Annotated in this window: 43 protein-coding genes and 5 tRNA genes (1 of these 48 running past the window's edge); 25 read left to right on the top strand and 23 right to left on the bottom strand. The window is 46.7% G+C overall.

Going from position 1 to position 50,428, the window contains the following annotated elements:
• Positions 1 to 2: 2 nt before the first annotated feature.
• The 6 genes from ORJ01_RS01795 (at position 3) to ORJ01_RS01770 (ending at position 2,079) form a co-directional block, all read left to right on the top strand.
• A tRNA-Glu gene (locus ORJ01_RS01795) sits at positions 3 to 78 on the top strand.
• A 31-nt stretch (positions 79 to 109) separates the two neighbouring features.
• Positions 110 to 185: transfer RNA gene (locus tag ORJ01_RS01790), tRNA-Glu, on the top strand.
• A gap of 25 nt (positions 186 to 210) precedes the next feature.
• A tRNA-Glu gene (locus ORJ01_RS01785) sits at positions 211 to 286 on the top strand.
• Positions 287 to 329: 43 nt separating this feature from the next.
• Positions 330 to 405 (top strand) — tRNA-Ala (locus tag ORJ01_RS01780).
• An 11-nt stretch (positions 406 to 416) separates the two neighbouring features.
• Positions 417 to 492 (top strand) — tRNA-Glu (locus ORJ01_RS01775).
• A 285-nt stretch (positions 493 to 777) separates the two neighbouring features.
• The gene (locus ORJ01_RS01770; RefSeq protein ID WP_306176762.1) at positions 778 to 2,079 is read left to right on the top strand and encodes a hypothetical protein; all 1,302 of its coding nucleotides are present in this window, start codon (positions 778 to 780) and stop codon (positions 2,077 to 2,079) included.
• Between the two features lie 23 nt (positions 2,080 to 2,102).
• Here the strand turns inward: ORJ01_RS01770 and ORJ01_RS01765 are convergent, their stop codons facing one another.
• Positions 2,103 to 2,711, bottom strand: coding sequence for an arylesterase (locus tag ORJ01_RS01765; RefSeq protein WP_306176761.1), 609 nt, complete (start codon positions 2,709 to 2,711; stop codon positions 2,103 to 2,105).
• Here ORJ01_RS01765 and ORJ01_RS01760 point away from each other — a divergent pair.
• Positions 2,710 to 3,414: an ABC transporter ATP-binding protein gene (locus tag ORJ01_RS01760; RefSeq protein WP_306176760.1), complete on the top strand. Its 705-nt coding sequence runs from the start codon at positions 2,710 to 2,712 to the stop codon at positions 3,412 to 3,414. The two genes, ORJ01_RS01765 and ORJ01_RS01760, sit on opposite strands and share 2 nt — an antisense overlap.
• A complete protein-coding gene (locus ORJ01_RS01755) occupies positions 3,404 to 5,890 on the top strand; it encodes an ABC transporter permease (RefSeq protein ID WP_306176759.1) in 2,487 nt (828 codons plus the stop codon). Before ORJ01_RS01760 ends, ORJ01_RS01755 begins: the two co-directional genes overlap by 11 nt.
• A gap of 88 nt (positions 5,891 to 5,978) precedes the next feature.
• On the opposite strand, the gene ORJ01_RS01750 is transcribed toward ORJ01_RS01755, so the two are convergent.
• From ORJ01_RS01750 to ORJ01_RS01730, 5 genes are all read right to left on the bottom strand, one after another.
• Positions 5,979 to 6,863 carry a TIGR01777 family oxidoreductase gene (locus ORJ01_RS01750; protein WP_226750835.1) on the bottom strand — a complete coding sequence of 295 codons (885 nt, stop codon included), beginning with the start codon at positions 6,861 to 6,863 and terminating at the stop codon, positions 5,979 to 5,981.
• A gap of 71 nt (positions 6,864 to 6,934) precedes the next feature.
• Positions 6,935 to 7,297: a dihydroneopterin triphosphate 2'-epimerase gene (folX, locus tag ORJ01_RS01745; protein WP_226750836.1), complete on the bottom strand. Its 363-nt coding sequence runs from the start codon at positions 7,295 to 7,297 to the stop codon at positions 6,935 to 6,937.
• Between the two features lie 81 nt (positions 7,298 to 7,378).
• A complete protein-coding gene (locus ORJ01_RS01740) occupies positions 7,379 to 8,698 on the bottom strand; it encodes an ATP-binding protein (RefSeq protein WP_306176758.1) in 1,320 nt (439 codons plus the stop codon).
• Entirely contained in the window at positions 8,695 to 9,375 is a 681-nt protein-coding gene (locus ORJ01_RS01735; protein WP_306176757.1) for a response regulator transcription factor, read from the bottom strand. The genes ORJ01_RS01740 and ORJ01_RS01735 overlap by 4 nt, the downstream gene beginning before the upstream one ends.
• 2 nt (positions 9,376 to 9,377) lie before the next feature.
• Positions 9,378 to 9,686 (bottom strand): PepSY domain-containing protein, encoded by a 309-nt coding sequence (locus tag ORJ01_RS01730; RefSeq protein ID WP_306176756.1) that lies wholly within the window; start codon positions 9,684 to 9,686, stop codon positions 9,378 to 9,380.
• A gap of 446 nt (positions 9,687 to 10,132) precedes the next feature.
• Here ORJ01_RS01730 and ORJ01_RS01725 point away from each other — a divergent pair, with 446 nt between their 5' ends.
• Positions 10,133 to 10,441, top strand: a complete 309-nt coding sequence (locus ORJ01_RS01725; RefSeq protein WP_306176755.1) for a helix-hairpin-helix domain-containing protein — start codon at positions 10,133 to 10,135, stop codon at positions 10,439 to 10,441.
• A 16-nt stretch (positions 10,442 to 10,457) separates the two neighbouring features.
• Here the strand turns inward: ORJ01_RS01725 and ORJ01_RS01720 are convergent, their stop codons facing one another.
• The 8 genes from ORJ01_RS01720 to ORJ01_RS01685 all read right to left on the bottom strand — a co-directional run bounded on the left by ORJ01_RS01720 (position 10,458) and on the right by ORJ01_RS01685 (position 20,427).
• Positions 10,458 to 11,684: an EAL and HDOD domain-containing protein gene (locus ORJ01_RS01720; RefSeq protein ID WP_306176754.1), complete on the bottom strand. Its 1,227-nt coding sequence runs from the start codon at positions 11,682 to 11,684 to the stop codon at positions 10,458 to 10,460.
• Positions 11,685 to 11,812: 128 nt separating this feature from the next.
• Positions 11,813 to 13,309, bottom strand: a complete 1,497-nt coding sequence (gene putP, locus ORJ01_RS01715) for a sodium/proline symporter PutP (RefSeq protein WP_306176753.1) — start codon at positions 13,307 to 13,309, stop codon at positions 11,813 to 11,815.
• 297 nt (positions 13,310 to 13,606) lie between these two features.
• Positions 13,607 to 15,253, bottom strand: coding sequence for a BatD family protein (locus tag ORJ01_RS01710; RefSeq protein WP_306176752.1), 1,647 nt, complete (start codon positions 15,251 to 15,253; stop codon positions 13,607 to 13,609).
• Positions 15,247 to 17,064 (bottom strand): VWA domain-containing protein, encoded by a 1,818-nt coding sequence (locus ORJ01_RS01705; RefSeq protein ID WP_306176751.1) that lies wholly within the window; start codon positions 17,062 to 17,064, stop codon positions 15,247 to 15,249. Before ORJ01_RS01705 ends, ORJ01_RS01710 begins: the two co-directional genes overlap by 7 nt.
• On the bottom strand, positions 17,054 to 18,040 hold the full coding sequence (locus ORJ01_RS01700) for a VWA domain-containing protein (RefSeq protein WP_226750845.1): 987 nt from the start codon (positions 18,038 to 18,040) through the stop codon (positions 17,054 to 17,056). The genes ORJ01_RS01705 and ORJ01_RS01700 overlap by 11 nt, the downstream gene beginning before the upstream one ends.
• Positions 18,033 to 18,533: a DUF4381 domain-containing protein gene (locus ORJ01_RS01695; protein WP_306176750.1), complete on the bottom strand. Its 501-nt coding sequence runs from the start codon at positions 18,531 to 18,533 to the stop codon at positions 18,033 to 18,035. Before ORJ01_RS01695 ends, ORJ01_RS01700 begins: the two co-directional genes overlap by 8 nt.
• The gene (locus tag ORJ01_RS01690) at positions 18,523 to 19,473 is read right to left on the bottom strand and encodes a DUF58 domain-containing protein (protein ID WP_306176749.1); all 951 of its coding nucleotides are present in this window, start codon (positions 19,471 to 19,473) and stop codon (positions 18,523 to 18,525) included. Before ORJ01_RS01690 ends, ORJ01_RS01695 begins: the two co-directional genes overlap by 11 nt.
• Complete coding sequence (locus ORJ01_RS01685; protein ID WP_226750848.1) at positions 19,474 to 20,427, bottom strand: MoxR family ATPase; 954 nt, start codon at positions 20,425 to 20,427, stop codon at positions 19,474 to 19,476.
• Positions 20,428 to 20,698: 271 nt separating this feature from the next.
• Here ORJ01_RS01685 and fadI point away from each other — a divergent pair, with 271 nt between their 5' ends.
• The 3 genes from fadI to ORJ01_RS01670 all read left to right on the top strand — a co-directional run bounded on the left by fadI (position 20,699) and on the right by ORJ01_RS01670 (position 24,513).
• On the top strand, positions 20,699 to 22,009 hold the full coding sequence (fadI, locus tag ORJ01_RS01680; RefSeq protein WP_226750849.1) for an acetyl-CoA C-acyltransferase FadI: 1,311 nt from the start codon (positions 20,699 to 20,701) through the stop codon (positions 22,007 to 22,009).
• Positions 22,009 to 24,144 carry a fatty acid oxidation complex subunit alpha FadJ gene (gene fadJ, locus ORJ01_RS01675; protein ID WP_306176748.1) on the top strand — a complete coding sequence of 712 codons (2,136 nt, stop codon included), beginning with the start codon at positions 22,009 to 22,011 and terminating at the stop codon, positions 24,142 to 24,144. The genes fadI and fadJ overlap by 1 nt, the downstream gene beginning before the upstream one ends.
• A 171-nt stretch (positions 24,145 to 24,315) precedes the next feature.
• Complete coding sequence (locus ORJ01_RS01670; protein ID WP_226750851.1) at positions 24,316 to 24,513, top strand: hypothetical protein; 198 nt, start codon at positions 24,316 to 24,318, stop codon at positions 24,511 to 24,513.
• 14 nt (positions 24,514 to 24,527) lie between these two features.
• Here the strand turns inward: ORJ01_RS01670 and hdfR are convergent, their stop codons facing one another.
• Positions 24,528 to 25,376 carry an HTH-type transcriptional regulator HdfR gene (gene hdfR / locus ORJ01_RS01665; RefSeq protein ID WP_306176747.1) on the bottom strand — a complete coding sequence of 283 codons (849 nt, stop codon included), beginning with the start codon at positions 25,374 to 25,376 and terminating at the stop codon, positions 24,528 to 24,530.
• 129 nt (positions 25,377 to 25,505) lie between these two features.
• On the opposite strand from hdfR, the gene maoP reads away from it, so the two are divergent.
• Entirely contained in the window at positions 25,506 to 25,853 is a 348-nt protein-coding gene (gene maoP, locus ORJ01_RS01660; RefSeq protein ID WP_226750853.1) for a DUF413 domain-containing protein, read from the top strand.
• Between the two features lie 42 nt (positions 25,854 to 25,895).
• Here maoP and ORJ01_RS01655 read toward each other — a convergent pair whose 3' ends face one another.
• Both ORJ01_RS01655 and ORJ01_RS01650 read right to left on the bottom strand, forming a co-directional pair.
• Positions 25,896 to 28,145: a bifunctional diguanylate cyclase/phosphodiesterase gene (locus ORJ01_RS01655; protein ID WP_306176746.1), complete on the bottom strand. Its 2,250-nt coding sequence runs from the start codon at positions 28,143 to 28,145 to the stop codon at positions 25,896 to 25,898.
• A gap of 54 nt (positions 28,146 to 28,199) precedes the next feature.
• Positions 28,200 to 30,965: an insulinase family protein gene (locus ORJ01_RS01650; protein WP_306176745.1), complete on the bottom strand. Its 2,766-nt coding sequence runs from the start codon at positions 30,963 to 30,965 to the stop codon at positions 28,200 to 28,202.
• A gap of 219 nt (positions 30,966 to 31,184) precedes the next feature.
• On the opposite strand from ORJ01_RS01650, the gene sixA reads away from it, so the two are divergent.
• Positions 31,185 to 31,676: a phosphohistidine phosphatase SixA gene (sixA, locus tag ORJ01_RS01645; RefSeq protein WP_306176744.1), complete on the top strand. Its 492-nt coding sequence runs from the start codon at positions 31,185 to 31,187 to the stop codon at positions 31,674 to 31,676.
• 13 nt (positions 31,677 to 31,689) lie between these two features.
• Here sixA and smrB read toward each other — a convergent pair whose 3' ends face one another.
• Positions 31,690 to 32,265 carry an endonuclease SmrB gene (gene smrB, locus ORJ01_RS01640; protein ID WP_226750857.1) on the bottom strand — a complete coding sequence of 192 codons (576 nt, stop codon included), beginning with the start codon at positions 32,263 to 32,265 and terminating at the stop codon, positions 31,690 to 31,692.
• Positions 32,266 to 32,314: 49 nt separating this feature from the next.
• On the opposite strand from smrB, the gene prmB reads away from it, so the two are divergent.
• Genes prmB through ORJ01_RS01625 form a run of 3 tightly spaced genes read left to right on the top strand, consistent with a single transcriptional unit; the run spans position 32,315 to position 35,566 of the window.
• On the top strand, positions 32,315 to 33,271 hold the full coding sequence (gene prmB, locus ORJ01_RS01635; protein WP_306176743.1) for a 50S ribosomal protein L3 N(5)-glutamine methyltransferase: 957 nt from the start codon (positions 32,315 to 32,317) through the stop codon (positions 33,269 to 33,271).
• Positions 33,272 to 34,390 carry a chorismate synthase gene (gene aroC / locus ORJ01_RS01630; protein WP_306176742.1) on the top strand — a complete coding sequence of 373 codons (1,119 nt, stop codon included), beginning with the start codon at positions 33,272 to 33,274 and terminating at the stop codon, positions 34,388 to 34,390.
• A gap of 9 nt (positions 34,391 to 34,399) precedes the next feature.
• Entirely contained in the window at positions 34,400 to 35,566 is a 1,167-nt protein-coding gene (locus ORJ01_RS01625) for an MFS transporter (protein ID WP_306176741.1), read from the top strand.
• A 4-nt stretch (positions 35,567 to 35,570) separates the two neighbouring features.
• Here ORJ01_RS01625 and ORJ01_RS01620 read toward each other — a convergent pair whose 3' ends face one another.
• Positions 35,571 to 36,962: a coniferyl aldehyde dehydrogenase gene (locus ORJ01_RS01620; RefSeq protein WP_306176740.1), complete on the bottom strand. Its 1,392-nt coding sequence runs from the start codon at positions 36,960 to 36,962 to the stop codon at positions 35,571 to 35,573.
• 294 nt (positions 36,963 to 37,256) lie between these two features.
• Here ORJ01_RS01620 and ORJ01_RS01615 point away from each other — a divergent pair, with 294 nt between their 5' ends.
• The 4 genes from ORJ01_RS01615 (at position 37,257) to ORJ01_RS01600 (ending at position 41,241) form a co-directional block, all read left to right on the top strand.
• Positions 37,257 to 38,387, top strand: a complete 1,131-nt coding sequence (locus ORJ01_RS01615) for an ATP-NAD kinase family protein (protein WP_306176739.1) — start codon at positions 37,257 to 37,259, stop codon at positions 38,385 to 38,387.
• Positions 38,377 to 38,694 (top strand): YfcL family protein, encoded by a 318-nt coding sequence (locus ORJ01_RS01610; protein ID WP_226750863.1) that lies wholly within the window; start codon positions 38,377 to 38,379, stop codon positions 38,692 to 38,694. The genes ORJ01_RS01615 and ORJ01_RS01610 overlap by 11 nt, the downstream gene beginning before the upstream one ends.
• Before the next feature lie 66 nt (positions 38,695 to 38,760).
• Positions 38,761 to 39,375: an FKBP-type peptidyl-prolyl cis-trans isomerase gene (locus ORJ01_RS01605; protein WP_226750864.1), complete on the top strand. Its 615-nt coding sequence runs from the start codon at positions 38,761 to 38,763 to the stop codon at positions 39,373 to 39,375.
• Positions 39,376 to 39,546: 171 nt separating this feature from the next.
• Positions 39,547 to 41,241: a methyl-accepting chemotaxis protein gene (locus tag ORJ01_RS01600; protein WP_306176738.1), complete on the top strand. Its 1,695-nt coding sequence runs from the start codon at positions 39,547 to 39,549 to the stop codon at positions 41,239 to 41,241.
• Between the two features lie 14 nt (positions 41,242 to 41,255).
• Here the strand turns inward: ORJ01_RS01600 and dsbB are convergent, their stop codons facing one another.
• Entirely contained in the window at positions 41,256 to 41,792 is a 537-nt protein-coding gene (gene dsbB / locus ORJ01_RS01595; RefSeq protein WP_306176737.1) for a disulfide bond formation protein DsbB, read from the bottom strand.
• A 171-nt stretch (positions 41,793 to 41,963) separates the two neighbouring features.
• On the opposite strand from dsbB, the gene fadR reads away from it, so the two are divergent.
• Positions 41,964 to 42,677: a fatty acid metabolism transcriptional regulator FadR gene (gene fadR, locus ORJ01_RS01590; RefSeq protein WP_229585155.1), complete on the top strand. Its 714-nt coding sequence runs from the start codon at positions 41,964 to 41,966 to the stop codon at positions 42,675 to 42,677.
• A 141-nt stretch (positions 42,678 to 42,818) separates the two neighbouring features.
• Entirely contained in the window at positions 42,819 to 45,062 is a 2,244-nt protein-coding gene (locus ORJ01_RS01585) for an aminotransferase class V-fold PLP-dependent enzyme (RefSeq protein WP_226750868.1), read from the top strand.
• A gap of 60 nt (positions 45,063 to 45,122) precedes the next feature.
• Here the strand turns inward: ORJ01_RS01585 and ORJ01_RS01580 are convergent, their stop codons facing one another.
• Positions 45,123 to 45,803, bottom strand: coding sequence for a ChrR family anti-sigma-E factor (locus ORJ01_RS01580; RefSeq protein WP_306176736.1), 681 nt, complete (start codon positions 45,801 to 45,803; stop codon positions 45,123 to 45,125).
• On the bottom strand, positions 45,787 to 46,377 hold the full coding sequence (locus ORJ01_RS01575; protein WP_226750870.1) for a sigma-70 family RNA polymerase sigma factor: 591 nt from the start codon (positions 46,375 to 46,377) through the stop codon (positions 45,787 to 45,789). Before ORJ01_RS01575 ends, ORJ01_RS01580 begins: the two co-directional genes overlap by 17 nt.
• Positions 46,378 to 46,629: 252 nt before the next feature.
• Here ORJ01_RS01575 and ORJ01_RS01570 point away from each other — a divergent pair, with 252 nt between their 5' ends.
• Together ORJ01_RS01570 and ORJ01_RS01565 are read left to right on the top strand one after the other, a co-directional pair.
• Positions 46,630 to 47,238: an FMN-dependent NADH-azoreductase gene (locus tag ORJ01_RS01570; protein ID WP_226750871.1), complete on the top strand. Its 609-nt coding sequence runs from the start codon at positions 46,630 to 46,632 to the stop codon at positions 47,236 to 47,238.
• Between the two features lie 145 nt (positions 47,239 to 47,383).
• Positions 47,384 to 49,852: a prolyl oligopeptidase family serine peptidase gene (locus ORJ01_RS01565; protein ID WP_306176735.1), complete on the top strand. Its 2,469-nt coding sequence runs from the start codon at positions 47,384 to 47,386 to the stop codon at positions 49,850 to 49,852.
• Positions 49,853 to 50,090: 238 nt separating this feature from the next.
• Here ORJ01_RS01565 and ORJ01_RS01560 read toward each other — a convergent pair whose 3' ends face one another.
• Positions 50,091 to 50,428, bottom strand: partial view of an RluA family pseudouridine synthase gene (locus ORJ01_RS01560; protein ID WP_371930715.1) — the 3' portion only. It continues 340 nt past the right edge of the window; 338 of the gene's 678 nt are visible here — the last part of the coding sequence; its start codon lies off the right edge, out of view; its stop codon occupies positions 50,091 to 50,093.

Raw genomic sequence — 50,428 nt, 5'->3', positions numbered from 1 at the left:
GCGTCCCCTTCGTCTAGAGGCCTAGGACACCGCCCTTTCACGGCGGTAACAGGGGTTCGAATCCCCTAGGGGACGCCACTAAATTTTACACTTTTCAGACTGTTACAGCGTCCCCTTCGTCTAGAGGCCTAGGACACCGCCCTTTCACGGCGGTAACAGGGGTTCGAATCCCCTAGGGGACGCCAATTCAGTCACACTTTTCACTGTTATGTCCCCTTCGTCTAGAGGCCTAGGACACCGCCCTTTCACGGCGGTAACAGGGGTTCGAATCCCCTAGGGGACGCCATTCTTTGCTAATGGCTTTTTTTCCCAGACCGACTTTGCAATTCGGGGCTATAGCTCAGCTGGGAGAGCGCTTGCATGGCATGCAAGAGGTCAGCGGTTCGATCCCGCTTAGCTCCACCAATTTCCAGTGCGTCCCCTTCGTCTAGAGGCCTAGGACACCGCCCTTTCACGGCGGTAACAGGGGTTCGAATCCCCTAGGGGACGCCATTTTTGTTTACTCTCTTTAAAACTCAAAACTCCTACTCGCCGTGATGGCGGTGCGGACACCGCGTTGTTGTCTTGGCACGGCGGAAGCCGGGAAGCAAATCCCCTAGGGGAAGTCATCTTTATTCATCTTTCAAAACTCACAACTCAAAAATCCGGTTGTTAAAGACTAATATATTGTTCCTTTTTTCTATCGTGAACATTTCGCATTTATTGCTGAAAATATGCTAATCTGCAGCGCAATTTACGTATCTGATTCTTAGTGTTAGCGGCTTTAGAGGTTATAAAATGCGAGTGGTTAAAAAGCTGGTTAGGGCTTTAATCAAAACCATAGCAATTGTGGCATTGTTGCTAATACTGTTGTTTTGGTTGTTTACTTTGCCGGGGCAAGTTGAGCAACGCAACCTAGCCAGTAACGATGTGGTGTCTTCGCAAAACTTGCTCTCTTCAAGCATTCGTCAATTAAAAAGCGATTCGGCTGATTTAACGATAACACTGACCCAAGCCAATTTAGATGCCATGTTTAATGTCGCGAGTCACACGCTAAAACCCTTCGTTTTTCACGGCTCTATTTTTGACTCCGGTGTAGTGGTGCATTTGGTGTATGCCTTGCCAGGTATCTTTAGCGAAAGATTAATTCCGCTGACCTGTTTTTTTAATGAGACAACGCAGGGTTTTAGAGTTGAAGATTGTAAATTAGGCCGCGTTACCATTCCTAGTCGGTTTGCTCATTTCTTATTTGAATCCAGTATTCACGCGCTGCTTGATTCCCCCTCAGATCAACAAATTTTGCAATTAATCAGCATGGGGCAAGTAGCAAACCAGCAAGTTTCTTTTAGCCGTAAGCCATCGCAACCCATTAACGTTGAGTTAAATCCTAAGCTTTATGCTGAACAAGGCCTGCAATCTTCTTTATTCAGTGCCAATAAAAATCCGGCGCCAGATATTCAGGTGTATCTCGACGAGCTATCTCGGCTTTACCAGAGTAATCAGAATGAGCGTCGCTTAGCATTTTATATGCAGCACCTTTTTAAGTTTGCCTTGCATCGTGCCGACAACGCTGCCTTAGAGCAGCAATATATCAGTGCGCTTTGGGCTTTAGCGGTGGGGTTGGGTAACAAACGCTTTGCACGTTATGCCAATACCAGCTTGACGCCAGATCAGGTACCTCAACTGCCGAGAGTGACGTTATCTGGTCGTGGAGATTTGCCCTTGCACTTTTTGTACTCAGCCGTATTTAAAAACTTGGGAAATGCTTTTTTAGCCGAACAAATTGGCTCTTTAAAAGAAATCAACGATGCAGGACGAGGTGGTAGTGGTTTTAGCTTTATTGATATGGCCGCAAATAAAGCGGGTATCAACTTAGTGCAACAGTTGGTTAATATTGATCCGCAGCAGGTTCGACAACTTTCTACTGAACAGTTTGAACAGGCATTTTTTCCATCGATTAGTGAGTTACCAGAAGGGCTTAGTGAAGAGGCCTTTATAAATCAATTCGGTAGTTTAACCGATAGCCGATATATTGAATTAGAGAACATCATTGAACAGCGTTTGGCAAAGTTAACGCTGTTCAAAATGTCTGAAAACTAAGGCTTAGTTTTGTAGTAAACCGTTTAAGGCGTGGGTGTTAGCTCGATTGTACTTTCTAGTTCTGCCAGCAGGGGCAGCATAATATCTCTTATCAGCGGCTGTGCTTCCGCTGTTGGATGAATACCATCCTGCATCATCAGTTCAGGTTTAATCGCAATCTCATCCATAAAAAAAGGCCACAGTGGGATCTGGTGCCTTTCGGCGAGTGCAGGGTAGATCGCGGTAAAGCGCTCAACGTAACGTGGTCCGTAGTTGGGTGGAATGCGTATTTGCATAAGTATCGGTTGGGCATTATGCTGCTTGGCTGTGATAATAATTTGTTGCAATTGATCTTCGATAAGCTGTGGCGTAAAACCCCGTAAGCCATCGTTACCGCCAAGTTCAACTAACACCCAAGTGGGTTGATGTTCTTTCAGAAGTGCGGGTAAACGGGCGAGGGCGCCACCGGTGGTTTCGCCACTGATGCTGGCGTTAATTAGCGTGAGCTCGGTTTTTTCGGCCAGTAAGGCGGGCCAGCCTTGCGATTCTTGTAAGCCATAAGCCGCACTTAAGCTATCGCCAAGGATCATGAACTTTTGGGCCAGAGCGTTCTGGCTAATAATAAACAATACAAAACATAAGATGATGCGCATGACTAAACTACCTGAAATTCATATTAAAGCGGTTAACCTTGCTAAACGGGTGAATGTTAGCGAAGGATCACTGACTATCCTGCATGATATCAGTCTGACAATCAATCAAGGCGAGACTGTTGCCATTGTTGGTGCGTCTGGATCAGGTAAATCGACCTTATTAAGTTTATTGGCGGGTTTAGACGTGCCCAGTGCTGGTGAGGTGTTTTTAACCGGGCAACCATTACATCGCTTATCTGAAGACGATCGTGCTGGGATCCGCGCGGCGCATGTGGGCTTTGTGTTTCAATCGTTCTTATTGCTACCCAGTTTAACCGCTATTGAAAATATTACTTTACCCGCTGAGCTAGCCGGGGATAAGCAGGCAAGGCAACGCGCGTTAACCCTGTTAAAACAAGTTGGCTTACAAGATCGTGCAGATTTTTATCCAGCGCAGCTATCGGGTGGTGAACAGCAACGCGTGGCGATTGCCCGCGCCTTTATTACGCAGCCGGCTATTTTATTTGCCGATGAACCTTCCGCCAATTTAGATGCCACGACCGGCCAGCGTATTGAAGATTTATTGTTTGAACTAAACCAGCAGCAAGGCACTACCTTGGTGCTAGTTACGCACAATGCAGAACTTGCCGCACGTTGTCAGCGCCAGTTAAAAATGCAAGCAGGCCGTTTTGTTGATACTGAGGAGTTACAGCATGTGGGCTAGTATTGCCTGGCGCTTATTTTGGCGTGAATTAAAACGCGGCGAGTTGTGGGTGATTGCCTTTGCGCTGTTTTTAGCGGTGTTCTCTGTGGTTAGCTTAAGTGGTATTACCCAAACAGTGCGCGTGGCGCTGGAGCAGCGCAGTGCGCAATTTATTGCCGCGGATCGCGTGTTGGGCTCGAGTCAGCCATTTAACCCAGAAATTATTAGCCTAGCTAAACAGCAAAGCCTGCAAGTGGCGCAGCAAATGCAGTTCGATTCCATGCTGTTTAGTGCACAACAAATGCAATTGGCGACAATCAAAGCCGTCGATAATGCCTACCCATTGCGCGGTGAGTTGGTCCTTCACAAATCTAACAATGTGTTAAACGGTGAACTGGGCAGCTTAACGCCCGGGCAAATTTGGGTTGAACCGCGTTTACTGGGATTACTTGAGGTGTCTGTTGGTGATGACATTGAATTAGGCAGCAGCCGCTTACAAATTGCTGGGGTTATTGTTAATGAACCGGATGCGCCTTTAAGTGTGTTTGGCGGCTCGCCGCGCGTCATTATGCATATTGACGATGTGGCGGCGACCGGTATTGTGCAGCCGGGCAGTCGTATTAGTTACCGTTATTTATTTGCCGGTGGTAATGCTGAATTAGACCGTTTTGCTACTGAGGTAACGCCCTTAATGTCGGTGCACGAGCGTTGGCGCAATCGTGATCGGCAAACCGCCGTGGGTGGCGCCCTAGAGCGGGCTGAGCGCTTTTTATTATTAGCCGGTTTGTTGGGCATCGTGTTAGCCGCATGTGCTGCTGCAGTAGCCGCAAGCCGCTATAGTCAGCGGCATGCGCAAGCGGTTGCCATAATCAAAGCGCTAGGGGCAACCACCGCTCAAGTGCGGCGCATTTATAGCAGTCATCTAATGCTGGTGGTGTTGTTTAGCTTAGGCTTGGGTTTATTGCTAGGGCAGGTAACCTTGCTGGGCGTAGAATCGGCCATTGTGCTTTATGTCGGTGATTTTCGGCCTGAGTTTAGTTTGCGGCCAATATGGCTGGGTAGCCTTACCTGTATTTTATGTGCCTTGCTGTTTGCCGCTCGGCCCTTGTGGCAATTAACCATCACCCCAGCGATCCAAGTACTTAAACAACCGGTGCAGCAGCTGGCGTTTGATCGTTGGCAATTTATCACCGGCGCTGTCGCAGTATTCGGTTTAATGTGGCTGTTCTCAGGTGAATGGTTAATTAGCATCGGCTTGTTTTTGGTTTGTGGGGTGTTCGTCGGTGCGCTATTAGGTATCGCCGCCTTAATGGTGAAAGCCGCTAAACCGGTGGCAGCGGGTCAAAGCAGTGCCGGCAAGCTGGCGCTGGCCAATTTACGCCGTAGATTATGGGCGAACAGCTTTCAGTTAATTACCTTTTCTTTAGCCTTGTTCTTGGCGTTGTTGTTGTATTTTGTGCGCGCCGAATTAATTGGTCAGTGGCAACAGCAGATCCCAGAAGGTGCACCCAATCACTTTTTGGTGAATGTTAGCGAAGCGCAGCGTAGCCAATTAGCAGACTTTGCCAAAGCGCATCAACTGCAATCCGAGCCGTTTTATCCGGTGGTGCGGGGGCGTTTAGTGCAAGTTAACCAAGAACAAATGCGCGATGAAGCCACAAAAGAAGATCGCACTGAACAGCGCACCGGTGTTGGGCGTGAGTTAAACCTAACGTGGCTATCAACCTTACCAACAGCCAATAAAATCTTAAGTGGTAACTGGTTTTCTGAAGATAGCCGTGGTGAAGTGTCGGTAGAGCAAGAACTCGCTGAGCGCTTAGGTTTGAAATTAGATGATCAGGTGCAGTTTTCGATTGGCGGGCAAATGGTCTCGGCCAAGATCAGCAGCATCCGTCAGGTAGATTGGAACAGCTTGCAGCCGAACTTCTACATGATTTTAAGCCCGGATTTGTTAGCAGGTTTTCCGGCTAGCTATATCACAGCGTTTTATATCGAGCCGGATCGCTATCAGCTCGTTAATCAGTTAGCGCGTTTGATGCCCACGGTCACCGTATTAAGTGTCGAGGCGATAATCAAACAGGTGCAAGACATTATTGCGCAAGTCACCGTCGCACTTAGCTTTATATTACTGATAATTATCTTGGCTTCGGCGTTGGTGCTGGTAGCACAAGTGCAAGCAACTCTAGAGCAACGCGAGCAAGAGTTAGCCATATTGCGTACCCTTGGCGCGCGTTATGCTTTTTTACGCAATGCGCTAATCTTAGAGTTTACTTTTTTGGGGGCGTTAGCGGGCTTGTTTGCCACAGTGCTGGCAGAAGTGTTGCTATTAACCCTGCAGCAGCGGCTGTTTGAATTGCCGTTCAGCTTTCACTACGCCCTTTGGTGGATGGGACCGCTCAGTGGGGCGCTGCTGGTGTCTGCTTTAGGTTGGTGGCAGTTACGCCGCTTATTGCAAGTGCCTGGTGCGGTATTGATCAGACGGGTGCTGCAAGGATAATGGCTGGGTAAGCCAACAAAAACTGCTAAAACTAAAAACCCCTAATAATGTGTTAGGGGTTTTTGTTTTTTGGCTTTTTGCTTTGACGTCACAATGTTAATGCGGCTAATGCCTGCGATAGCTGCGGATAGCGGAACGTAAAACCGGCTTTTAGTAGTTTTTGCGGCACCACGCGTTGCCCGTATAGCAAAATGTCGGCCATTTCACCAAACAACAAGCTGGCCATAAACGCCGGCATCGGCAGTACAGCAGGGCGTTTTATACGTTTAGCTAATTCAGCGGTAAATACTTTATTGGTTACTGGGCGCGGTGCTACGGCATTCACCGGGCCGCTTATATCATCGTGTTGCATAATAAAGTTGATAAGATTAACCATATCGTCTAAATGGATCCACGACATATACTGTGTGCCATCGCCCATTACCCCGCCCAATGCCAGTTTAAAAGGCGGTAACATTTTGGCTAGTGCGCCGCCGTCTTCGGCTAACACGATGCCTGTACGTAACAACGCTACGCGGGTTTTATCACTACTGGCTTGCATCGCCAAGTTTTCCCATTTCGCGCAAATATCGTGGGTAAATTCAGGGAAAAAAGCATCGTATTCTTCGGTGATCTCAGTGTTGCCCTGCCGGCCATAATAACCCGTAGCAGAGCCACTGATCAGCAATTTTGGAGGCGTTGAAGCTTGACTGATCAGTTTGCTGAGTGCTTCAGTAAGCTGCCAACGGCTTTGGCAGATAAGGTTTTTTTGCTTTTCGCTCCAGCGACGCTTAGCAATGGGCTCACCCGCTAAGTTCACCACCACATCAATGGTATTAAAATCCACTTCTGAGAGGGCATTAATATAGTGAATGTTACTGTTAGCACTTTTACGGCCGGTACGGCTGAGGATCAGCAGTTTATGCTCAGCTTGCCAAAGCCGTACTAAAGCACTGCCGATTAAGCCGGTGCCGCCCGTAATGAGGATCTGCATATCAGGTATCCTTACTTACGTTGTTGTTACAAACAGTTGTAACACATCAACCTTTATTGAAGTATAGCGGGTTATTTGTTAACCGATAAGGTTAGCGAAACAGAATCGGCAAAACGCAGGGCGTGCGGTTTGTCGATTTCCACTTCAGCGTAGCTAACAGAGGCATGCGCACTGGCTAAAGCAAGGACGTCAGAGGTGAGTTTTTCTAATAAACCAAAGCGATTGTTTTCAACCAGGGCAATAATTTGTTTAGTTATAGTGCGATAATTTAGCGCGTTAGCCATGTCATCGGTTTGTGCGGCTGTTTCAGCGCGATAAACAATTTTAGCGTTTATGACCACGTCTTGTTTGTTCGCAATCTCATCTTCGTTAATGCCGATGTAAGTGCGTAAGCGCAGGTTTTTGATTCTAATTGTTGCCGGATTAAGATCCATAATAATACCCTTAATTAATTTTAACTGCTTACGCTACGCTAACGCGCTGCGATCAACCAGTACAGTAATTTGTTTAGGTATTTAGGCATCGTCATTAAATACAAGGGTAAAACAGGCACCGCCTAACTCACTGTCGCTAATGGTAATGTTGCCTGAGTATGAGTTTACCAGCTCAGAGACGATAGATAGGCCGACGCCATGGCCTTCGACATAGGTGTCGAGTCGTGTGCCACGTTGAAACAGCTCTTGGCGATTTTTTTTCGCAATGCCAGGGCCATCATCTTCGACGATAATTGAAAAGGGTTGTTGGCCGATAGTTACCCGAACTTGATGACGGCTGGCTTTACAGGCGTTATCCAGTAAGTTACCCAATACTTCCATTAAATCGGTTTCATCACCACGGAAAAAGGCCTCTTCGCTGCACACTAGCTCAATTTCACAGTCTTTATCACGGTAGATTTTTTGTAGGGCGTTAATTAGCTTTTCTAGTAGCGGTAAGATCAGCGTTTCTTTTTTCCAAATATCCTGACCTGAGCTGCTGGCTTTTTTTAGCTGATGCTCGATCATCGCAGTAATGCGGTCAATTTGTTCTTTTAGTTCAGGCTGTTGAGCTAAAGGGGAGGTTCTAAGCACGGCTACCGGGGTTTTTAAGGCATGCGCTAAGTCACTTAAATGATTACGATAGCGCAGCTTTTGGCGGTTTTGACTGGCTAATAATAAATTCAGATCTTCTTTAATAACATTTAGCTCAGACGGATAATTGCCCATTAAGTGATCTTGTTTACCACGTTCAAGTTGTCTGATTTCATGGTCTAAGCGGGTTAACGGTTTGGTCGTCCAGTAATAAGCCAGAATACTAAGCAGTAATAAACCTAGTGCAATACCAATAAACCAACGTAATAGCGTTGAGCGGAAGCTTTTGTGTGGTGCAAGTAACAATTCTGCGGTTTGCACCACATGAATGGCGAGCGGGCGAGCGCTTTCACCGGAATCAAACAAAAAAGCGATACTGAGAATTTGAAATTGGCTGTCTTGCTGTTGTTCAGCATAAAAAATATGCTGCCCTGGTACTAAGGTAATGTCTGGCACACTAAAGCTTTGATTAAGTGAAGAGTCGGATTGCCATAAAAGCTGTTTGCCGTCGGTAACATAAGCACTTAAACCCGAGTCTGGCCGATAGAAGTCTGGGGCCAGCGAGTTGTTGGTTAATTCTATTTTGTTATCAACCAAGTTAAGCTCAGACAAAATGGCGTACATATGTACTTCCATTTTTTGTTCCGCATTGGTTAATAGCTGCGTGTGAAAGGCTTGCTCAATAGCCAAAAAAGAGCTGGGCAGCAGCAATACTAATAATACTGCGCTTACCAGCCCTTGACGGAGCTTAAGAGGGATAACTCTCATTTACTCACTTGTAAATTAAAGCGATAACCCCGACCACGCAGTGTTTCGATCGGTTTTAACTCAGCATCGGGGTCGAGTTTTTTACGTAACCGCAGTACAAACACTTCAATAACATTACTGTCTAAATCAAAGTCTTGATCGTAGATGTGCTCGGTTAGTTCAGTTTTAGAAATCACCTTACCTGGGTTGAGCATAAAGTACTCTAGCACTTTATATTCATAGGCGGTTAAACTCACTTCGTTTTCACCCAGCCACACCTGTTGTGTGCGGCTATTTAAAGAAATTGGGCCCGAGCTCAGAGTTGGATCCGGTTGACCGGCTGCGCGGCGGATCAGTGCGTTACAACGGGCTAATAACTCTTCATTGTGAAAGGGTTTCGTTAAATAATCATCAGCACCAGCATCTAAACCTTCCACTTTTTCTTGCCAACTGCCACGCGCTGTTAAAATGATGATAGGGGTTTTTAATTCTTGTTTACGCGCTTTGCGGATCACCGATAAGCCGTCTAACTTGGGTAAACCCAAATCAATAATGGCCAGATCATAAGGATATTCGGATAATTTAAACCAACCTTCGGCACCATCTACCGCCAGATCAACACTAAATTGTTGTTGTAGCAGGTCGTTCTTAATTTGCTCGGCTAATAATTTTTCATCTTCGATGACTAAAACTCGCATGCTTAATCTTCCCTTTTAACACGGCCGCTGCGGCCATCGACAATAACATTAACAACTCGACCATCATCTTGCATCACGCGCACACGATATTGCCGAGATTCTGCTCTAACTTTGAGAATACGGCCAGGAAAACGTTGTTTTGCGAGTTGCGCTGCAGTTTCTTTCGTAATGTCTTTCGCAGGTAATACAGTGGGTTGTTTTGCAGGTTCTTTGTTATCACTCAGCAACATAGCGCTATCGTTTGCCTGCAAGGGCGCAACAAGCACCAGCAGCAAACTGCAACTAAGTAAAATCGTGAGTATTTTTGTCATATTATTCAACCCCCTAGACAGTGTGGAACACCGCTACGACTGGTAAGGTGTGTTAACTACAGGTCTTATTTAAACTGTAGAAGCCACAAAGTAATACGCTGTGATTGGCATAAGCTAACCGCTGATTTATGTCTAACTTCATCATCTGTTTGTGTATTCTTGCTAATGTACTGAAATATTCTATTGGCGGCAATCAGCAATGTGCGAAGAATAGGCGTTGATGGCTTAATTCAACCTGAATGTGAATGTAGCTATTTAATTAAATTTTTTAAAATAAAGTTGCAAAATATTTTTCTGCGTCTAGATTTAATGCGGTCGGTAATTTTGCTTGCGATGTCCGCTTTGCGAATGTTGTAGCTACCAGCGGCTACCGACTCTGGTAGGTAAGTAAGGTTATGTCAGTGTTTACTGCTGCGGCATCCAGCCATTTCGGGAGGAAAGCTGTTATGAAAAATATTATTGTTGCCACATTGCTAGCTACTGCCGTATTGGTAGCTAACCACAGTTTAGCCAATAGTAATGTTCAAGAAGTGACTAAAGCGACCGCTAGCCAAGCGACAAGTAAATTACGCTTGAATCAAGCCAGTGTAGAGCAATTGGTTGCCGTGCCAGGTTTAGGCAAAGTGAAAGCAGAAGCGATAGTGGCGCACATTAATGAAAATGGTGCTATTAGCAATGAAGCGGATCTGACCAAAGTAAAAGGCATTGGCCCAAAACTGGCGGCACGCGTGGCGCAATATGTCAGTTTTGACTAAGGGTTAAAGCAAAGCCTTAGGCGATTTCGCCTAAGGCTTTCATTTGTTCGTTAGCCCATTGCACAGCCTGATGATACGCATCCGGTACTTTTTCAACAGGTAAATTCAGGTGTTTGATAGTGCTCGTCGCTTCCGTCCAGTGCGCCGTTTCGTAATACTCAATTAAGCGAATATAATCGGCAAGCACGCCTTCTTTATTCACTAATGCGTCTTTGATATCAGCTGACAGCGGTAATTTTTCCATCACGCTTTCAATTGACTCATCTAAAATCGCATCCATTAACGACATCATCCCGGTTAAGAAAGCTTTTTCTAACGGTACTGTGCCCGATAATGCCGCTAAGCCTTCAGCAAAGTTTGCCCGAGTCATGGCCATTCGCATCAGTTCAGCCGGTTTGTCGGTACTGATTTGCGCGGTAAATAATAAGGATAAAAATTTCTTTAACTCAGCTTGACCAAGCACTACGATGGCATGCTTGATGGTATCAATTTCAGTGCGGCGGCGGAAAATGGCCGAGTTACTATAACGTAATAGCTTATATGAAAGCGTCACATCGCGTTTAAACACTTCGGCAATTTGCACTAAATCCATATCGGCCTTTGATGTTTCATATAACAGCTCAGCTAAAGCCAATTGTGAAGGAGACAGCGCTTTGGCTTGCATCATTTCCGGCTTAGAAAAAAAGTAACCTTGGAAGTAGGCAAAACCTTGATCCATAGCTTGTTGAAACTCTTCAATAGTTTCTACTTTTTCGGCTAATAACTTGATGTTCGGAAAGTCGGCAATCGCCGTTTTTATCTCTTCAATTTGTTCGCTATTGGTGCTGCGAAAATCGATTTTGATAATATCAATATAAGGGTAAAAATGCCGCCAAACATGTTTATGCTCGTAATCGTCGAGTGCCAAAACATAGCCTTGCTCTTTAAGTTGCTGGCATTCTGCTAGCAGGCGTTTGCCCGGTTGCACCGTTTCGAGTACTTCAATGACTACCTGTTCTTTTGGCAGCATACTGGGGTATTTTTTTAGCAGTGTTTCTAGTGTGAAGTTGATAAAGCCCGGCTTATCGCCCAGAAAGTCGTCTAAACCAAAAGCAAATTGACTGCCTTCAATCATTTTTGACGTGGCTTCATCACCATCAATGTCTGGAAATGCGTTATCGACGCCATCCCGAAATAGCAATTCGTAGCCGAAGAGCGCTTTATTACGGTCCAAGATGGGTTGGCGAGCGGCATAAAAAAACATTCGTGAGGTTTCTCCGACAAGTAAACTTTGCTTAATGTAACAAAACGCTGGCTATGAAAGCCAGCGTATCTTCAGCACAATCAGTAAAAACAGCCTGTTTTGTCACTGGCTGTTTCGATTATAGCGGATTAAGTGTTTGCTTTTAGGGTGGTTAGCATCTTAGTGAACATCTGCTGCACACTTTCTGATGGCATTCTACCCATTAAACTGACAACAATAATAGCTAAAGTACTGAGGATCACCCCTGGTACAATTTCGTACATGGTCGCACTTAGCGTTTGACCATTAATGCTGATAGGTAAGTAGATCCACAATAATACGGTGCCCGCACCAACAATAATACCGCTAAGCGCACCGGCAAACGTCATGCGTGGCCAATACAAGCTCATGATAATCAGGGGGCCAAAGGCCGCACCAAAACCGGCCCAAGCATTGCTTACTAATTGCAGTACTGAACTATCGCGATCGTAGGCTAGCGCGATAGCCACTAAGGCCACTAATAATACCGATAAACGACCCACCACCACTAATTCTGTTTGGGTGGCGCTGCGATTCACAAAGGTTTTATAAAAGTCTTCGGTTAACGAGCTCGACGTTACCAACAGCTGTGATGAGATGGTACTCATAATGGCCGCTAAAATAGCCGCTAGTAAAAAACCACTGATCAGCGGATGGAATAAAAACTGTGAGAAGACAATAAAGATGGTTTCAGGATCGGCGATGTCCATTTTAGTTTTCGCCACATAAGCGATACCCACAAAACCGGTAGTAATGGCACCGACGATGGTCACAAACATCCAGCTCATGCCTATACGACGAGCCATTTTGATATCTTTAACCGAACGGATCGCCATAAAGCGTACGATGATATGCGGCTGGCCAAAATAGCCCAAGCCCCAACTGAGCGCTGAGATGATTCCCAGAACTGAACTGCCGGCTACCCAATTCATTAAATCAGGGTTGATGTTCGTGACAATTTGGTTAACTTCACTGATCCCGCCAAGGTGATCGATCGCCACGATAGGCACTAATACCAGAGCGATAAACATTAAGCAGCCTTGCACAAAGTCGGTAATGCTAACCGCCATAAAGCCGCCAATCAGGGTGTAAATAACTACTACGCTCGCGGTAATATACAGGCCCAGTTCGTAGTTAAGATTAAACGAGCTTTCGAATAATTTACCGCCGCCAACGACACCTGAAGAGGTGTAAAGCGTAAAGAAAATAACGATAACTAAAGAAGACACAATACGCAGCATGCGCGTTTTGTCTTCAAAACGTTTTTCAAAGTAATCCGGAATGGTAATCGCATCATTGGCTATTTCGGTATACACCCGCAGCCTTGGCGCAACAATCAGATAGTTCAGTAGAGCACCAATTAATAAACCGACCGCTATCCAGGTGCTACTAAGGCCAGAAACATACATGGCACCGGGTAAGCCCATTAACATCCAGCCACTCATATCAGAGGCACCGGCAGAGAGCGCTGTCACGCCAGGGCCGAGTTTACGACCACCGAGCATATAGCCTGAAACATCATTATCTGTGGCATTGTAGGAATATAAACCGATGCCGATCATGGCAAGAAAATAAATACCCAAAGATATTAGGGTGGCAGTTTCCACTACGCGAGCTCCTTTTTTAGTTTTATTAGGCATTACAGCGAGGTTAACTGACCAGGTGATTAACCTTGAGTGTATCTCGCTATAATGATGATTGAGCTGACGTTTGCTGACGCGATAACCGTTTTGATCCCCATCAGCAAAAGTCAAATCACTATAAATGTTAACAACTAGGCTGCTTAGATACCAGTCATTTTCAGTATTGCGGTCTCAGCTCTAGGTCATTCTAACGTAAAGCCCCGGTAGCTAATACAGGGGCTTTGGGTATTCAGTACGTTATTATAGAGTTAACCGGAATTATCAAGGATAAAGTGACGCCAGCCCTTGCGGTGTAGGCTGTTTTGCCGGCGCTTGCCATTGCCGCCAACGCTGATAGAGGCTGTCTCCCTGCCATGGGCTGTCGGTGTTACTGTATAAGTGTTGTTCCAGCTGCTTTAACTCGGCTAATAACGCCTCATCTTGTAAGTAGCCCATTAACTGCCCTAAAGAGCGGATCGAAGGTCCAAATTGCTGTTGTCCCCAAAGGAGTAATTGCTGTGCCGCTGTTGCTGCATCACTTGCGGCACAGGCTTTTTGTAGCAAGCGATTATCCGCCATCACTTTGGCGCTGCGTACTGTATTTAAAGCTGCCGGTTGCACAGAGCGTGACTTTAAAAAGTAAAGCGCGATCAGCATTGACGCAAGCCAGAGCAGGCTGAGTAAGCTTGAGGTGTAATTCCATTGCCAAGGGTTGCTAGCCACTGACGGTGTGGCAGCCATTGGCGCAGGCAGCGTGTTGGCAGTAGGTGTAGCACCTGCTGCTGCAATAACCTTAAAGGTACGTGCAGGTAACACCGTAGTTTGTAATTGATCCGTTTGGCTATTCCACCAAGCCAAACTAATTTCTGGCAGTGTGACATCCCCCTCAGCATTAGCAATTAAAGCCGTGGTAAACACTTTTTGCGCGACCAAGCGGCCATTGCGTTCGGCGCCGACACTTTGCGGTTGTTCATCATATGAGCGTAATTGCGCGGGCAGTTGCTGAGATAACTCGGGTAATTGACTGGGCGACACATCTACTGCTGATAAGGTAATGATCCGTGTAACGGGCTCGCCGACCACTAATTCGGTGTTATTGGGTTGCCACTCTTCGGTCAGTGTAACTAAACCGGCGACAAGCCAATTTCCAGGGAAATTATCCGGTTGCGGTAATACCTGCAGGGAAATGGGGTTGGCTTCCTGCATCACAGTTTTACTGCGGGCAAAATAATTGTAGTTGCTGTTATCGCGATCAATCACTTCACCGGTAAATACCGGCGGGTTAATCACCATATCTCCGCTGCGCTGCGGGATAACACTATAACGACGGGTAATAGTGCGATAACGCACACCATTAACGATAGCGCTGCCTTCGGCATCTTGGCCCACTCGTTTAATCTCGGCGCCTTCAAGTTGCGGTTCAGTTAAGGTGCCGCGCTGTAAATCACCGCTAAAATAAATCACCACATCGTAATACAACATTTGTTGCACATAGACGTTATTGGTGGCAATTAAATTGGCTTCAACAAACAGCTCGCGTGAGGCATCTTTTTTTATGGGTTGGTCTAATACTTCGACGGTGAGCGGTAAAGAACGAATACCGTTAATTTCAAAGGCCGGAATAGTGAACACACCGCTGTTCAGCGGAAATAACGTCAGTGACCAGCGGGTACTTTGGCTGCTTTGGCCGTTAATAATTTGCGTGCTTTGGCTAACCGACGGTGCCATTACGCGGAAGTTTTGCTCTAACTGCCGATAATTTAAGGCGTCAGCCGATAAACGGCTATCTGCCGTAACAACCAAGGTGATGGCTTCACCGGCCAGTGCCGGGTTTTTATCCACTTCACTAGTCAGTGAACTAAAGGCCGCTAGCGGCATGCTCATAACCAGTAACAGAAAAATAAAGCTGTTAAATACCGATGTCACCATTCCTGACGAGCTCCTGGAGGGGGTTGAGTACGACGTTTCTGATGTTCTAATAACATTCTATTGCGCAGTAAAATACCCGGATCGTCTTGTACCTTGCGCAGCAGGTTTTCTAGCTCTTGTTGTTGTTCTGGCGTGGCATTGGGCCAGTTTTCAGTTACAACTTGCTGTTTATTGCTTGGCGGTTCGTCGCCGGGTTGCTGTTCTGTTGCTTGCTGCGCGGCTTGTTGCTCACGTTGTGCGGCGTCTTCTTGCTGTTCGGCATTTTGCTCGGCTTGTGCGCTGCTATCACCGGCACTGCCATCTTCTGCTGAGTTTTGCTCGGACTCAGCCGACTCTTCAGCGTTTTGCTTTTCAGATGAAGCGTCGTCGGCAGCATCGTCGTCTTGCTGACCTTGTTGTTTATCTTGCTGTTGCTGATCCTGTTGTTGTTGCTCTTGTTCTTGTTGCTGTAACAACTTGCGCATCAGCTCAGCATTGGCCGCCTGTGATGGCGCCTCAGGATCAAGTGCCAGTGCTTGTTCGTAAGCTGCTAAAGCAGCTTTATATTGTTGTTGCATCGCTAACGCATTGCCTAAATTGTGCCAGCTATCAACGGAGGGGGCGTCGTTGCTGGCTCGCTGATAGGCTTCTGCTGCTGCGGCATAATCTTCGGCGCGGTAAGCGGCGTTACCTTGCCATAGAGGATCACGAAACTTCTGTTGAGCTTGTTGATAGTCTTGCTGTTGATAATCCTCTACGGCTTGCTGTTGTTTTGTTTGCCATAAATCACGCCAACTTACGGCATCTGCTGGTGGCAGATATAACAAGGGCAAGATCACTAAAATGGGTGCTTTACGCGCTAGCCATAGTGCTAAGGGTAAGAGTAACCATACCAAATAAACAGCATTGTCTTGCCATTGATCGCCTGTCATCAGGGGCTGTGGCTGTCTGTCATCATATTGCTGTTGGTTTTGTTTCAGTAGTTGTTGTAAATCCGCATTATCGGCACCGGCTTGCACTAAGCTTCCGCCGGCTTGGCGAGCGAGTACGCGCAGTTGTTCAAGAGGGACACGAGGCATCACAACACCGCCTTGAGCATTTTTTAGCAGCTCGCCATTTTCTAAACGCACCACTGCACCCTCGGGTTGACCAAAAGCCATGATGGCTAATTGATGTGGCCAATTGTTCAGTAATTGCTGAATAGACTGATAACTATCAGCATCAAAGCCGTCGGTAAACAGTACAATTTCACCGCTGGGATAACCGGCTTGTTCTAATAACTCGGCGGCTTGCTCTAGCGCGCGTAGCACATTAGAGCCCTGAGCTGGCATCAATTCTGGGCGTAGGGTAGGAATTTGCAGGCGGATATTATTATGATCTGGCGTCAGTGGTGAAATGACAAAGGCATCGGCGGCATAACTGATTAAACCCAAATCACCTTCTTGTAGCAAATCAATGAAATCTAAAGCTTTAAAGCGTTGCTGTGTCAGGCGATCGGGCGTTAAATCTGTTGCCCGCATTGATAACGACATATCCATGACTAAAACCGTGGCTTTTTTCACCGTTAAGGCCGGTTGCGGCAGTTTCTGCCAGCTGGGGCCACTTAACGCTAATACGGTCAGCAACCAACAGCTGGCTAACAGTGGTAGCGCCCAAGGTTGACGTTGCTGAATATGTTGGCCCAACAACATCACATGCTGCAAATGCGGGGCAATCAGTTGTTGCCACGGGCTAGTGTCTTGTCGCCGCTTTTGCAGTAACCAGCAAAGAAGTGCCAGTGGCAGCAGCGCCAGTAACCAATAAGGTCGTAAAAAATGAAAGTCAGCGAACATCTTTCGTTACTCCAGACCAATTGATACGCCGAACCGCTAAAAAGCATGAACAGAGCAAGGCGAGGGCCAGCGGATAATGCAACAGGCTGCGCTGTGGCCGAAAGGTCAGCTCTTCACGCTCAATCGGTTCGAGTTCATCTAATAACTGATAAATTTCTCGTAATTCTTGCGGGCTACGAGCACGAAAGTAACGTCCGCCGGTGCTTTCAGCTAATTCTATCAACAAGGGCTCATCTAAATCTTGCGATGGATTGATATTGCGCTGTCCGAACAGGCTTTGCTGGATCATTTGTTCTGCACCGAGCCCAACCGTGTAAATTTTTACGCCCGCCGCTTTAGCCAGTTGCAATGCTTCTCGGGGTTGAATATCGCCAGCATTGTTAGCACCGTCACTGAGTAAAATCAGCACTTTATTGCTGGTTTCAAAATTATTAAAGCGTTTTACCGTTAAGCCAATGGCCTCACCAATGGCAGTGCGTTGCCCAACCAGCCCGATAACGGCATCATCAAGAAATTGCTGCACTGTGGCTAGGTCAAACGTCAGCGGGGTTTGCTGAAAAGCGGCATCGGCAAATAGCACTAAACCAATACGATCTCCTTGACGCGCTTGAATAAATTCACCCAACACCACTTTCATGGCTTTTAATCGGGTGGTATTCCCCATCTCCAATCGCATATCGGGGATATCCATTGAGCCGGATAAATCAATCGCTAACATGAGTTCGCGCCCAGGCTGTGGCAAGCTTACCGGCTCATCCAACCAGCGTGGCTGCGTGGCACTGATCACTAATAACAGCCAAATCACCGCCAATAAAAAATGACTGACGTTCCGCTGCTCGGCTTTGGCTTGATTAGCACTGCCTAGTTTAGCTAAAGCCGGTAAATTAAGGGCACTGCCATTGCGCTGCGGTTTTTTCTTCAGCAACAGCGGTAACGGCAAGGCTAACAATAACCAAGGGTAAGCGAGATCAAGCATGGGTGCCGCCTTGCTTAAATGAAGTAAACCCTTTTACAGGATCTAATTGTTTAATGATGTGCTGGGTTGCCAGCCAAAATTGCTGTTGCTGTGCCGTTTTATCTGGCCCAGGTGCTTGATAAAGCAGCGTGGCCAAAGGCGGAAGCGGCAACTGCGCCGGTAATTGCTGCTGTAAAAAAGCTTGCCATTGCTCGGTGCTGGCGCTTAACAGCGGGTGGCTAGGTTGATAGTGCTTTAATAGCCGTTTTAACAGCACATTTAATGCGGTGGCGGCTTGCGGCGATTGCCAATCAATTTGTGCCAATTCGGCCATTGCTGCGCGTTTAACCCGCGATTGCTGCTTTGCCCGATAGCGCCAAAATAATAAAGCGGTTAATAACGTTAATGCCAGCAAGGCGAGCAGCCAATAACCCAATGGTGGCAACATACTGCTGGCTAGTTCAGGCTCATAAATATCCGCTAATTGCGGCAGTAAATCGTGTTTATCGGCCATGATAACCCCTCGACAATTGGGTTAATAACGGTTCAGCACTGCTGATGCTAAGCCATTTACAGCCGAGTTGTTGGAGTTGCTGTTGCATTTTTTGCATGGTCTGTTGTTGCTGTTGTTGATAGCGTTGCTGCAGTTTGCGATCGCCAAGTGCTACTAACAGTGGCTCAGCATTGGCTTGCACCAAGGCAGAGCCTTGCGCTTTGGCAGGCAGTTGTTGTTCTAGCGGGTCGACCAATTGACAGCAATGCACTTCATTATGCTGTCGGATCAGCTGAAAATGGCGCATCGCTTCATCATCTAAAGCGTTATAGTCAGACAGCACATACAACAAACTGCCCGGGCGTAACAAGCGGCGTACCTCGGCCAGCGCTTGCGCTAAGGATAACCCTTGGGCAGGGGTGTCGGCTTGGTGCACATCGACTAAGGCTTGCAGGTAGCGCAGTACGCCACGGGTGCGACTGGCCGGCTTGAGTAAACGATGTTGTTGCTGACTAAAGACAATGCCGCCAAGTTTATCGCCATGTGCTTTGCTGTGCCAACTGATCACCGAAGCGAGATGCGCAGCTTGAATAGATTTTAATAACAAGGTGGAACCAAAGCGCATACTGCTGCTCAGATCGGTAAGTATAAACACTGGCCGTTCTTTTTCTTCACGAAATAGCTTGGTGTGCACCTTGCCGGTTCGTGCGGTAACACGCCAGTCAATCGCTCGCACGTCATCACCAGGCTGATAATGCCTCACTTCGTCAAACTCCATGCCGCGACCTTTGCTTTTGGCCAAATAACTGCCGGCCAATTTACTTTGAATGGCAATCGTTGGGCGCAGATCCAAAAGTTGCGTATGGCGTTGATACCACAACAGCTCAGCTAAACCAAGTTGGTAACCGCTGGCTTGTAGGGTGGCTAACCATTGTGAAGGCGTGGTTTCTGGGATGTTCATTTATGGCACAGCGACCTGCTGTAAAATTTCATCGAGCACATGATCGGTGCTGATGCCCTCTGCTTCAGCGGCATAGGTCAGAATTAAGCGGTGGCGCATCACATTATGAAACACCGCTTGAATATCTTCAGGCGTCACAAAATCACGCTCTTGCAACCAAGCACGGGCACGGGCACAGCGATCTAATGCGATGGTAGCGCGTGGGCTGGCGCCATAGCCAATCCAACTGGCCAGTTTACTGCTGTAAGCGGCAGGTTGGCGACTCGCCATAATTAACTGCACCATATAATGTTCAAGGCTTTCGGAAAGGTGTAACTTTAAAATTGCTTGGCGGGCAGCAAAGATTTCTGCTTGGCTTATCGGCTTTGCTGCAGCAGCAGCTTCGTGCCGAGCCTCAGCGCGGGTTAGGCGCAAAATGGCTAATTCGGTTTGGCTATCAGGATAATCTACTTTTAAATGCAGTAAGAAGCGGTCGAGTTGTGCTTCTGGTAAGGGGTATGTGCCTTCTTGCTCTAGTGGGTTTTGTGTGGCCATCACTAAAAACAATTCCGGTAAAGGGTAGGTATTACGCCCAACGGTAACTTGTTTTTCGGCCATCGCTTCCAATAAAGCAGATTGCACCTTGGCGGGCGCACGGTTAATTTCATCCGCCAAAATAATATTGTGAAACAATGGGCCTGATTGAAAAGCAAACTGGCCGGTCTCTGGTCGATAAATATCGGTACCGGTTAAATCAGCGGGCAGTAAATCTGGGGTAAATTGGATCCGATGAAATTCGGCTTCTACACCCTGTGCCAGCGCGTTTACGGCGCGCGTTTTCGCTAACCCCGGTGGCCCTTCTACTAATAAATGACCATTGGCCAGTAAGGCCAACAAGATCCCTTCGGTCAGTGCTGGTTGCCCCAGTACTTGACTGTCTAAATAGCTTTTTAGTGATGCAAATGCCTGAACCATAATAATGTTAGTCTTTTAGTCAATAAGTGAATGATTTTTGCACAATTAATGGCAAAGCTAGCTACGCTAAGATGTTCTAACCTTTATAAGGTTCCCGTTAAAAGAAAACAAGGGCAAGGGGCATGTTGACCTTTGATTATTGATAATCTAAGTGGCTACGATTAAACCGGTCTTAAAACAACTGTTTTAATTTTTGCTGAGTGTGGTTACAATCGAGCTACACTCAGAGGTCAGACCTGTAATCAAACAGAATTGCAAAAAGAGGATCACTATGGCTGCGCCAATTAATCTCACTACTCGGCAGGGCGAACGTATCGCCATTGTGGCTGGGTTACGTACCCCCTTTGCTAAACAGGCAACGGAGTTTCACGGTGTGTCCGCCTTGGACTTGGGCAAGTTAGTGGTCAATGAATTATTGATCCGCACCGAATTAGATCCTGCTTTAATTGAGCAGGTGGTGTATGGCCAAGTTATCCAAATGCCAGAAGCGCCCAATATTGCACGTGAAATTGTGTTAGGCACCGGTATGCCATTACAAACCGACGCCTATAGCGTAACACGGGCTTGTGCTACCAGTTTTCAATCGGTGGTAAGTGTTGCCGAGTCGATGATGGCGGGTATTACCCAAGTTGGTATTGCTGGCGGGGCCGATTCGAGTTCAGTATTACCTATTGGTGTCAGTAAAAAACTGGCACGCGCCTTAGTGGATTTAAACAAAGCCAAAACGCTTGGCCAAAAATTAGCCATCGTGCGCAAGTTAGGTTTAAAAGATTTAATGCCAGTGCCACCGGCCATTGCAGAATACAGCACGGGCTTATCGATGGGCGACACGGCAGAGCAAATGGCCAAAAGCCATGGTATCAGCCGTGCAGCACAAGATGAAATGGCGCACCGTTCACACAGCTTAGCCGCAGCGGCTTGGCAGTCAGGCAAGATGGCTGGCGAAGTGATGACTGCGCATGTTGAGCCTTACAGCCGCTTTTTAGACATGGATAACAATATCCGAATGGACTCTAAATTAGAGTCTTATGCCAAATTAAAGCCGGTGTTTGATCGAGCGCATGGCACGGTAACTGCGGCTACCAGCACCCCTTTAACTGACGGGGCATCGGCAGTATTGATGATGACTGAAGGTCGAGCTAAAGCGCTCGGCTATAAACCGCTGGGCTACATTCGTAGTTATGCTTTTGCGGCCATTGACGTATGGCAAGACATGTTAATGGGGCCGTCTTACGCTACGCCAATTGCGTTGGCTCGGGCAGGCATGAACTTAGCCGATCTCACCTTAATTGAAATGCACGAAGCTTTTGCTGCGCAAGCGCTAGCGAATATGCAGATGTTTGCTAGCCGCAAATTTGCAAAAGAACAGCTGGGCTTAGATCAAGCGATTGGTGAGATTGATATGGCGAAATTTAACGTTAATGGCGGCTCTCTGGCATATGGACACCCATTTGCGGCAACGGGCACGCGCTTAATCGTGCAAACGCTGAATGAATTAAACCGTCGCGGTGGCGGCGTTGGCCTTACTACGGCTTGTGCTGCCGGTGGCTTGGGTGCAGCAATGATTGTGGAGACAGAATAATGAGTGACAGCAACAGCTTCAGTTTAGCCGTACGCGACGATCAGGTGGCCATTTTGACCATGGATATCGTTGGCGAAAGCATGAATGTGTTAAAAGCCTCTTTCGCTAGTGAAATTGAACAGCTACTACAAAAAATTACCAACGACAGCAAAATTAAAGGCGTGGTGTTTATCAGTGGCAAAGCAGACTCGTTTATTGCCGGTGCCGACATCAGCATGTTAGACAGCTGCAAAAGTGCAGACGAAGCGGAAAAGATTGCGCAAATGGGCCAACAAATGTTTGACCGTTTGTCTCAGATGCGTGTGCCTGTGGTTGCCGCCATTCACGGCCCTTGTTTAGGCGGTGGCTTAGAGTTGGCCATGGCATGTCATGCGCGTATTGCCACTGATAGCCCGAAAACGGTGTTAGGTTTACCCGAAGTGCAACTGGGCTTATTACCGGGTAGTGGGGGAACGCAACGTTTACCTAAACTGGTAGGCGTACAAAAAGCCTTAGACATGATTTTAACCGGTAAACAGCTGCGTGCTGCGCAAGCAAAAAAAGCCGGTTTGGTCGATGACGTGGTGCCGCAGAGTATTTTGTTAGAAGCGGCGGTTAAAAAAGTTTTGGCGGGTAAACCACCGGTAGTGGTTAAAAAGCAAAGCTTATTAAACAAGCTTTTAGAGCAAACCTCGCCTGGGCGTAAGCTGGTGTTCTCGCAAGCGTTAAAACAAACGTTAGCCAAAACGCAGGGTAACTACCCAGCCGCATTAAAAATTATCCGAGTTATTCAAACGGGTGTAGAGCAGGGCTACAACCAAGGTTTGGCCGCCGAAGCCAAAGCCTTTGGTCAGCTTTGTATGACTCCCGAGTCGGCAGCACTGCGCAGTATTTTCTTTGCTACCACGCAAATGAAAAAAGAAACCGGCGCTGGCGCCGTGATCCCTCAAAAAATTCATAAAGCGGCTGTGCTTGGTGGTGGCTTGATGGGCGGCGGTATCGCCAATGTTACAGCGACCAAAGCTGGTTTACCTGTGCGCATCAAAGATATTAGCGAGAAGGGTATTAGTGCAGCGCTGAAATACACCTATGATCAGCTGAATAAAAAAGTGAAAAAGCGCTTTATGCGCAAAACCGACATGCAAAAGCAGCTACTGCGGATCACCGGCACCACCGACTTTAGCGGCTTTCATGATGTTGATATCGTGGTAGAAGCGGTATTTGAAGATTTGGCGTTAAAGCAGCAAATGGTTGCCGACATTGAGCAACATTGCCCTGAACACACCATTTTTGCCAGTAACACCAGCTCGTTGCCTATTCATCAAATTGCAGAAAAGGCAGCGAGACCTGAGCAAGTAATTGGTTTACATTATTTTTCACCCGTGGATAAGATGCCATTGGTTGAAGTGATTGCCCATGAAAAAACCTCAGCGCAGACCATCGCGACGACCGTTGCTTTTGCCCGCAAACAAGGCAAAACGCCGATTGTGGTGAAAGATGCAGCTGGTTTTTATGTTAATCGCATCTTAGCGTTGTACATGAATGAAGCCGCCAATATTTTATTAGCAGGTGAATCCATTGAGAAAATCGACAAAGCTTTAGTGAAGTTTGGTTTTCCGGTCGGGCCTATTACCTTATTAGATGAGGTGGGTATCGATGTTGGCGCGAAAATTTCGCCGATCTTAAGCGCTGAACTGGGTGAGCGTTTTACTGCCCCCGCTGCTTTTGAGAAGTTACTGGCAGACGGTCGTAAAGGTAAGAAAACAGAAAAAGGTTTTTACCAATACGGTAAGTCAGTGAAAAAAGGCAAAAAGCTGGTGGACGAATCGGTTTACAATGTACTGGGTGTTACGGTGGCTCCTGCGCTGAATGCGGATGAAATTGCCAGCCGTTGTACGGCTCAAATGTTAAATGAAGCAGTACGTTGTTTAGATGAAGGTATTATCGCTTCAGCGCGGGATGGCGATATCGGGGCTATCTTCGGTATTGGTTTCCCACCGTTTTTAGGCGGGCCGTTCCGGTACATTGACAGCTTAGGCGTCAATAACTTAATTGCGACCTTACGTCAGTTAGAAAACCGCTTTGGCAGTCGTTTTACGCCGTGTCCACGCTTGTTAAAAATGGCCGAGCAGGGCGAGCGGTTTTATCCAAACTAAGTTAGAGCAATCGCCCTTCTTATGGGCGGTTATACTATGTAAGCAGGGCCTTAGGGCCCTTTTTACGTTTATGCGACTAAAGATTAACAGGAAGACCTGCAGATTGCTGTTATAATCAGCAGCACAATGAGGGTGACCCATACCAACAGTAAAGCAACAAAGGGGGCAATTGTGGTTGTAGTGCCAGTAGTATGGTTAATGGTTGTTATTGGCGTATACATTGCGGCCTTACGCAGTGGCATGCGAGCATTGCAATGGGCCATAGCGGCATTATTCACTGGGCCTTTATTACTTCCGCTGTTTAACAGTTACAAACGTTTAGCCATTCATCGCGCCCGCACCAAAAACGCACGTATCTTCAGGCCTTAATTCGTCAATCGGTATTAGGTTTGCCATTGTTGGAGCAAGCGTATCACTGCTTGCAGTTGTGGTTGATATTCTTTATCAGTTAAATAGGCCGCATATAAGTCGAGCGTTAAGCTGGGCATTGCCTCAAGCGGTTTTAAGGTACCTTCAGCCAACTCGGCACTGACAAATTGCGCGGGTAAATAGGCACAACCGCCTTGTTGTAACAACCAGGCTTTAGCCAAACTGGCGCTGCTGGTTTTTAACTGCACCACTTGCTGCTCGGCAAAATGACGCTGGTGTTTAACGTCAAAGTTGCTCCCCCAATCGACATAGCAATAACGTTCATCGGGTTTGCCCGCAGCGTGTTGCTCATTGCAGCTACTGACTGGCAGTAAGTGGATCTCGGTTAATTTAACCAGCGTGATCTCATCGGTTTTTGGTGGGTCAAATAAGATGGCAATATCTAATTGATGTTCCAATAATTGGCGAGTACTGGCTTCACGGTTTAAACTGTCAGTACGCCAGCTAACATCGGGTTTCGCGGCGGCTAAAGGTAAAAACACCGGCAGTAACACGCTTTCCCACAAGTTGGCTGTTGCGCCAAGTGATAATTGCTGTAACTGTTGTATGCTTTGTGCTACATCCTGACGGGCGCGTTGTAATGCACTTAACATGGTTTGGGCATGAGGCAGTAAACGTGCACCTGCCGCCGTTAATTGAATATTATTGCGATGGCGCACAAACAGATGAACACCGAGTTGTTGTTCCAGTTGTCGAATGCGAAAGCTCACCGCCGATTGGGTTAAATAGAGGTTTTCAGCAGCCTTTCCAAAATGTCGAGTATGCTGTACTTCTAAAAAGGTTTTTAATAACTCAGTATCCAAAATGATTCCTTTGTGATATTTATCGTAAGCATAAAAAATTTTTGTTTTACGACAGGAAATTTGTTAACCATACTCCGCACAGTTTAAACAGGCTGGCTTGATATTCAACGAGATGAGAGGAAAAAAGTGATGCAGCAAAGTTTTGTCGCTAATCGTCGCTTTTTCGATGACCGGAATTTCCCACGTGGTTTTACCCGGTCAGGGCGCTTTACTCTGGCAGAGGGTAATCTGTTAGAGAAACATGGTTTGGCAATGCAGCAACTGGATCAAGGTGCTAGAGCGCCAGTCAACGAAGAGGAAGAGCGGTTTCTGCTCGTCTGTCGCGGCGAAGCTGAAGCAACGACACCTTATGAGAAGACCTGGCTAAAGTACAAACAACGCTTAGCAGAAAAGCGTAAGTTCCACACCGTATTTGGTAAAAAACGTATTGCGGATGGAGCAGACGATTTCTCTTACGTTGAAACAGATACTGATTAAAAAAAGCCCTTAGGGGCTTTTTTTATGTCTGCTGTTTGGCTGCTACCAATTATTACCGTTTGCTGTCAGGCTTAAACGGGGCTTTTTTTGTTCATGTAAAAAAGCTGCAAAATCGTCTGCTGACAGTGGCTTACTGTAGTAAAACCCTTGAATAATTTCGCAGCGCAGTTTTCTTAGCTGCTCTAATTGTTCAAGGGTTTCAACGCCTTCAGCCACCACCGATAAACTTAAGTTATGCGCGATAGTCACAATAGTATCCACCATGTTGCGGCCACGGGCGCTGTTCATATCATCTATAAAGGCTTTATCAATTTTCAGCGTATTCAATGGGAATTGTTTTAAATAGGCCAGTGATGAATAGCCGGTGCCAAAATCATCCATGGCGAGGTGAATACCGCGAGCGCGCAGTTTTTTCATCGTATCGATGGCCAGTTTTGGCGATTCCATTACTGTGCCTTCAGTGATCTCTAATTCTAAGTGATAAGATGCCAATTGGGTTTGCTGTAAAATATCGTCGATTTGATCACACAAAAACGGCAGCATAAATTGTTTGGCCGATAAGTTTACCGCTACCCGCCCATGAAACAACCCTTGGTCAATCCAGCGGCGCACATCTGAACAGGCTTTGCGCAAGACTACAGTACCAATATCAACAATTTGTCCGGTTTCTTCTGCAACTGGAATAAAACTCGCTGGGCTGACTAAGCCGCCTTTGGGCGTAATAAAGCGCACCAGCGCTTCCATACCGACCACTTTACCGCTGAGTAAGTCCATTTTCGGTTGATAGAACACCGCAAACAGATCTTCTTTTAAACCATGGCGGATTAAATTTTCGACTTGCAAGCGTTTAACCGCTTGTTTGTTCATGGTGTCATTAAAAAATAGATAGCGATTCGCGCCAGCGCTTTTGGCGTGATACATCGCGGTATCGGCGTTGCGTAACAGCGCTTGCGGATCTTTGCCATCCTCTGGAAACAACACGATACCGATACTGCTGGTGACGACCAGTTCATGTTGCTCGATAGCAAAAGGCGCATTAATTTGCTGCAGCATGGCTTTGGCAAGACTGGTAATGGCATGAATATCATTGGTATTGCTCAGTAAAATGGCAAATTCATCGCCACCTAACCGATATAGCCTTTGCCGGAACAGTTTGTTGTTATGCAGTCGTTCTGACAATTTACATAACAGCGCATCGCCTAGTTCATGTCCAAGTGAGTCGTTAATTTTCTTAAAGTTGTCTAAGTCGAACACTAAAAGTGCATGTTGCGTGTTTTCTTTGACTAGACTGGCCAGTTTATTCATAAACACCGCCCGATTGGGCAGTCCGGTCAGCGTATCGCTGTTGGCCAATCGATTGAGTTCGGCATCACGTCGTTTACGCTCTGAAATATCAGAGAATACGGCGACATATTGAGTGATAAAGCCTTGTTCGTCTTTAATCACGTCAAAGGTTAATTCGGCTTGATAATAATCACCGTTGGTTTTGAGTTCACGGATCTCATCACTCCAGCGGCCTTTTTGTACCAAGGTTTTTTCAATTTCTTGTAAGAAGCGCGGCGGATACAAGCTGAGTTTAAAGCGGGTTTGTAGCACGCTTTCCCGAGTATTGCCGGTAATATTGCTAAAAGCGGGGTTCACTTCGAGAATATTAAACTTGGTATCGCAAATCACCACGGCATCTGAAATGTTTTCTAGACAGCGTGCAAATAATTGCATTCTGGCTTCAGCTTGTTTTAACTGGCTAATGTTTTTCAGCGTGCCGGTCATTCGCTGTGCTTTGCCTTCGTTGTTATAGGCAACAATTTTTCCGCGATCTAATACCCAGATGTAATTATCATCTGCTGTGCGTAAGCGATAACTTGATTCAAAAAATGGGCTATTTCCGGCCAGATGCTGCGAGAGTGCGCTACTGACGCGTTCTAGATCTTGTGGATGAATAAAATTTTTGTTCGGAGGAAAGTTTTTTCCTTCAGGCGGCGCAGAGAGGGGGTCAAGCCATGCACTGGAGCGATACAGCTCGCCACTTTCGATATTCCAATCCCATAACTCATCACCGCTACCCCAAATGGATAAACGTAAACGCTCTTCGCTTTTTGCTAAAGCTTGATGGTAAGTGCGCATGCGGCGCTGATTAAATTGGGCAAGTAAAAAACCTGCGACGGCAATAGCCATCACAGTGTAAAGCAGATAAGGTTCAATGATGGTCCAGTCGATTACTGTTGCTGCTAGATAAGGCGAAAAAAAAGCCAATAAAATCAAACTGCCAAGCGTAAATTTTTTATAAGACATTTATTATTTTTTTTGTGAATATTCAAGCTAAGTTAACGAAGATCAGCAAGGCTGTCAAAGCAAATTCAGCCCCGCTAACAATTCAGTTTTCAAGAGAGTTTTTACATGGCTATTGCTGGGTGCCGGATCGGTTGCTAAAAACAGCACATCGTAGTCGGGTGCGAGAAGTTGTTGTAAAAACGCAATAAAGGCTTGCCGGCTTAGCGTTGCTAAGGCCTGTTGAATATCTGCGGTAAGACTAAACTGATAATCTTGCTGGCCAAGAGCTAGCCACAATCGCTTGGCACGTGCGCCTAAACTGGTATCACGCTCGGCCAATTGCGATAGCATACTCTGTTTTAATGCGGCGAACTCGTCAGACGTTAACTGCTGAATTTGCTCTAAAAACTGTTGAAAAAACGCTACCGTCGCGGCATACAGTTTATCTGCTGTTGAGTCGGGCGATTGTACGTAAAACGCTAAACCTGGCAGGGTATTAATCGGTACATAACCGGTGCCGACTAAATAGCCTAATTGTTGCTCTGTGCGTAATTGATGAAAATAGCGTGGCGACATCACGTGGTTTGCCAACATAAAGCAGGCCATTTGGTCGGCCGTTTTTTGCTGCGCTGCGATATAAATAACAATAGCATGATCGGTTTGACCACTGGCGACACTCTGTAACCAAACCGGGCCAAGATCTTTAATACCGTTTTGCCGCGCAGGCAACGCAGGGCCACTAGAGTGCTGTGCCGCTAACCAGGTTACTAATAGCTGCTGTAAGTCAGCCGCTGCCGCGGTAGGCCAGTTGCCTACCAATAAAGCTTCCAAATGGATCTGTTGTAAAAGCTGCTGCTGAAATTGCTGAAACTGCTCAAAGCTTAATGCCGCCAGGGTGCGTTGTAATAAATCTAACTCAGGGTTTTGCGGCTGCAAAATGGCTGATAACTGACTAAATAACTGCGCGACCGGCTTATTTTTACTACTGTTTTCCCAGTGTCGGCACAGTTGATGTTTGAGTTCATTGAAACGTTGCTCACTAAATTCAGGCTCGGGTAATTGGCTTAAAATATCGCTAAGTAAACGAATTTGGTTCGCAGTCAGGCCAGAGGTTTGTAAACTGACACCTTGACGATGTACGTGAAGATAATAATTTAATCCCGCAGTTGTCGCGGCATACAATTGCTGATTAAAGCGATCCAGTACAAGTTCTACCCACAAGCGAGTGGCAGCTAACTGCGTTAAGGTTTGACAGCTATTAGGCAGGGTTAGCTGCACAAAAATATGGCCTTTAGGGGTGTTAAAATCCGTGTCGGCTTTATACCAAATATGCAGGTCATCACGTTGACATACTGCATGTGGTAAAGGCATATGCGCACTGTCCGGTAATAACGATAATTCGGTTTGTAAATACGGATTCGGTGCTGGCAATTGCATGGCGCGTTTAAGGGGTTGTTGGCTTAATTGCTCAAGCCACTGCTTATCTAAACGGACAATACTGTAGGGGGTATGATACCAGCGCGCTTCACAATTAACTGGCACCTCATCAGCCACCAACATAATGCGCATATTGTCACTACAAAAATACCCCAGCAGTTCTTGATATAGCGCCTCGGGCGGTAATTCCATGCGATAATCGCCGAAAATAATATCCTCAGGAGGGTAATGCTGCATATTTAGCGATAAATCGCCCGCGGTTTGTAAAGCACTACTGGGCTCATAAAACTGAAATGACCATTGCAATAAACGTTGCCGCTCGACAAACAGCGCCTGATTGAACCCGGATTGTTTTAGCAGCTTAATTTGACTAAACAGTGCCGCCACAATATCGCGATAATGCGCGCGGCCACTGGCCGTCAGTTCAAAGGCAACGGTGAAATCTTTGTAATTACTGCCATCAATACCGCCACCGGCACTTAATTGATTAACCAGTTCGCGTTCTTTTAAATAGGCCAGTAAAGAATGTTGCCCTTCATCGCCCAGCAGATGTGCGATAAAACTCACCAGTTTAAAGCGGTACCATGGCTGAATATCAGGCATGGCAAAGCTGACCACCAAACGGCTGCTGCTTTTATGGGGGCGGATATTTAATTGAATCCCTTGCTGTTCAGGCAAATACAATGGCACCTGTACTGCAGGTTTTTTCGGAAGATGCGTTGGCAGTGCCGCAAAATGTTGCTTAGCCAGCGCGGCTAATTCAGCAAGTGATTGAGGACCAACTAAACACAAACTCATGCGGCTAGTGCTGTATTGCTGCTGATAAAACTCGCTGACGGCTTGTTGCAGGCTGTTGTTTGGTAAATCGGCGAGTGTTTGGGCATTCCCTACTGAAAATTTAGCAAAAGGATGCGCAGGGTTAATGCTTTCTTTGTGTGCTTGATAAATGCGGCGGCTATCATCTTTGAGTTTCATGGAAAACTCAGCTTCGATAGATTGCCGCTCTTTATCAACGTAGCTGGCGCTAAACAAGGGCGCACAAAACATATCACCAAAACGGGCAAGGCCTTGCGCAAAAGCGGCGTGTTCAATATCAAAATAAAAATGACTATGTTCAGTGCCGGTCCAGGCATTATGACTACCGGCATGCTCACTGATAAAATGTTGAAACTCACCGGCGTTCGGATAGTGTGCCGAGCCTAAAAACAGCATATGTTCTAAAAAGTGCGCGAGACCTTCTCGTTCTTGTGGATCGTCAAAATGTCCGACATTAATGGTTAAGGCGGCGGCACTTTTTTCACTGTCAGCTTGGTGAACCAAAAGCACACGTAAACCGTTAGCTAACTGCAAATATCGGTATTGCTTTGGATCATTTGGACTTTTTATCAGTTCATTATGTTGCAAAGCGGTTCCTTTATTTAGCATGGGTGCTTGTTGACGTTTGCGGGTTATCCGACCAAAGTTTCATAGCGATAAGTAATAACTAAACGTTATGTTATGCACAAATGATAGTTACGCTGACAACAGACTTTCTTTATCATAGCGCACTATTTTCACCTGACGCATGCTAATTTGCTCAATAGTCGAATCAATGGGACAAAACAGCATTATGGTAACAATTTCATGGTAAATCTCGTGATCATGCGACATGGCGAAGCACAGCCCTATGCGGCGGATGATAGCTTACGACAATTAACACCAGACGGTCAGAACGATGTGCGGCAAATGGCGTTGTGGTTAAAAACGGTCTATGCCAATCTCGATTATGTTTGGAGTAGCCCATACTTACGTGCGCAGCAAACAGCCGAATTAATGTTAGAGCAGCAGCCCGCAGAATGCCAATTTAAACTCATACCCGAGTTAGTGCCTGATGCGGCAGCGGAAGCAGTGAAAGCGCAGATTGATGCATTATTGTTAGCCCAGCCCAATGCCAAGCTGCTGTTGGTATCACATATGCCGTTGGTGAGTTTTTTAGTCGAAAGTTTTACTGAACCCGGCCAAGCCCCGATTTTTAGCACCGCCTCGTTAACTTGTATTAGTTACCAGCCAGGACAAGGGGGTGTGGTGCAAGAGCGAAATAGACCACTGGCGTTGTCGGTATTACCCGAAATCTGAAAGGCGAATGGTTTTAGCGGCCAGGCAAATCCCGAAACTGTTGCTCGGTGCTTTGGTTGATTTTCAAAAGTAGTAATAAAGCGCCTTGTTTGCCCCAAGCTTTGGGCGCAGTATGAAAGGCGCGCACATTGGGATGCTGCACTAACCAATTCGGCACTTTTCGCGCTAAAATCCCTAAGCCTTTGCCATGTACCACGCAGGCACAGTTAAATTGTTGCTGCTGGCAATAAGCTAATAACCCCGCTAATTCTGTTTTCGCTTGTTGGCCGGTCATGCCATGTAAATCCAAAACGACTTGCGGCTCGATTTCTGCGCGGCGCAGGCGCCCAGCTAAATGCGGATCATCACCGCTTTGCACATAAGACAAGCTGCCTTGGGTGTCGCTAAAAACTTCGTATTCATCAGAGAAAAAGAACAGCTTTTCAGCAGTTGCGCTATTCGAGGCCGCGCTGGGGCGTTTTTGCTTGCTGCGTTTGGCAACTGGCGCTATCTTGTCTTGCTCAAGCGGGCGGGTGCCAGCAACAAACTCCCGGAACAGTTCCAGCTCCTCTGGATCAAGGGTTTTGCTAGCTGAGTTTTTTTTCTGCATGCGCGCGGGTCTAATCAATATTTTGTTAAAATCTGGAGTGCAGCATACCATGACTGAGCAACCGCTATCACCTTTTCATCCTGAACAGTTGCAGGGGACCTTATCAGAACTGTGCACGGTACATGATTGGTTACGTTGGGCAGTAAGTCGTTTTCATCAGGCTGGAGTGTATTTTGGTCATGGAACCGACAATGCGTGGGATGAAGCGGCAGTGCTGTTAGCCCATGTGCTATTTTTACCGCCATTGACCGATGACCAACTGTTGCCCGTGCGTTTAACCCTGCATGAGCGCCAAGCGTTTATTGATTTACTGCAGCAACGCATTGAACAGCGTATTCCCGCCGCTTACCTGACTCAGCAAGCCTACTTTTGCGAGCTGCCGTTTTATGTGGATGAGCGAGTGTTGATCCCACGCTCGCCGATTGCCGAATTAATTAAAAACAAATTTGCTAACTTACTTGAGCCGGGTTTTACTCCTACGGCTATTTTAGATTTATGTACCGGCTCTGCCTGTATTGCTATTGCTTGTGCTTATGCGTTCCCTGATGCACAAGTGGATGCCGTGGATATTAGTCCTGATGCGTTAAATGTTGCGCAAATTAATATTGCGGAGCATCAATTAGAAGATCGGGTATTTCCCGTGTTATCTGATGGCTTTGCCGCCTTACAAGGCCAGCATTACGATTTGATAGTGACCAACCCGCCTTATGTTGACGCCGAAGATATGGATGACTTACCCGAAGAGTATCGGCATGAGCCCGAATTAGGCTTAGCCTCGGGTGTGGACGGGCTGGCATTAACGCGGCAAATCCTTCGAGATGCGGCAGCCCATCTTACCGAACAGGGCATTTTAGTTTGTGAAGTTGGCAATAGTATGGTTGAATTGCAGTATAGATATCCAGACGTCCCATTTAATTGGCTGGAATTTAACAGCGGTGGTCTGGGCGTTTTCGCGTTGACAAAGCAGCAGCTTATCAACAGTCAGCATTTGTTTGAGGAAGCATAAATGGCAGGTAACAGTATTGGGCAGTTATTTAAAGTCACCACCTTTGGCGAAAGTCATGGTCCGGCCATTGGCGGAGTGGTTGATGGCTGTCCACCTGGTATGGCGTTGACCGCTGAAGATCTGCAGTTAGATCTGGATCGGCGCAAGCCAGGCACGTCGCGTTACACCACTGCGCGCCGAGAAGAAGATACGGTGAAGCTATTATCAGGGGTGTTTAACGATACTACTACCGGTTGCTCTATCGGTTTATTGATTGAAAACACCGATCAGCGTTCACAAGATTACTCGAACATTGCCGCTTTATTTCGTCCTGGGCATGCCGATTACACCTACTGGCACAAATTTGGGATCCGCGATTATCGTGGCGGTGGCCGCTCATCTGCACGTGAAACGGCCATTCGAGTGGCTGCCGGTGCTATCGCTAAAAAGTATCTAAAAGAGCATTGTGGTATTGAAATTCGTGGTTATTTAGCCCAGCTTGGCCCGGTAAAAGCGGAACAATTACAATGGCATGAAGTTGAAAACAACCCATTTTTCTTCCCCGATCCAGATAAGCTCAGTGCTTTAGATGAGTACATGCGGCAACTGAAAAAAGACGGTGATTCGGTCGGTGCTCGCGTTAATGTGGTGGCGAGCGGCATGCCCGTTGGCTTAGGTGAGCCGGTGTTTGATCGCTTAGATGCCGATGTTGCGCATGCCATGATGAGCATTAATGCCGTAAAAGCGGTGGAAATTGGCGATGGCTTTGCGGTGGTCGAGCAGCGCGGTTCAACGGGTCGTGATGAATTAACGCCAACGGGTTTTAGTGCCAATCACGCTGGTGGCACCTTAGGCGGCATTTCCAGCGGCCAAGATTTATTAGTCAGTATTGCGCTAAAGCCCACTTCGAGTATCAGTGTGCCGGGTAAAAGCATTAATACCGACGGTGAAGTCGTCGATATCGTGACCAAAGGGCGGCATGATCCCTGTGTGGGTATTCGAGCTGTACCCGTAGCCGAAGCGATGCTGGCGATTGTGCTGTTAGATCACCTGTTAAGACAGCGCGCGCAAAATGCCATGGTGCAGGTAACCACGCCGGATATTGCTGCCATTTCTCGTCAACAAGCTCCCAGCGAATAAGCGATTATTGTGTTCAGATTAACTGCCAAGCCAGCGTTATCGCTGGCTTATTTTGCTTACTTTGGTGTACTGGGCATCTTTGTGCCGTATTTTGGCTTGTTTTTAGATGGCCGCGGTTATCAATCGGCACAAATTGGTTTGTTACTGGCATTGGTTACCGCCACTCGTATTGTAGGCCCAGCGCTTTGGGGCACCTTAGCTGATCGTACGGCTAATCCTTTAGGGATCATGCGCTTTGGCGCCGGTATTGCTATTGTCGCTTGGCTTAGTAGCTTAGTCGATTTTGGCTTTTGGCCATTATTACTGGGTTTTGCGGTATTCAGCTTTTTCTGGACAGCGATTTTACCGCAGCTGGAAGTCTGTACTTTTCATAGTTTAAATGATGATACCGGCAGCTACAGTAAAATTCGTACCTTTGGCAGTATCGGTTATATCGTATTAGTCATGCTGGGCGGCTGGCTTTATCAGCGCTTTGGCAGTGAGTTTATGCCTGGCACCGCATTGTTGTTTCTGTTTTTGTTGTTACTCAGTTTGGTTAATTTACCGCCGATGCCACCGCCACCAAGTAAAGATCAGCCCAAATTATCTTTTGCTGAGTTGTTTTCTAGTAAGGTGCTGTGGCAGTTTATGGCTGCGGCATTCTTATTACAGATGAGCTTTGCGCCGTTTTATGGCTTTTTTACGCTGTATAGCCGAGATCTGGGTTACAGCGGAACCCTTACCGGTTTGTTTATTGGTTTAGCGGTGCTGGCTGAAATCATCGCCTTTTATTATGCCGGACGTATTTTGCAGCGTTTTTCTTTTCGTCGGTTGTTGGCCTGCTGTTATGGTTTGACGGTGATCCGCTGGCTTATGTTAGCTTTTGTTGCCGATTCGCCGTGGCTGTTAGCGCTGAGTATGTTGTTTCATGCAGGGAGTTTTGCCATTGCCCACAGCTGCGCTATGCAGTTTATTCAGCAGTTTTTCTCCAAGGCGCAGCGAGGGCGAGGCCAGGCTTTTTACGCAGGTATTATATACGGTGGCGGTGGTGCGCTAGGTGCTTATATCAGCGGCATTAGTTGGCAAAATGGTTCAGGTGCTGAACAAACCTATGTGCTGGCAGCGATAGCGGCATGTTTTGCCGCCATCTTAGCTTGGAGCTTACCTAAACAGATGCCTAAAGCGGCCTTGGTTTAACGCCTTACCGAGTGAGCCAGCGTAATAAAGCTTGAAATAGCGGCCGATCAAACGGTGGATAAATAAATTGGCTGCTACTAAAGCGGCCTTTTTCATGGATGGCTTTAAGGTGCGACAACCGTAAAAAGCCCTCTGGGCCATGATAATAGCCGAGGCCTGATGGCCCGACACCGCCAAAGGGTAAATCATCTTGCGCGACTTGCAGCAAGGTATCATTAATGGCTACGCCACCCGCATGCACTTGCTCGAGCACTTGGCTAATTAACGCTGAGTTTTCGCTCATCAAGTATAAGGCTAAGGGCTTAGGCCGTTCTCGAATAAAGGCAATGGCCTCGTTAATATCATCATAAGGCAGCAGCGGTAAAACCGGCCCGAAAATCTCTTCTTGCCATAACTGACACGCTAACGGGGCATCCACTACCAAAGTCAGCGGCAATAAGCGCTGCTCCGCGTTGCCGCCTTCGCTACAGGAAATTAAGGTTGCGCCGGCATCTTTCGCTTCTTGCAAAAGATGGCTGAGCCGTTGATATTGTCGTTGATTGACGACCGCACTGTATGAGCTGCCATTTGGGAAATCGGGGTAAAAACGTTTAAACCCCTTCTTGAGCAGACTGATTAACTCGGGCAGCTGGGCACGAGGCACTAACACATAATCTGGTGCGACACAGGTTTGACCGGCATTAGCCGTTTTACCAAATAGCAAGCGGTCGCTGATGCGTGCTAAGTTGGCGTCAGGTGCAATCAGTACCGGGCTCTTCCCGCCAAGCTCTAAGGTTACCGGCGTTAAGTTGGCGGCAGCGGCTTGCATCACTTTACGCCCAACCTGGGTTGAACCGGTAAAAAGCAAATGATCAAAGGGTAGGGCAGAAAAGTCGGCGGCGACCTTGGCATCGCCTTCGATAATACTGACGCTATCCGCACAGGCTTGCTGGCATAATTGGCGTAGTACCTGATTGGTTGCTGGGGTAAATTCAGATAATTTAACCAAGGCATGATTGCCTGCTGCCAGTGCCGTCATTAAAGGACTCAATGCCAGAAATATCGGATAATTCCACGGCACTATAATACCTACTACGCCCAGCGGCTGTGGCATCACCCGGTTAGTGGCTGGCGCAAAAGTGTAATGAACATGCCGCTTTTTCGGGCGCATCCACGTTTTTAAATGGCGCAATTGATATTTTAAGCCTTGGCGGCAAGGCGCGATTTCCAGTAATCGGGTTTCATCATGACTGCGCTGGCCAAAATCGCTGGCAACGGCTTCGCATAGCGCGTGCTCAAATTGCTGCAAAGTACGCATTAAGGCAGTTAAACGCTGACGGCGGCGGGCAAGGCTTGGGTAAGGATCTGCATGAAAAGCCTGCTGGTGATGCGTAAACTGCTGTTCGAGCGAGGTCATAAAAACTCCTGATAAGAAACGATATTCAAGGATAAGTAGCAAAATCGGCATAAAACAGTTGGTGTAGAGCATAAAACCAAACTGCTGGGCGCAAATGCCGACTTACTGTAGAGCACTGACGGACTTGCCGCAAGCCTGCTGAAATAGCCTTAGAATGCTATCCGGCCGTTACCGGGTTGCGATGCGCCGGTCTGGCGGCTGATCGCTGGGAAATAGCCAGATTAGCAGGTACAATGCGCGGCAATTGCAATACGCCTGCTTTTAAGAGGCAGCGAGCTATAGGTAGCAGTAGTTATGGCGAAACGATTTCGATTAGGCTTAATTATTAACCCATTAGCCGGCTTGGGCGGTAGCGTGGGGTTAAAAGGCAGCGATCAACTGGCCGAGCAAGCCTTGGCGCTTGGCGCTACGCCGATGGCGGGTGAGCGGGCTCGTGTGTGTTTAGAGCAGTTATTACCACTGCAACAGCAAGTTGAAATTCTCACGGTTGCCGCCGACATGGGCGAAGCTTTGGCAGCCGAGTTAGGTTTTCAGTATCAGGTGTGTTACACCCCAACACAACATCCTACACAAGCGCTGGATACGGAACACGCTGCCGAGCTGATTGCAGCGGCGGGCGTTGATTTACTGTTATTCGCAGGTGGCGATGGCACCGCGCGCAATGTCTGCAGTGTGGTCGCGGATCGCACCACGGTGCTAGGCATTCCTGCTGGTTGTAAAATTCATTCTGGCGTGTATGCCATATCACCGCTGGCCGCAGGGAAGTTACTGAGCAAGTTAGTCGCGGGTGAATTAGTTAGCCAGCAAGAAGCGGCGGTGATGGATATTGATGAAGTGGCTTTTCGCCAAGGCGTGGTAAAAGCACGGCGTTATGGCGAAATGCGTATTCCGGCTGAATTACGTTATGTCCAAAGCGTGAAAATGGCGGGCAAAGAATCCGCTGAGCTGGTGTTGGATGATTTAGCAGCTTATGTGGCCAGCCAATTAGAAGATAACGTGCGTTATGTGATGGGCTCTGGTTCAACCGTGGCCGCGGTGATGGCGGAGCTAGGCTTAGAGAACACGCTGCTAGGGGTAGATGTAGTTGAAAATGGCCAACTATTAGCGCAGGACGTGACCGCCAGTGAACTGCTTGATTGGGTAAAAGATTATCCCAGTAAGTTAGTTATCACTTTGATAGGCGGACAAGGCCATGTGTTTGGTCGAGGTAATCAGCAGCTATCCCCAGCGGTGATCCGTGCCGTGGGCCGTGACAACATTCTCTTACTAGCCACCAAAACGAAGTTACAACAATTAGATGGGCGGCCGTTGTTAGCCGATACCGGCGATGTCGCATTGGATCGTGAGCTACAAGGCTTGATCAGTGTGTTAACCGGTTACAACGATTATGTTATTTACCGTCTAGGATATGAGGATGAGCATTAAGATGCAGCAACAAGAACATACAGAGCAGTTTATTGAGCAGGCCGCAGCCTATTTTGATCAGTTAGTGCCCATTGCGACCGATGATGAGTTATTTGCTGCTGGTTACTTACGCGGCCATGTTGATTTAGTGGTGGGTACCTTGCAGGTTACTGAGCAACCTTTTCACGTCAGCGATATTGTGGCGCAAGTGGAGCAGAGTTTGGCGCAAGCCATTGCAGGCGGTGAACTGACTGAGCAAGATCAGCAGCAAGTTCGTGCGGTTTGGCAACAGTTACAATCGTCTTGCGAGACAAGTTCTTCTAATTAGCGTAAGATAAGTGCAATTTTAACTCTGATGGTGCTTAGCGCCATCCGTCAAGGATAAGTGGAACGCATGTCAAAATTTACCACCTTAGAGCAACACGCAAGTTACGGTATTGGTTTACAGATGGGTCAGCAGCTTGCTGATCGTCCATTTGATGGCTTAGATATTACTGCCGTGGCCGCAGGTTTAGCCGCAGCATACAATGAAGAAGCGCCAGAAGTGACCGAAGATCAAATTCGTGCTGCTTTTACGGTTATCAGTGAGCGTATGCAAACGGTTGAACAAGAAAAAGCAGCGGCTTTAGCCGAAGCGGGCGAAGTATTTTTAACCGAAAACGCTAAGCGTGCAGAAGTCACTACCACCGCTTCAGGTTTACAATATGAAGTTTTAGTTGCCGCCGAAGGTGAAAAACCGACTGCTGCTTCTACCGTGCGTACGCACTATCACGGTACTTTAATTGACGGCACGGTCTTTGACAGCTCTTATCAGCGTGGCGAGCCTGCTGAGTTCCCTGTATCAGGCGTGATTGCTGGCTGGACTGAAGCGTTACAAATGATGGCAGTAGGTTCAAAATTACGTTTATATGTGCCACATAACCTCGCTTACGGCGAACGTGGTGCCGGTAATGCTATCGCTCCATTTAGCACGCTAATTTTTGATGTTGAGCTGTTAGCTATCGTTTAAACACGCGCTGTGTTGATGGTTAAAAAGCGCCGACTTTGTTCGGCGCTTTTTTTATGCTGAGTAATAACGCGTTAAGCGTTAATCTTACGTTTTTCATGCCTTTATTACAGCAGTATGGCAAAACTAGGTTTATACTGAGTGTTGAATTTAGCCGTTAACATGGAGTAACTGATGGCCAACCTTACCATCCAAACCCGAATTTTATTGTTAGCTCTGATCCCCAGTACCTTGCTTGCGGTGTTGTTAGTAAGCTTTAGTTTGTTGCAGGCTAAATCCTTGGGGCAACAAGGGGTTGATAGTTTTGAAGAGATGTTTCAGCAAAGTCAGCAAGCCTTAATTAAAAACTATATGCAATTAGCGAAAAGCTCAATTGCTCACTTATACAACGCGCCTGATGCGGCCACTAACCCAGCTGTAAAAGCAGAAGCTATCGAAATTTTAAGGCAATTGCGTTTTGATGATAGCGGCAGTATGGGCTATTTCTTTATTTATGATCAGCAAGGTGTCAATGTGATGCATGCGGCTAATGAAGCCTTACAAGGCCGTAACCTGATGGATCTCAAGGACCCAAATGGTGTAGAGGTGATCCGCGGCTTATGGAATGCGGCACGAAGTGGTGACGGCTATTTATACTATCATTGGAATAATACCCAGACTAACCTAACTGAGCCCAAATTGGGATACGCTGAAGAGTTAAGTAAATGGGGTTTGATGCTTGGAACGGGTTTTTGGATTGACAGTTTAGATAAGCAAGTGGCGTTAATGCAGCAAAAAGTGGATCAGTCACTTAGTACCAGCTTTTGGAGCTCTCTGGGTACCGCCATCGCCTCGTTAATCGTGATTATGTTGTTGGCGCTGGTAGTTGTGCGCAGCATTATAACGCCATTAAAATCAGTTGTTTCGGCAATGACCGCAATAGCTCAAGGTGGCGGTGATTTACGCCATCGTTTAACCGTGAGTGGTAATGATGAATTAGCACAGTTGTCAGAAGCCTTTAACCGCTTTGCTAGTCAGGTACGAGATTTGGTTGCAAGGGTTGCCGGTTCAACTTCAACTTTAAACAGCAGTGCTGGTGAATTAAACGCCATTATGCGCCAAGCTACTCAGGGCGTGAGTCGTCAGCAATCCGAAAGCGATCAAGTGGCTACCGCGATGAATGAAATGGCGGCATCTTCACAAGAGGTGGCCGACAGTGCGATGCAAGCATCATCCGCCGCAGCGAATGCAGAAGATCTGGTCAGTAACTCTAAACACACACTGGAGAAAACCGTACAAGTAATTGATGGTTTAGCCTTGCAAGTAAATGATGGCGTATCGGTGATTGCAGATTTAAGTAAAGAGTCTGATCGGATTGGCGGGGTGTTAGATGTGATCCGCAGTATTGCTGAGCAAACGAATTTGTTAGCGTTAAATGCCGCGATTGAAGCGGCCCGTGCCGGTGAAGCAGGGCGGGGTTTTGCCGTAGTCGCAGATGAAGTGCGCACGCTGGCCAGCCGTACGCAAAAAAGTACTCAAGAAATTCAGCAAATGATTTCACGCTTACACTCGGGTATCAAAGGCGCGATTGAACTGATTAGTCAGTTAAAGCAAAGCAGTCAGAGCAGCGTGGAAGAAATCCGCCAAGTAGAATTGGCATTAAATCAAATTAGTACCGCGGTAAATACCATTAATAACATGAACGCACAAATTGCCACTGCAGCAGAAGAACAAACCCATGTTTCTGGCGCCATAAACGAAAATGTGCATCAAATTGTTATCGTTATCGAAGAAACGGCTGACGGTACAAAACGTGCCACACACACCAGCGAACAACTGACGGAACTTGCGACAGAGCTAGATCGATTAGTTAGCAATTATCGAGTGTAAACAGATTTAGTGGGTTAATCACGGTAAGGGTTTTTGTTGAGCCGGCTAAATTGGCTGGCCAACACCACTACTGAAACCACACTGTAACTGAACATGATGATCCGGCTCCATTGCGCCATGCTCAGCGAAGCAAACTGCCAACTTACCCCACCACAAGTACCGGTGACTTCAAAAACCGCGGGAAACCAACGATCTAAAGCTAACCAACTGGGAAAATCGGCAAACAGGGCGCAAGTGGTAAAACCGCCGCTGGCTAATGTTTGCTCTATCGCTACCAATTCTTGCGCTTGCCAGAAACCATAAAGCGCAGCGCCAAGCCAAGCTAAGTTAGCCACGAAACGGCCTAAGGGATGTCTAGGCGCAAAAGCACCTATTAAACCGGCTACCAGAATACCGAGAAAGGCTGCGCGAATATAAATACACTTAATACAAGGTTGAAAATTAAGCACATACTGAAAATATAAGCCGGAAGCTTCAAATAATAACGCAGTGAAAGCCAGTAAAAGCCAAGGCCAACGTTTGAGAGAAAGGGATTTAAGCGCTTGAAACATGCTGCTGCCTGCAAAATTAAGCAAATATAGTTTAACAATTTAAGGTATTTCAACAGAATACACAATGAAGTCTGTCTTACTGCAGCGAATTTTGCCGTGTGTCTTGTTAACTGCCATCGCTCTGGTACAATCAGTCGATAATTTTAAGACTAATGAGACGGATTAATCCGCATGACCAACCTAATTAAAGCACAAAGTCCTGCTGGCTTTGCTGAAGAGTATATTGTTGATTCAATCTGGAATGGCAAATTTGCCCCAGGTTCTATTTTACCCGCTGAACGTGAGCTTTCAGAATTGATTGGTGTAACCCGCACCACCTTGCGTGAAGTGTTACAACGTTTAGCGCGCGATGGTTGGTTAACCATTCAACATGGCAAACCCACTAAAGTGAATAATTTTTGGGAAACCTCAGGTTTAAATATTTTAGAAACGCTGGCGCGGCTTGATGAAGAGCATATGCCAGACTTAGTAGATGAACTGCTTTCTGCCCGGACTAATATCAGCGCTATCTATATTCGTGGCGCTATTAAGACACATCAGCAGCAGGTGATTGATTATTTAAGTAATGCTGAAACCTTAGACGATACCGCGGAAGCCTTTGCTGAGTTTGATTACAACCTCAACCATGAATTAGCGCTGCATTCTTCTAACCGTATATATGTGTTGATCTTAAATGGTTTTCGCGGCTTGTATAACAAAATTGCCCGTTTTTATTTTTCACAACCGGCAGCCCGTGCGCTCGCCCGCAGCTATTATGAACAGTTAAAGCAGATGGCTCAGGCCGGTAAGCATAACGACGTGATCATGGTTGTGCGTAAATACGGTATTGAAAGTGGCAAAATTTGGTTAGAGATGCGCCCCCAGATCCCAAATGATCTGATCTAAGATGCTGTAGTGTATTGAAAAAGCCGCTATTGTTATCAATAGCGGCTTTTTTTATTTAATGCTGTGCCAAGAAAATCAAATGATATAACATATAACCTTTAGTTATAAGTTGGTTTTCGCCACGTTTTTGGAGTTTCTTCGATGTCAGCACCCTCTCACCGTTGTCGCACTTTGGCCGAAGTGTATTTAGATAATAATGCGACTACACCGGTGTTGCCAGCAGTTGCCGCTGCCGTGATGCAAACAATGCAGCAAGACTTTGGCAATCCAAGCAGCAGTCATAGTACCGGTATTAAAGCGAAGGTTGCCTTGGAGCATACCCGCAGTTTGGCGCGGCAATTATTGGGTGCTGCCACAGGCGAGATTATTTTCACTTCGGGGGCAACAGAGGGCATTCAAACGTCGGTGATTTCCGCGTTGCAAGCGCTACGTGCTCGCGGCTTATGTGGGCCTGAAACCTTATTATTATATGGCGCGACCGAGCATAAAGCCGTTCCGGAAAGTTTAAAATACTGGAACAAGCTTTTACAGATTAATGCGACGGTACAGGCTATTCCTGTACTAAACAGTGGGCTAATTGACACTGATGCGTTACGTCAATTATTACCCCGTGCTGCTATGGTTTGCACTATGGCGGCTAATAACGAAACGGGGGTAAAACAAGATTTAGTGGCGTTAGAAAAACTGATCCGTGAAGTCAAACCGGATGCGTATTGGTTGGTTGACTGCGTACAGGCTCTGGGCAAAATGTCTTTAGATTTTGCGAAGATCAGTATCGATTATGCGCCGTTCAGTGGCCATAAGTTGTATGGTCCTAAGGGTATTGGTTTTCTGTATGTTCGCCCAGGTGCGCCTTATCAGCCATTAATTGCTGGTGGTGGTCAAGAGGGCGGTTTACGCTCGGGTACAGAAAACTTACCGGGTATTGCCGCTTTAAGTACCATCTTTAGTCAATTACTGAACCCTGAATCAAGTGTATTCTGCGCGGATGCGGTGCTATGGCATTATAGACAGCAACTGCTAGCTGCGCTTCGTCAGGTTTTCCCGGCCTTGGTGTTAAATAGCGCTGAGCCACACATTCTTGCTACAACCTTAAATTTTGCTGTGCCAGGTTTCTTTGCCAAAGATATTTTGGATCTGTTTGATGCGGCAGGTATTCGCGTAAGCTCTGGGTCTGCCTGCAGTTCGAAAGTAACCGGTAGCTTTGTATTAGATGCCATGGGGCTGGAACGCTGGCGCAGTGAAGGCGCTATTCGTTTATCTTTTGGCCCCGCGATGACAGCAGAAGAATGTGACGAAGCGTGCAAGCGTATTGTCAGTTTAGCACCAGTAGTGCGTCAACACTGTTTAGTGTTAACGGATGCGGATCCGCTGAATATGAGCGTGGCGGCCGGTTTATCACAATTTAAATATGATGCTAATTGCAGTTATTTACTAAGTTGTGAGCATAGTCGCCAAGCTATTATTATTGATCCTGTTATGCCGTTAGCTGAGCGTTTCGTGAATATTATTCAAGGGCAGGGTTTAACATTAGTTGCCGTGTTGGATACGCATTTGCATCAACAAGCCAACCCTGCGTCAAAACTATTACGACAATTATTGGTCGATGCAAAGGACCAGGATGTAACAGGTTGGCCACTGGCACATGATACGCTGCAAGTGGGTGTGTATCAATTAAGCCGTATTGCCACCCCAGGCCATAGTCCGCAGGCTTATAGTGTGTTGTTAAAACAAGCTGATAGCATCACTGCTGCCTTTATTGGCGATATTTTACTGCCAGCTGGTATTGGTCGCACCGATCTCGACGGTGGTAGTGCCATGGCTTTACAGCAGAGTTTGCAGCTTTTGCAAGCAACAGTTTCTGAACAAACGCTATTATTTTCAAGCCATGATTACGCACAGCGCTTTGTTACCACTTTTGCTTTAGCCAAACAAGAAACCCCTTTATTACAACACATTTTAGCTGGTGCTGAGCAGGAGCAATGGCAACAACGATTGAACGAGCAAAGTGCGATTTTGCAACAAGCCAGCACGCATTTGTGTGGTTTGGTTGAAGTATCTCATCAGGACGCGATTGCGTTAGTACAGCCCAATGATTTAGAGCAGTTATTAAGCACGCAACAGATCACTGTGCTGGATGTGCGTGAGCCCTATGAACAGAGCGCAGGGGCGGTAGATACTTACTTACCGGTGACGGCTGAAGTGTTGCAGATCCCTTTGTCGCGGCTTTGCAATGCCATGCTGCAGCAGCAATTAAAGCTAGACCAGCCTTTGTTGTTGATTTGTCGAACCGGCAATCGAAGTTTATTGGCTGCGCGAGTGCTTCGGCGTTTAGGCTTTAAGCAACTGTGGAATTTACAGGGTGGTGTGGCTTTATTAAGCTAAAAAAAGCGCCGGCAAAGCCGGCGCAAGAGTGCTACATCAGAAGTACATGTTTAAACGAGTTCAGTAAAAAAATTGTTGTAACGGGTTCAATAAACGCACTAGGCCCTTGTTGAACTTTAATGGCGCGCTTAGTACCGACAAACATAAACAATCTTCGTCAGCCCGAGTGTGTGGAGTGTGCGTATCATCAGGGGAATTAATTAATAAGTCACCCGCGCCGTATTCACCACTTTCGTCATAAATACGCCCGCTTAATACCAATGTCATTTCCATACCTAAATGGCTATGATTTGGCACTTCAGTACCTTTATCAATGTATAGCAAAGATACATGGGTTTTTTCACCAGCAGGCAACTTGGCAGTGGCAATACCACCTAATTGTAACCATTTGCTTTGTTGCGACACTAAACGGCTTAATGCACGCGGTATACGAAACTCGCGACCATTAACATTTACTGTTACTGACTCTTGCTGCTTCGGCGCATGTGAACCAGTGTTAGGTTGCTGAGACGTAATGAAATCAAGCATCTGTGCGAAATCATCAGCATTGTTATTCATTTCTGGGGATAACTTGGCTAATTGACTGCCGTGATCGTTGTGTAAATCTTGGCACAGGTGCTGACAGTGCGGACACAAATCAATATGTGTGGCAACTGCCAAGGCAACTTCGGCAGAAAGCGTACCTTCTACATACTGTTCCATCAGCATCATTCCGGGATGAAATTTAACTGCGTGTGTCATCTAATGCCTCTCTCAAACGATCTAGCGCCAACCTGATCCGTGACTTTACTGTGCCAAGCGGAATACCTAACTCATCGGATACTTCTTGATGAGACTTCTCTTCTAAATAAACTTTTTGCATTACCATTCGCTGTGCTGGGGGTAAAGCATCGAAATGAGGAGCAAGCTTTTCGCTCATTAGCATGGTTTCCCATTGCTCAGATGTGCTGCCCTCTTGCTCTGGATAATCTCCGTCAGCCCATAAGTCATCTGCGCTGATGTCATCTTTGCGGCTTTGCTTTTTACGCAACATATCAAAACGAACGTTACGCGCGATGGTAAAAATCCAAGTAGATGCGCAACCACGACTTGCGTCGAACAAATTGGCTTTTTTCCAAACATTAAGCATGGTGTCTTGAACCATCTCTAAAGCTTGCTGTTCGTTACCGAACATCTTCATACCAAAAGCTTTTAAGCGTGGTGCAAAGTAACTAAATAGCTCAGCGTATGCTGCTTTGTCAGCATTCACAGCGACAAAAGTTAAAGCATCTTCCCATTGCCCAGTGCGGATATTGGGTTCTGCACTAATAGTCATACGGTCGGGCATCCTCGTTTTAGCTCTCGAGTTGTCATGATGCCCTGATAGCACGGTAGATTCCAACATATTCGTTATTTCCCGGCGATTAAGTGCGTTTTTATGAAACGTGCCATTTATACGCAGCGTAATAGGAACTGGTTTTAAATATAATTAAAATAAAAAATAGAACGTTAAATCCGAAATTATCCGTTTTTAATTCTAAAAAGTTGCATGTAACATCAGTTGAATCTTTTTAAACGGAGAATGTTGATGAAAAATATTTTAGTGATAAACAGCTCGATCAGTGGCTCTGCCGGTAAATCTGTAGAATTAGTGCAACACTTTTTAGCACAGTTGCCGCAAGCGCAGCACAAAGTAACAGAAATTGATTTAAATGCGACGCCACTTACGCATCTGACCATGCCTGAGATGGGAAGTTGGATGACGGCTGCAGCAGAGCGTAATGCCGAGCAGCAACAACTCGCAGCAATTTCTGATGATTTAGTGGCTAAGGTTAAAGCGGCTGACGTTTTAGTATTGGGTGTGCCCATGTACAACTTTGCGATACCCAGCCAATTAAAAGCGCTGTTAGATCGTTTAGCGCGCGTAGGGTTGACCTTCAAATACACTGAGCAAGGCCCAGTCGGTTTGTTAAACGACAAGCCCGTGGTTTTCGCACTGACTCGAGGTGGAGTATATGCAAATGGTCCAGCTGACAGTCAGGTACCTTTCTTAAAAACCTTTTTTAATTTCTTAGGGCTAACGCAATTGCACTTTGTTTACGCCGAGGGCTTAAATATGGGGCCTGACAGTGCGGAACAAGCCATGAGTAAGGCAAAAACGCAACTTAGCGCAATCGGCAAGCAGTTATTCGCTTAATGTTTGTTAGCTGCAACACAAACCGGCCTGAGGCCGGTTTTTTGCTTTTTAGCGTATTGGCTTTGCATTCAGGCGCAATCGGTTGCGTTCTGTTTACAAGCTTTGTATAACAGCAAGGTCTTAGGCAGAAATGAAGAATAACTCTATGAAAAAATTTCACTGCGCCATACTGGCTTTAAGTGTCAGCTCGTTATTGTGTTTTAGTTCGGTTGTGGCTGCAAAAGGTGAGCCTCGTACTTGGTCAACCGACACCATCAGCGTTGTGCAACAAAATCAAGTTGATCCGTCCATTCGATTGACGATGGAACAAATTATGGCGGATCCGGATTGGTTGGGTCGTCAACCAGAAAGCGCCTTTTGGGCACCAGATAGCAGCACGGTGTTTTATCAACGCAAACGCGAGCAAAGCGAATTGCGCGATTGGTTTCGTCGTCCGGTGCAAGGCGCAGGCAATGGTGAGCAAGTTAAACTCGCTGATTGGCATCAAATGGGCGCAGAGCAATTAGTTTTTAACGCTGATCGCAGCAAAATGGCTTACATCTTTGAAGGCAACCTATTTGTCATTGTTGACGGGAAATTGCAGCAACTTACCCGCAGTAATAGCAGTCAGAGCAGACCACAATTTTTGCTAGATGGTCGTTTAGCCTATCAACAAGGCTGGGATTTTTTTGCTTATGACTTTAATAACGGTAGCCACAGCGAAATTGCCAGTTTAAAAACTGAAGATGCCCCCACCGCACCTGCACCGGCAAAGGGCTATTTGGGTCAAGAGCAAGCGAAGCTGATCCGATATATTGCGCTACAACAACAAAATCAAACCGAGCGTTATCAAGCAGCACAGCAGTTACGCACTGAAAATAATAGCATGGCTCCGGCCGCGATTTATTTGGGTAAAGGGCAACAAATTGTAGATGCCAGCTTATCGCCCAAGGGTGATTTTTTGATGCTTGCAACGCGTAAATCGAGTGCGCGCAATGACAAAGATATTATGCCGAATTATATTACGGCTAACGGTGATATTGCCGCGCAGCAGGTGCGTGCACGTGTGAATGATTTTTCTCCAGAGCCGCAAAAATTGCTGTTAGTTGATTTACAACAAAACAGCATGCAGGAACTCAGTTATAGCCGTTTGCCAGGTTATAACGAAGATGTGCTGGCAGAAGTGAAAACAGAAAATGCCAAGGCTCAGGGTAAAAAGTATCAATCAGAAAAAGTGATCCGTGATATTGGTTTAATGACAGATTGGTATTGGAGCCAAAGTGCTATGCGTTGGCACAATAACGGTCAGCAAGTGGCGGTCATGTTAAAAGCCTTTGACAATAAAGACCGTTGGATTGCCACTGTCGACCTGGCGAAAAAGCAGTTAGTACCTCAGCATCGTTTGCATGATAAAGCTTGGGTTAATTACGCTTTTAATGATTTTGGTTGGTTAAACAACAGTGAAACCTTGTTCTTCTTATCGGAAGAAAGTGGTTATGCCCACCTTTACAGCAAAGCATTAACTGCGAAAAAAGCAACAAAATTAACCTCAGGCACATTTGAAGTGACCGGCCCGGTGTTAACGCATGACGATCAGTACATCTATTTCACCGCCAACAAGAGCCATCCCGGGATCTACAATGTATATCGCCAAGTGCTGGGCACTAACCAGACTGAACAGGTGACCAATTTACTGGGCAGTACCGAGTTTACTTTATCGCCAGATGAACAGCAGTTGTTGCTACGCCACTCAACCAACCTAATGCCACCTGAGCTGTTTGTAGCAGAGGCGAAGGCAGGTACAACGGTTCGTCAGTTAACGGATACGGTTTCTACAGCGTTTAGAAAATTGCCTCTTGTTGCACCTCAGGTTGTGGCTGTGCCTTCAAGCCATGGCTCACACCCGGTATTTAGCAAATTGTATTTACCGGCTGATTATCAGCAAGGTGAGGCCCGTCGTGCTGTCGTGTTTAACCATGGCGCCGGTTATCTGCAGAACAGTGATCTAGGTTGGTCTGGCTATTTCCGTGAATTCTTGTTTCATAACTTGTTAGTTCAGCAAGGTTATGTAGTGCTTGATATGGATTACCGAGCATCAAAAGGTTACGGCCGTGATTGGCGCACTGCGATATATCGGCAGATGGGAACTCCTGAAATTGAAGATTTAGTTGATGGTGTGGACTATTTAGTTAAAAACGCCAATGTCGACCGCAAGCGTGTGGGTACTTATGGCGGTTCATACGGTGGTTTTATGACTTTTATGGCGTTGTTTAAAGAGCCTGAGTTATTTCAAGCAGGGGCAGCGCTGCGTCCAGTAAGTGATTGGGCTTATTACAACCATCCTTATACCTCTAATATTTTAAATACGCCGGCAATCGATCCTATTGCCTATGAGCGCAGTTCGCCCATTTATTTCACCCAAGGTTTGAAAAAGCCACTGCTGATCAATGCCCCCATGGTTGACGACAACGTGTTTTTTCAAGATGTGGTGCGTTTGGTGCAGCGCTTAATTGAGCACGAAATTGTCGATTTCGAAACAGCGATTTACCCCGTTGAAGCGCATGGCTTTCGTCAACCAAGCAGCTGGTTAGACGAATACCGTCGTATCCACAAACTGTTCGAAGAAAATCTCTAAACCGCTCATTCCACACAATAAGGGCCTCACTCAGGCCCGACCACACTTTGACACTGGTACGACCGCACTCCGGTACAGGTCGTACCACACTCTGACACTGGTATGACCGCACTCCGGTACAGGTTGTACCAGACTCTGACATTGGTATGACCGCACTCCGGTACTGGTTGTACCTTACTCTGAGTCAGGCATGACCATACTCAGAGACGTTTTGAGGGGATGTTGTGACGGAAAGCGGTTAGCGCAGGCGTTGGCCGTTGGCAGTGACGAAATCGCTATCGGCATTAAAGGTAAGTGTTTGTTGGCTGTAGGGTTGTTGCAGTGTTAGTGTGGCGGCATGGAGCAGTAAGCGCGGTGCAGCTTGTTGCCACTCGATAGGGGCATAAAAAGCATCGCCTAAGATCGGATGCCCTAATGCTGCCATATGAACGCGTAATTGATGTGAACGGCCGGTAACGGGCCTTAATTCAACTAAGGCCGAGTTAGCGTATTGCTCTAAAACGTTAAAATGCGTTTCTGCTACTTTGCCTGCGGTATCAACTTGTTGTTTGGGTGGGTTAGCAGGATCGGCCGCTA

It is taken from the genome of Alishewanella sp. SMS8 (assembly GCF_030737935.1).
Lineage (GTDB): Bacteria > Pseudomonadota > Gammaproteobacteria > Enterobacterales > Alteromonadaceae > Alishewanella > Alishewanella maricola.
This window is presented reverse-complemented; position numbering and strand designations above follow the sequence as displayed.

Coding starts and splice junctions, on each gene's coding strand:
- ORJ01_RS01770 (WP_306176762.1), top strand. CDS start 778: ATGCGAGTGGTTAAAAAGCTGGTTAGGGCTTTAATCAAAACCATAGCA.
- ORJ01_RS01760 (WP_306176760.1), top strand. CDS start 2,710: ATGACTAAACTACCTGAAATTCATATTAAAGCGGTTAACCTTGCTAAA.
- ORJ01_RS01765 (WP_306176761.1), bottom strand. CDS start 2,711: ATGCGCATCATCTTATGTTTTGTATTGTTTATTATTAGCCAGAACGCT.
- ORJ01_RS01755 (WP_306176759.1), top strand. CDS start 3,404: ATGTGGGCTAGTATTGCCTGGCGCTTATTTTGGCGTGAATTAAAACGC.
- ORJ01_RS01750 (WP_226750835.1), bottom strand. CDS start 6,863: ATGCAGATCCTCATTACGGGCGGCACCGGCTTAATCGGCAGTGCTTTA.
- folX (WP_226750836.1), bottom strand. CDS start 7,297: ATGGATCTTAATCCGGCAACAATTAGAATCAAAAACCTGCGCTTACGC.
- ORJ01_RS01740 (WP_306176758.1), bottom strand. CDS start 8,698: ATGAGAGTTATCCCTCTTAAGCTCCGTCAAGGGCTGGTAAGCGCAGTA.
- ORJ01_RS01735 (WP_306176757.1), bottom strand. CDS start 9,375: ATGCGAGTTTTAGTCATCGAAGATGAAAAATTATTAGCCGAGCAAATT.
- ORJ01_RS01730 (WP_306176756.1), bottom strand. CDS start 9,686: ATGACAAAAATACTCACGATTTTACTTAGTTGCAGTTTGCTGCTGGTG.
- ORJ01_RS01725 (WP_306176755.1), top strand. CDS start 10,133: ATGAAAAATATTATTGTTGCCACATTGCTAGCTACTGCCGTATTGGTA.
- ORJ01_RS01720 (WP_306176754.1), bottom strand. CDS start 11,684: ATGTTTTTTTATGCCGCTCGCCAACCCATCTTGGACCGTAATAAAGCG.
- ORJ01_RS01710 (WP_306176752.1), bottom strand. CDS start 15,253: ATGGTGACATCGGTATTTAACAGCTTTATTTTTCTGTTACTGGTTATG.
- ORJ01_RS01705 (WP_306176751.1), bottom strand. CDS start 17,064: ATGTTCGCTGACTTTCATTTTTTACGACCTTATTGGTTACTGGCGCTG.
- ORJ01_RS01700 (WP_226750845.1), bottom strand. CDS start 18,040: ATGCTTGATCTCGCTTACCCTTGGTTATTGTTAGCCTTGCCGTTACCG.
- ORJ01_RS01695 (WP_306176750.1), bottom strand. CDS start 18,533: ATGGCCGATAAACACGATTTACTGCCGCAATTAGCGGATATTTATGAG.
- ORJ01_RS01690 (WP_306176749.1), bottom strand. CDS start 19,473: ATGAACATCCCAGAAACCACGCCTTCACAATGGTTAGCCACCCTACAA.
- ORJ01_RS01685 (WP_226750848.1), bottom strand. CDS start 20,427: ATGGTTCAGGCATTTGCATCACTAAAAAGCTATTTAGACAGTCAAGTA.
- fadI (WP_226750849.1), top strand. CDS start 20,699: ATGGCTGCGCCAATTAATCTCACTACTCGGCAGGGCGAACGTATCGCC.
- fadJ (WP_306176748.1), top strand. CDS start 22,009: ATGAGTGACAGCAACAGCTTCAGTTTAGCCGTACGCGACGATCAGGTG.
- maoP (WP_226750853.1), top strand. CDS start 25,506: ATGCAGCAAAGTTTTGTCGCTAATCGTCGCTTTTTCGATGACCGGAAT.
- ORJ01_RS01655 (WP_306176746.1), bottom strand. CDS start 28,145: ATGTCTTATAAAAAATTTACGCTTGGCAGTTTGATTTTATTGGCTTTT.
- sixA (WP_306176744.1), top strand. CDS start 31,185: ATGGTAAATCTCGTGATCATGCGACATGGCGAAGCACAGCCCTATGCG.
- smrB (WP_226750857.1), bottom strand. CDS start 32,265: ATGCAGAAAAAAAACTCAGCTAGCAAAACCCTTGATCCAGAGGAGCTG.
- prmB (WP_306176743.1), top strand. CDS start 32,315: ATGACTGAGCAACCGCTATCACCTTTTCATCCTGAACAGTTGCAGGGG.
- aroC (WP_306176742.1), top strand. CDS start 33,272: ATGGCAGGTAACAGTATTGGGCAGTTATTTAAAGTCACCACCTTTGGC.
- ORJ01_RS01620 (WP_306176740.1), bottom strand. CDS start 36,962: ATGACCTCGCTCGAACAGCAGTTTACGCATCACCAGCAGGCTTTTCAT.
- ORJ01_RS01615 (WP_306176739.1), top strand. CDS start 37,257: ATGGCGAAACGATTTCGATTAGGCTTAATTATTAACCCATTAGCCGGC.
- ORJ01_RS01610 (WP_226750863.1), top strand. CDS start 38,377: ATGAGCATTAAGATGCAGCAACAAGAACATACAGAGCAGTTTATTGAG.
- ORJ01_RS01605 (WP_226750864.1), top strand. CDS start 38,761: ATGTCAAAATTTACCACCTTAGAGCAACACGCAAGTTACGGTATTGGT.
- ORJ01_RS01600 (WP_306176738.1), top strand. CDS start 39,547: ATGGCCAACCTTACCATCCAAACCCGAATTTTATTGTTAGCTCTGATC.
- dsbB (WP_306176737.1), bottom strand. CDS start 41,792: ATGTTTCAAGCGCTTAAATCCCTTTCTCTCAAACGTTGGCCTTGGCTT.
- fadR (WP_229585155.1), top strand. CDS start 41,964: ATGACCAACCTAATTAAAGCACAAAGTCCTGCTGGCTTTGCTGAAGAG.
- ORJ01_RS01585 (WP_226750868.1), top strand. CDS start 42,819: ATGTCAGCACCCTCTCACCGTTGTCGCACTTTGGCCGAAGTGTATTTA.
- ORJ01_RS01580 (WP_306176736.1), bottom strand. CDS start 45,803: ATGACACACGCAGTTAAATTTCATCCCGGAATGATGCTGATGGAACAG.
- ORJ01_RS01575 (WP_226750870.1), bottom strand. CDS start 46,377: ATGACTATTAGTGCAGAACCCAATATCCGCACTGGGCAATGGGAAGAT.
- ORJ01_RS01570 (WP_226750871.1), top strand. CDS start 46,630: ATGAAAAATATTTTAGTGATAAACAGCTCGATCAGTGGCTCTGCCGGT.
- ORJ01_RS01565 (WP_306176735.1), top strand. CDS start 47,384: ATGAAAAAATTTCACTGCGCCATACTGGCTTTAAGTGTCAGCTCGTTA.